Below are 57671 nucleotides of genomic sequence, written 5' to 3'. Positions count from 1 at the left end.
TTCATAAGCTGAAGTTGAAACTTTCGCTTGTCCTATTGAAAGGAAGCGTTCACGCAGTCGGTTGATTTTGATATCACCGTCTTTTAATTCTTCGGAGAAGCGTTTTGCAAATTCTTTCGAACCGCCGCCTCCGGGAATCAAACCAACACCAAACTCAACCAATCCCATGTAAAGCTCCGCATGTGCAACGACTTTATCCGAATGCATGGATAGTTCACAGCCACCACCCAAAGCCATATTATGCGGAGCTACAATTACAGGGATATTGGAGTATCGAACACGCATCATCGTGTCCTGGAATGCTTTTACGGCGAAGTTTAATTCATCGTAGTCTTGTTCGACCGCCATCATGAATATCATCCCGACATTTGCTCCTGCAGAGAAGTTTCCGCCGGTGTTCGAAATAATTAAACCTTTGTATTCTTTTTCGGCTAAATCAAGTGATTTGTTGATCCCCTCAATCACGCCGCCGCCGATTGTATTCATTTTCGTGTGGAATTCCAGGTTCAGAATCCCATCACCCAAATCTACTAAAGTTGTATCTGAATTTCCCCAAACCTTATTGGTCTCACGCAATGCATCCAGGATTACCAAATGCTCTGTTCCCGGAATGACCTTGTATGATTTTGAAGCAATGTCGTAAAAGTATTTTTTACCACCTTCGGATTTATAGAACGTATTGTTTCCTGCTGCAACGAGTTCTTTTACCCATTCGGCAACGGTGTATCCTTCGCTTTCCGCTAATTCAATTCCTTTCTTCACACCGATCATGTCCCAGTTTTCAAACGGTCCGTAAGTCCAGGCGTATCCTGAGCGGATTGCATCGTCAATACTGAAAAGCACATCTGAAATTTCGGGAACCCGTTGAGAAATGTATGCAAACAGCGAGGCGTAATGTTTTCTCAATAAATCTCCGGCTTTTGATTTGTCGAGCAATAACATGCCTAAACGGGTTTTGAGATCCGGAGCCTGTTTTGCCATTTCCAATACCGGGAATTTGGCTTTTTGCATCTGACGGTATTCCAACGTTTCCAAATCAAGTGCAAAGCGGTTGACATTACCGGCAGCATCCTTTTCCTTGTAATAAAATCCTTTTTTGGTCTTATCTCCCAGGAATTTATTTTCGATCAGGAAGTTTAATACCTTCGATTCTTTTAGGTCCTTTACCATTTGGTCGTTCGGAAGATTAGCCTGTAGTCCTTTTGTAACATTATATGCAGTATCTAAACCGACTAAATCGCCCAACTTGAATGTCCCGGTTTTCGGGCGTTCAAGAATAGCACCCGTTAGCGAGTCTGCTTCTTCAATCGTGAGACCAAGGTCCTGAGCCAATTCCATCACTTTTGCCATGGAATAAACCCCAATGCGGTTTCCGATGAATCCGGGCGTGTCTTTACACAATACGGTTTTTTTTCCGAGTATTTTGGAACCGAAAGACATGTAGAAATCGATGATCTCCGGAGCTGTTTCTTTCGTTGGAATAACCTCTAATAAAGGTAAGTATCTCGGCGGATTGAAAAAGTGTGTTCCGGCGAAGTGTTTTTTGAAATCGTCGGATCTTCCTTCTAACATTAAGTGAATCGGAATTCCGGAAGTGTTTGTTGAAACCAGAGTTCCGGGTTTACGGAATTTCTCCACATTTTCAAAGACCTGCTGTTTGATGTCCAAACGTTCGATAACTACTTCGATAATCCAATCCACATCGGCAATTTTTGCCATATCGTCTTCAAAGTTTCCGGTTTTAATTCGGGAAGCGAAAGACTTGCGGTAAATTGGGGAAGGATTGGAAGTCAATGCAAACTGCAGCGCTTCATTCACAATGCGATTCCTTACGGGCTTACTATCAATTGTGAGTCCTTTTGCTTTCTCAGCATCGTTGGGTTCTTTCGGAAGGATGTCAAGAAGCAGGACTTCACATCCGACATTGGCAAAGTGACATGCAATTCTGGATCCCATGACTCCGGATCCTAAAATTGCCACTTTTTTAATGTGTCTGTTCATAATTGATTTTTTATTGAATCCGTTTTTACGGATATATATTTCACTCTTCTGATGGATTCGAGTTTTCCTCGTCCAAAATGTCCTGGATTTGGTTCACAACTGATTCGAAAATATCGATGTGTTCTTTTGGAATACGCTCAATGACTTTATTGTTGAATTCGAAAACAACGTCGCGGGCAATGTAGCGCGCTTTTAGACCTTCTTCTGTAAGGAAAATGCGTACTATCCGTTTGTCGAGTTTATCTTCTTCCCGGCGAATGAACCCTTTTTCTTCCATGGTTTTCAAAGTCCGAGAAAGACTGGTTGGTTCCATTCCCATTCGCGGGCCTAATTGAGTGCTTGGAGTTCCTTCACGGTCAATATGAAGAAGAATGAAACCAACAGACATACTAATACCATAGCTGTTTGCTCGTTGGTTGTACATGCGCGACATTTTGTGCCATGTTAATCGAACATCTAAGTCGATGAGGTACTGGGGCTTATTTTGCATACTGTGAACTTGTCACGAATATACAAAATAATATTATGTGTGCATAATAAAGTGAATACTTTTTTTTGAAGGGTATTACCAGGGGTCCGGGTGGCGAAAAACGGTTCCGTTAAATTTAGCAATAATTTTTTGATTTTGGTTATAAACAATTGATTCATAGCGTCCAATTGTTTTTCCGCAGTTGATTTCCTTGCAGATTACAAGTAGTTCATCATTTACTGCTACCGGAGCGATGTGTGCAATAGAAGTTTCGATACTTACCGCTTTTTGTCCGCGGCTGTTTGCTGCGAAAGCTAGGGCTGAGTCTGAGATAGAGTAGGAGATTCCGCCGTGTGCAGTTTGGTGTCCGTTCACCATTTCGGGGCGAACCGTCATGGATAATTTACAATATCCGGGTTCAATTTCAAGAATTCGGATGCCTAACCATTGAGAAAAGGCATCCTTGCTCATCATTTCAGTGACAATATCCTGAGGTGTTCTCATGTGTTAGTCCAAAGATCTGGAAAGTAAAGAGATCATAGCTAAAATCACAATGAACAATTGCGTTGCAGTTTCGTCATCTAAAGTAACTCCTTCCGCATCTTCCATCCCAATTTCCATTGCCATGAATTTTACCAGGTCCGGCTGATCTGAAAAATCTTCCAAAATAGTTTCATCTTCACTTTCGAAGTATTCATCGAGCAATTGAAAATAAGGTTCTTCAAACTCATCGATTTGTTCATCAGTTACGCTTTTCGGATGCAGCCCTGCTTGGGAATAAGCTTCCAGGACAACCGTGAAATAATAGATCAACAGGCTTTCCAACCCTTCGTTTTGATATTCCTGTGCTGCCGACATGATGTATCCCAAAAGGACAGGTTGTGCAGTTGTTTGTGCTTCCGATAATCTGTCTAATGCGTTATCGTCCAGGCTATCTACTTTTTCGATAGCTGCTTCAATGTGTCCTATGGAGACTTGTGCCATGTATTTTTGTTTTCCGACAAATGTACTGTAATCTTTAGAGAAATGAGTCTGATAAGAGGATTCATTTACAGAAAATCGTACTCTTAAAAAACTGTAAAAATCAACAAGTTTGCGAATTAGATAAATGCTATCTTTGGCTCATGGCATATTTTACAAAAGATTATCTCGATTTCTTTATTGAACTGGCTGCAAACAACAATAAAGATTGGTTTGATTTAAACAGGAAGCGCTACGAAAATTCAGTAAAGAAACCTTTTGCAGATTTTGTTCAGGCTTTTATTGATCATTTGGCAAAGTCACATCCTTCATTTAAAGATTTAAAAGCGTCCGAATGTATTTTCCGGATCAACAGAGATATTCGATTCTCTAAAGACAAGACTCCCTACAAGACCATGTGTTCTGCAGTGGTAGCACCAAATGGCAAGAAGTCGAAAAGTATACATGGCATCTACTTTGAGTTTGGACCGGAAGAAGTGCGTGTCTATGGTGGTGTTTATGAGATTGAAAAAGAGGATCTGTTTTTGGTGCGTGAAGGAATTGCTCACAATCTGAAAGAATTCAATTCTCTGATTGCAGATAAAGAATTTGTCAAAGTATTTGGCGAAGTTAGAGGAGAACGCAATAAAATTGCTCCGAAAGAATTCAAGGAAGAAGCGGAGAAACAACCGTATATTCTCAATAAGCAATGGTACTTCTTTACAAAGTTCGATGCGGAATTGATTTTGCAGGCAAACCTGATAGAGACACTGGATCATTGCTTTCAAGTTGGTTTGCCGCTTGAAACGTTTTTTAATAAATTCATTCAAAGACCATAATTTATGAATAAGTATGTTGGGTTAACATTATTTGTTATCCTAGGATTTGGGGCGGTTGCCCAGAAGAAGCAATTGACACTTTCAGATGCAGTAATGCAGCAGAACAGGGCTTTTAGAGATGAACAGTGTAATTCAATCACCTGGATCCCGGGAACAGATTCTTACGTTTATGTAAGTAACAATTACCAAACCATGTACCAGGCTTCCGTGAAAAAAACGGACCCGGAGCAATTGTTTACTATCCAGGATGTAAATAAAATTCTGGGATCACAGTTATACAATTTTTATGGGTTTTCCTTTAAAAACGAGTATGAGCTGGTGTTAACAGACGGGAATAACTATTATTTGCTGAACCTGAAATCAAAGACAGGGTCCAAGCTGGTTACTGTTGCGGATGAGGGTGCCGGTGCGGAGTATGAAATGACCTCCGGAAGTGTTGCGTATACGGTTGAGAACAACTTATGGATCGTTAACCCAAAAGGCGAAAAGATCGCTGTCACTTCCAATACGGATAAAAACATTGTTTCCGGACAAGCCATTGCCCGAAGTGAATTCGGGATCTCAGACGGTATTTTCTGGTCCGGAAAAGGGAATTACCTGGCATTCTATCAAAAAGACGAAACGAATGTGAAGGAATATCCTTTGGTAGATGTTACAAAAATTCCTGCCGAATTGATGAGTATTAAGTACCCAATGGCCGGACAAGGTTCGGAAAAACCGAAGGTGGGAATTTATTCTGTTTCAGATAAAAATACTGTTTATATAACTCCAAAAGGAGCGGCAGACAATTATCTTACAAACCTAAGTTGGACACCGGACGAGAAATTTGTTTTGATCGCTGAAGTAAATCGTGAGCAAAATCATATGTGGCTGAATCAATATGACGCAAAAACAGGAGCATTTGTCAAGACTATTTTAGAAGAACAGCATGAAAAATGGGTGGAACCGGAACACCCTGCGTTTTTTCCAACGGCGAACTCGAATAATTTCGTGTGGATCTCTGAAAAGGACGGATTTAATAATTTGTACTATTATTCATTAGATGGTACTTTGATCAAGCAATTGACAGCCAACAAGTTTGTTGCGAAAGAGATTTTACAATCAATTAATAAAGGGAAAGAAATTGTATTTGCAGCAACCGGCACAAGTCCATTAAATACCCTTTTCTATGCCGTTGATTTAAATGGAAAGCAGCGTTGTCTGACATTGGAAGAAGGAACGCATGGAATTGTGATCAATGATATGGGAACTTATCTTATCGACCAATACTCTTCACACTCAGTTCCGGGAAAAGTCGAATTAAAAACAATTACAGGCAAAATCACCAAAACACTTTCTGTTTCAAAAAACAAGTTGGCCGATGTGCAGATCGGGACGGCAGATATTGGACAAATTAAGGCGGAGGATGGTTCTACCTTGTATACAAGATTAATCAAGCCTAGTAATTTCGATTCGAATAAAAAATATCCGGTGATGATTTATGTTTACGGTGGGCCGCATGCACAGATGATCACCAATTCCTGGTTAGACGGAGCAAACTTATGGATGTACTGGATGGCAGAACAAGGTTACCTGGTATTTACATTGGATAATCGCGGGTCCGGGGAGCGAGGTTTTGCTTTTGAAAACCAGATTCACCGTCAATTGGGGAATGTTGAAATCAAAGATCAAATGAAAGGGATTGATTATTTGAGATCGCTGCCGTATGTGGATACATCTCGTTTTGCAGTTCACGGATGGTCGTTCGGAGGTTTTATGACAACATCCTTAATGTTGAAGCAGTCCGGGACATTTAAGGTCGGAGTTGCGGGTGGTCCGGTTACTGACTGGAAATATTACGAAATAATGTATGGTGAGCGTTACATGGATCGTCCGGAGGAAAATGCCAAGGGATATGAAGAAGCGTCGTTATTTACACATGCAAACAAATTAAAAGGAGATTTGTTGTTAATCCATGGAACAGTGGATGACGTAGTAGTTCCCCAGCACAATGATGCATTGATCAAGAAGTTCATAGATCTTGGAATTCAGATTGACTTTTTCCACTATCCGATGCATAAACACAATGTGATCGGAAAAGACAGGGTTCATTTGATCCAAAAGGTACTGGATTACATTATTGAACATAATAAGTAATTCAATATTTTAAGAGAGAAGATTACTTCTCTCTTTTTTTGTGAAAACCAAAAAAAATGACTAAATTAGTCATGAAAAATATTGTCAATTATGAAGGGAGTGATTCAAAAGGCTAGAAAATCAAAAGGAATGCGTTCTCGTGAACTTGCAAATTTGCTTGGAGTGGATCAATCCTTGATTAGCAAATTTGAAAACGGGAAGCGGCTGCCAACTGAATCACAACTTGTTCAGATCTCAAATATTCTTTCTATCAACCTGGATGATTTAATGAAAGCCTGGTTAATGGAAAAGGTTTTGTCCGAGGTAAAACAATATGCATTTGCAGATGAGGTTTTGTCAATGGTTCAGGAAGAATTGGCAAGTTATTATCCCAAAAGAAAATTTGAAGATTTATCCATTGAAAAAACTTTAGGGGAAATAGATGAGTTAAAGCGTCAACTGGATCAAATCAGAGAGTTTGAAAACCATCGGATTACTGAAGCTTTGGAGTTGGAATACACCTTTGAGAGTAATCGGATTGAAGGAAACACCTTAACCCTTCGTGAAACAGATCTTGTAATTAACAAAGGATTAACTGTTTCCGGAAAGAGTATGAGAGAGCATCTGGAAGCAATTAATCACGGGGATGCAATTCACTACGTAAAGGAATTGATTTCCAAAGAATCTGTACTTACAAAAAAAGAAGTTTTAAGTATTCATAATTTAATTCTTCGGGGGATAATTCCCGAAGAAGCAGGGAGATATCGAAGGATTCAGGTAATGATTCAGGGAAGCGGTCACGTACCTCCCGCCCCCTACCTGGTTGAAAAGCAAATGGAAGATTATTTCATTTGGTATGAAAGAAACAGGTTGAGCCTGCATCCAATAGTCTTAGCTGCGGAAATGCATGAACGCTTAGTGACCATTCATCCCTTTATAGATGGGAACGGAAGGACATCCCGTTTAATCATGAATATGATCTTATTGCAAAACGGATTTGTAATTGCAAACATCAAAGGTGATAATACATCGCGTTACAGCTATTACGAAGCACTTGACGAAGTTCAAACTTCCGGAAATAAGGATGCTTTCATTCGTTTTGTAGCTGAGGTTGAAAAACAAAGCCTGGAAAGATATCTTTCTATTTTGAAGTAAAGGTATATTTTGTTAGGAATAGCACCGATTATTCTGTTCATATACGAATCATTTCCTTTTTGAATCTTATCTTTGTTACAAAATACATCCCCAAAATGGCAGATATTCTTTCGAAGACCATAAACTCTACTGTGAAGACAAGCAAAGATGTTTTGTTGAAAGCATTCCGATTAATGGCTACGGCAAAAACACTTGCAGAAAAATATGAAGCGAATAAAGAGGTTACGGCAAAATATGTTCATGCAACTTCCAGAGGGCATGAGGCAATCCAGCTGGCTGTTGGTTTGCAGTTAAAACCCCAGGACTGGGTTTCTCCATATTATCGTGACGATAGTATTTTGTTGGGTATTGGTATGACTCCTTATGAGCTGATGCTACAGGTTTTTGCCAAAAAAGACGATCCGTTTTCAGGTGGAAGGACTTACTATTCACACCCTTCTTTGAAGCGTGATGATATGCCTAAGATTCCGCATCAGTCTTCTGCAACCGGTATGCAGGCCATTCCAACTACGGGAATTGCGATGGGGATTCAATATAAAGAAAAAACCGGTCTTGCTGAAGACTTTAATGGTGAAAATCCGGTTGTTGTTTGTTCTTTGGGAGATGCTTCCTGTACAGAAGGAGAAGTTTCCGAAGCCTTTCAAATGGCTGCTTTAAAACAATTCCCGATCATTTATTTGGTTCAGGATAACGGATGGGATATTTCAGCAAATGCAGCTGAGACAAGAGCCCAGGATATTAGCTATTATGCTCAAGGATTTAAGGGGATTGAAGTCAGAACAATAGATGGAAGTGATTTTGATTTGTCGTACCAAACTGTTCAGGAGGTTTTTGAAATCGTAAGAAAGGAAAGAAGACCCTTTATTATTCATGCGAAAGTTCCGCTTTTAGGTCATCATACTTCAGGTGTTCGAAAGGAATGGTATCGTGATGATTTGGAAGAAGCTGCGACACGTGATCCTTATCCGAAACTAAAGGAAATCATTCGTGAACTTGAAGGAGAAGCGGATATCATCAATATTGAAGCAGATGTGCGCAAGTTGGTCGATGAAGATTATGAAAAAGCGTTGAACGCTGAAGATCCGCAACCGGCAAGTGTTACAGATTTTATTTTTGCGCCATCTCCGGTTACGGAAGAGAAGGGGGAGCGCGAGCCGGCAGGGAAGAAGAAAACTGTTATGGTTGACAGTGCTTTATTCGCTGTGCGTGAAATTATGTCTGAGCATCCGGAAGCATTGCTTTACGGACAAGACGTCGGAGGAAGGTTGGGTGGTGTTTTCAGGGAGGCTGCTACGCTTGCTCAAACTTTTGGTGATGACCGTGTTTTCAATACTCCGATCCAAGAAGCATTTATTATCGGTTCCACGGTTGGTATGTCGGCCGTGGGTTTAAAACCGTTCGTAGAAGTTCAGTTTGCAGATTATATCTGGCCGGGATTGAACCAGTTATTTACGGAAGTTTCCCGTTCCAATTATTTGTCCAATGGAAAATGGCCGGTTAGCTGTGTGATTCGCGTTCCGATCGGAGCTTACGGATCAGGTGGTCCTTACCATTCATCGAGTGTTGAGTCCGTTTTGGCAAATATTCGCGGAATTAAAGTAGTTTACCCATCTACCGGAGCCGATTTAAAAGGACTGTTAAAAGCAGCGTATTATGATCCGAATCCAGTAGTAATTCTTGAGCATAAAGGTTTGTACTGGTCTAAAATTGCCGGTACAGAAGGTGCTATGTCCATCGAACCGGATGAAAATTACATCATTCCGATCGGGAAAGCCCGAATCGTGCAGGAAGCTTCCGCTGCAGCAATAGAAAAAGGGGAATCTTGTGTGGTTATTACTTACGGACGCGGGGTTTATTGGACTTTGGAGGCATCTAAACAGTTTGAAGGAAAAGTAGAAATCCTGGATCTTCGTTCCATTAATCCGCTGGATATGGAAGCCATTACTGCTTCTGTTGAAAAGCACGGAAAAGTGTTGCTGGTAACGGAGGAATCTGTTGAAGCATCCTTTACACTTGGTCTGGCAGGAAGAATTCAAAGAGATTGTTTTCAGTATTTGGACGCTCCGATTGGTTTGGTCGGCGCGATTGATACGCCGGCTATTCCTTTAAATTCAACGCTGGAAGCAGAATTGCTGCCGAATGCTGATAAAGTACAAGCAGCCCTTGAAAAGATTTTCAACTATTAAAGGATGAATCAAAACTATCCGCCTAAAGTTAGGTCGATGCTGGAGCGATTAGCATTGATTAAAACCGATCTTTCAGGAGTGACTATGTCGGTTTCTCTTGACAGAAATTTTAAAGACTTACCTGAAACCAATGAGATCTTATCTTCAATTACATCGGAAGATAAGAATCGGTTGTTAATGGCTTTGGAACAAGCGTTTGCAAATAAGGATTTAACGCGGGTTATCGCTTTGTATTCTTATATAGTCTTGTTTCAGGAAACGGATCAAACCAACATCAAACAAGAAGTTATTCGTTATTTTCTTCTCTATATTAAAGAGCAAAAAAATGATGCTGAATTGAATGCGATGTTCTTGCACCCAGGCTTTCCCGGCTTAGTTTCGGGGTTAAATGATAGGGAATTAACCGATTTACAGTTCAAACTTTTCTCAAGATATTTAGATGATAAAACAGCTATAGGTACACGAATTGTTGGGGTTCAGAAAAACTTGCCTTTAAGTGAAGATCAAAAAAAAGAGGTGTTGAATTATCTTGATGAAATTAAAGCAGAAAAGGAGAAAGTTGAGAACAAAAGGAATCGTAACCGGTCAATTATCATAATCGTTCTTGTAGTTACATTGTTCATAATACGTATGGTGTTGCGCACGCGTTCATGAGTGATTTGTAAACAATCCTGATTTTATAAGTAATTAATTTTTTAAGGAAATCGATTTCATAAGGACTTACTTTTATAGAGAGAAAGTCTATGAAAATCGGAAGTATACATACCATTGGTGCGATTGCACAGTTTTTGGGCAGAAAAGTAGTTGGAGATGAATCCCTGATCGTAACCGGGATAAATGAAATACATCGGGTGGAACCGGGAGATTTGGTTTTTGTAGACCACCCGAAATATTACGATAAAGCTTTGAATTCAGCAGCTTCTTTTGTATTGATCGATCGTGAAGTGCCTGTTCCCGAAGGGAAAGCACTTATTGTTTCCCCGGAACCATTTGACGATTACAATAAACTAACGAAAAAGTTTTCTCCATACAGACCACAGATGTCTATGACGGGCGAGAACTGCCAGATTGCAGATTCAGCGCACCTTTCTCCGAATTGTTTTATCGGCCACGATGTGATCATCGGTGAGAATGTAACCATTCATCCGGGAGCCTATATAGGAGATGGCACCGTTATAGAAGAAAATGTAATTATTGGCCCGAATGCAGTGATCGGTCATTATGCTTTTTACTATAAGAAAAAAACAACCGGTTATGATCGAATGCACAGCTGTGGCTTTGTTTATATTGAAAAAAGTGCAGAAATAGGGGCCGGCTCAACAATTGATGCCGGTGTCAGTGCAATCACACGCATCGGTGAAGGAACCAAGATCGATAATTTGGTACAGATCGGCCACGATACCATTATTGGAAAGAACTGCCTTTTTGCTTCCCAGGTTGGAATTGCAGGCTGCTGCACGATTGGTGACAATGTTACCTTATGGGGACAGGTTGGCTGCGCTTCAGGAATTACAATCGGAGACGGAGTAGTTGTTCTGGCTCAATCCGGGATAGGGAAAGATTTGGAAGCTGGGAAAACCTATTTCGGCACTCCATGTGATGAAGCAAAAATAAAAATGCGCGAATTGTTTACTTTAAAAAATCTTGCAGAGTCGGGAAATAAGAAATGAAAGTCGAAACCCGCATAGCGAATTTAGAATCACGGGTCGAATTGGGCGAGTTCCGATTGAATTCTCTGCTGGAACTAACCCGTGCAATTGCCACAAATCAAAGTATTGAGCAGATTGTACGCATGTTTGAATTCGTAATGCGTGAACAATTAGGTTTCGACCATTTCCTGCTGTTTAATAAGGAAAACGATTGGAGTCCGCTTTTAAAAGTGGGACTAAAAAGCAAGCTTAAGGATATTGCTATCGAGAAAGAATTGTATCGTTTTCGGGAAATCACAGTGATTGAATCCAGTTATTCTGCAATCATTGATGAATTCGATATCATTGTTCCGGTTTTTCACAAAGACAAACCACTTGCTTATTTGTTGATTGCCGGTATTGAGCGTTACGGGGTCAGAAAGTCGGAAACACTTGCAGATATGCGATTTGTCCAGACATTGACCAATATGGTTGTGATGGCAATTGAGAACAAACGGATGGCGCGTGAGGAATTAAAACGGGAACGTTTGAAAAAGGAACTGGAAGTTGCCTCAGAAATGCAAAAACTGCTTTTTCCATCTGATTTACCCTCAAATAAGCAAATGGATATATCTGCAAAGTATATTCCACGTCATGAAGTTGGAGGAGATTATTATGATTTTATTCCACTCGGAGACAATAAGTATGTAATTTGTATTGCGGATGTCAGTGGAAAAGGAATCAGTGCGGCTATGTTAATGGCTAATTTCCAGGCTACGATCCGCACATTTTATTCGACAGTTTACCAAATCCGTCCTTTCTCCCTGGAATTCCTGATCGAGGAATTGAACAAAAAAGTCATGACCAGTGCGAAAGGAGAGAAGTTTATTACATTTTTCATTGCGGTTTACGATGCCGGAACCCGTGAATTGAATTACGTGAATGCGGGTCACAATCAGCCGATAATTACAAACGGAAAAGAAAAAAAACTGCTCGATATCGGGTGTGTGGGGTTAGGAATGTTTGATGAAATGCCATTTATCCAGGTCGGAAAAGAAGTCCTTAAACCAAATACAACATTAATTCTTTACACGGATGGAGTGGTGGAATTGGAAGATGAAAAGAATTGTCATTTCGAACTGGACCGCCTCATTAAAATCTACCACAATTTCTACCGCTTGAGTATGGAGGATATGAATAATATCGTTTTTTCCAAGTTAGATGAATGGCGCGGGAATCGCAAATTGGTGGACGATACGGCGATATTTTCCTGCAGGTTTTTCTGAGACTTTGGTCTTTACGAACTTAAATGTTGAAGGATATATAAACTGCATTTTGTCATTGCTTTGCTCAGTTTTCCCAAACCGTGTTTGCTCTTATCGAAAGCAGTACTTTTTCTTATCTCATCAAATACATCTTCCCGAAATTCTTCTTGAAATATTGGTCTGCACCTGATTCTCGCTGTTTGATATCTTCTCCGTTGATTTTAGCCATTACCTGGTAGAGGTAAACTCCATTTGCCAGCTGGTCACCGAATTCATCCTTGCCATCCCAGGCATATTCAGATATGTTTCGCCCGATCCGGATCAATCCCATTTCATCTTCCGTAATTTCTCTTACCACCCGTCCGGAAACAGTCATGATTCGTATGATGATGTCGTCAGGAACTTCGGTTCCCGTTAGCGTGAATACAAATCGTGTGCTTGTAGAGAATGGGTTCGGATAATTCATCATTTGAGTTATCGAAGATTCCCGGATCACTTCAAAATTTACTTTGTATTCATAATCTCCCGAAATGTTTCCGGATCTGTCCGTTCCCTGTACAAAAAGCTGATAAATCCCATCCTGCAGGAATTCTTTCGGATAGACAATCCTGAACTTCATGTTTTGTCCGTTTGCCGGATACCACTGCATAATGGTGTTTCCACTGCCATCAATAAACGGAATGCGTTTTTGAACACCATCCGGACCGGTAAGGTAAATTCCGAATAGCGTGGTATCGCTGATGTGATCCATAATCATATACGGATTGTCATCTTTTAATGTGATTAAAATTTCACTTGTCGGATCAATAATATCACCGTTTAAGATGTGCTGACCATTAAAAGTTACGTCAAGGATTGGATTCTTAGTGTCTTCTACAACGAAAATCGGAAGCTGCAGGATGTTATTGTAATGGTATTGTTCCAATTGATCCGTTTGGACCACTGAACCGTTTACATAGGGGTTAACTTCCATCCACAAGATGTTATAACCTGGTCGCGCGATTGAAGTGAACTGAATGGTATCTCTCAGGACCTGATGGGTTCGCAAAGAATCCTGACGGGGATATGGAATGATGTGTTTGATGTGCTGCTGATCTTCCAGCCAGTAATCAATTAGCAGGGAGTCCATATCAAATTCGCTGACATTCACGACATCTACTGCAAAAGCATAATCTTGTCCTTCATATAAAGTGTCACCGCCCACAGATGCAAAATACCCGGATGATCCGTCAATAGCAGCTTCAGGAACCGGCTGATAAAGAACGTGTATACGATCAATCTGGGCCGGAGTTAAATTCGTTTTGTCAGAATTATAGATACCAATCCTGATTTTAGGATAGGTTGCCGCATTTACAAGGTTATTGAGATTGATAATAGAGTCAAGGGGAGTAAACATGGTGTCAATTGTCCCTGCTAAGCTATTGTTGACATCAAATCGTTCGATAAAAATGCGGACACTGTCTGTGGAAGGAGATTCCAGCGAGTCCCTTCTCCAGTATAATGTTTCCCATTGAAATGCCGGACCGATTTGAGGAGTTTTTTCAATGCCAAGATAATCGGGTTTATAGACATTTGCATTCAGTTGGAGTCGCAATCCGGGTTCAGCGGCATTTGGGAAGTTTTGGGCATCCTGCGGCCACAGTTTGATCTGATTGTGTGCCATCGTTCCTTTTTTGAAAAACACTGCAAACGGAGCCTCCGGGTTTGTCGCATTGATCTGAGGGAAGCCCAGGTTCTGAAAAAGTGTATATGTAGCCGGGGAATTGGTACTCCAATCCGAGTAATAAGTTTTGATAGGAGTATATATCATCACATAATTGCTGTCGGGAATCCCGTTTTCAATCATGTTGATAAAGTTGGCCATAGATGCAGCACTGGTTTGGTCGAATATAAAGAACTTTTCGAATCGGTCTCTGAATCCTGGGGGTGCATTGTTATTTAAATTCCCGAAATTCATGGAAGGATCGTTGTTACTATGATCTGAATCTCCGTTTCCGCATCCCGGGCAATGCGTTTTCCAGGGTTCCAGTAAAATCGGATCAAGCACAGCTACAAAGATATGGGGTGAAGACCCATAAGTTGCATACTCCATCAGGTTATTATCCAGAGACCAACTGTTGTAAGCGGATGGAAAGTCAAACACATCGATTGTAACCTTGTGTAGCTCATTCGGTACAAAATCTCTGGTTCTTGCATTTCGGTTGTAAAGAATACTTGAAAAACTATTATTCTTAAACTGGAAGAAATGATCCTGTCCCCATCCTCGTTTACCGGGGATGTATTGGAAAGAGAATTCTGACCAGCTGGGAACGGTGCTGTCTACTGCAACTCGCCAGAAATAAACGGTACTGTCGGTGCATATTAACGGGAAAGGTGATCCGAAGGCAGATAGCCATTGGTTTGGCTGTACATATTTCACACCCCCCAATCCTGTTACGGAAAAACGTCTGAGCTGCGGGCTGTCATAAGTATCGGTCGTATCCAGTTCGAAACGATATGTTCTTATCCCGGCTATCGGATTGATGGTAGAGGCTTTTACAGTTACAGTATCATATGGAACGACTGCGTAATTATAAGGCCAGATTGGCAGCATTCCGTCAATGTTCAAAAAGAAGTTTGCACTTGCCTGGTTGTTGGAGATTTCCTCGAATTGCTCGTTGTGTGCGTTGGGGATATCTACTGAAACCGTAAAGGTATTCACCCCGCCGCTGATCGATGGTTGTAACGGGAATTTTCGTTTGATAAGCGTATCGTAATTCAGACGGGGTAAGAACAAGGTTTTCATGGAGTCAACTGCTGTTCCTGGAAAGTTTCTCCGGATCTCTACGTAAACCGGTCCCTGGATCGATTTTCCTATATTCCGGATGGTAAATGTCAATTCGATACTGTCAACGGAAAGGTTCACGTTATTTGGGCTAAGACTCAGGTCAGCAACCTGGATGTCGATTTCGGGAGCTGTGCTGTAATTTACTTTGAGCATCGGGTCTCCGTGAAGTGTCATTTGAGTACATGCCGATTCCTGATAGACAGATCCGTCGGATAGAGTAGGAGCATATTGGCTGTAAATGTGATGGACGGTACTTTTAATTTGTGAACCAAATGTTTTCCCGTAATTCTTATATGAAAACTGCTTGTAGAGTTCGGTCGAATAAACAGCAAGCGGAGAGTCATAGCCAACGGATATCGTTGATAAAAAAGCAATTGCACCTTCATTCGGAATGTTAACGAAATTCTCAGAAGTAGATGTCCCCGATTTGAAAATGTTTCCGTTATAACAGGAATTCCCGATTACGATAGGGTATTTCCCAAAATTGTTCCAGTTGCCCGGTTCGTCGATATTGATCTCAAAACCATTATTGGAAGCCGCGGCATGACCAAAGAAATTCATGATTGAAACACCATCCTCAATTTTTTGAGTGACGGATGTCACTACGTTCGGATCAAGCGGATTACTGGAAGTTTTAAAATAATTGGTCACATTTCCGGCAAAAACCGTATCCTCTACAATATTCTTCATGCCGTTCATATAGCTTTGGAAGAATGTTTGTTGCTGGATGTCAGATCCACCTACGAAATGTAGTATTTGTTTCTGCCATTTTTTAGTGGTAGAATAATTGAGGCCGACATTGTTTTGAGCGTCTTCGTATTGCTCGATCTTAGAAAGATAATTTTCTACTTCTGCATTAGTTGTCATGGAAAGCCTCCCGGTTGGAAGCAGTGGTTCCCAGGTTGTTGGGCTGAGCAGACAGGCTGTTGTGGCAATATCGCTTGCCGGATATCCCATTGGCGGAACCAGGCAGTTTGCAAATGCGCTTGGATCATAACGGGTTTCACCAACAGTTATTCCCTTTCCGATTAACAATAAACCTTCCGGTTTTTGCGTGCTGTTGTCATAGATGAAATCTACAAAACGACGAATTGCAACCGGATGTTTGATGATACCGCTCGAAAACTGCAGGTACAATTCTTCAATATTTGCAGAAAGTACATTGTGAGAGCCCCCGGTGGTTGATGAACGATAGCTGGCATAGGAATCTTTACTGCTGGCAAGCGATGGATGATAAACAAAAATAAGCGCAGAATCAATGTTCATCGTGCCGAAATCCGTGAAAGTCCCTGTTCCGTTTACAGGAGTTAACTGCCCAACGGGAATAGCATTATTCATGTCAACAGCGATTACTTCTGTTTCATTACTCCAGGTATTGTTTGGAATGATAAACTGGAATGCTCCTCCGGTATAAGCCGGGATTTCGTATCTCGGAACAGATCCAAAACTTAAAATCAAAGGGGCAGATGCAACCAGGTTAGTCAGGTCAATACGACTTTTTACATTCCCGTTTTGAACGAAGAACCGGTCGGATGTCTGGCCATATGAGTGCGGAAGTCTTGGATAGGACAGCATTACATAAGTAAATACCTGTCGGTCGATCGCAATATTTAAATCCGCAATAATTTCGTGGTTGATGCCTGTAATACCATTTGTGAGGTCTGTTGCCTGGAATTGCCTGATAACCTTTACCTGATTATGGTTCCTGTAGGTTGTATCAATCATGAGTAAATTGGCAGAACCGAAAGTAAGCCTGGTATGATGGTTCGGATCCTGGGTTTGTGCAGTTTGAGCTTCAGAAGTGGCGGAGATCCTGCATTCTACTTTGACGGGTAATGCCCCCGGGCCAGTGTATACATTTGGGGTTTCTACTCCAATACTCGATGAGACGTTTGTTGTAGTAGCAGAAATTTCCGGCAGACCGAAACCTTCTCCTTTGGAATAAATAGATCCGGATGCTTCGCCGTAAACAACCCCTTCACAATAGCCGCTTCCGTAACGGCTTCTGAATTCGTAGCGCACGAAGTCACTTGGCGGGTAGTTGGAATAGTTTTGGTCCGGCTGAAGAACGAACCGAAGTCCGCTGCCTGAATTCTTCCAGGAGAAAAAATAAGTGATCGTGTCGTTGATCAAACTATATCCCGGATTGGCCATTTGTCCCGGATTCGGGTACATGACAGAGTCAAGCCAGCCATCATTTTTGTAAGCGTAGAATAAGAAATAATCTCCGGGATCAAAGGAGTTATCACCATTGTCGACCATGTACAAAGGAATTTCTTTGTCTTTTCCGAAAACCTGGAAGCTGGATGGATTAATACCGGAAACCGGAACCCCGTTATTGCTTAGAGCAGCATAATCGATTTTATATAAACCGGTCTGAACAATTTTAAATCCGTAGAATTTTTGGGAATAATCGATCCATTCATTCCCATAGGGCTGACTCCACGCAAGAACAGGAAAAAAAATTAGTAGTATTAAGCAGAGTTTTTTCATAGGCTCTTCTTATTCATCTATTGTTTTCATAGCATTTTTAGGTTTATTCAATGCAAGTCTTAATGAAATGACATGTGAGTACAATGCTGTTGATGCATCACCGATATCCGTAAATGCGTAATCTAAATATACGGCTTTAATATGTAATCCAATACCAATATTTGGTTGAATGGTTAATTTCTTTGAGTCATCAAAATTCTTGATATACTGCATGTTGGAAATTCCGCCGCGCAAAGTAACAAGGTCTTTAAATCCAAAGGCAATTCCGACATGTGGATCGAAACTGACAACATTTGTTTTGATGATTGTATTTCTTTTCCCGTCCGTTGTCATGTCTAAATCCAACTCTCCGGAAACGTAAAGGCCTTTTTTACCTAATGGCTGTTTGTAATAGGTTCCCAGTATTAATCGCGGAAGGGTCAATTCAAGCCCGTTTTTCGGGATTTCGTTCCCTGTAAGTGTAAAAACTTCTTTCGTTTGATCATCCAATGTGAAAATCCAGGCATTGAAAGTTGAAGTAACGTCGCGAAGTACGGCTCCGAATTTCAGGCGTTCGTTTTTCTCGTAAGTGGCTCCGGCATCCAAACCGAATCCCCAGGATTTTGCGAAATCCCCCACTTTCCGGTAGATTACTTTGAAGTTTCCTCCCAGTGATAATCCCGGAACCTTGGTTTTGCGGGCATAGGAAAACAAAAATGCGTAATCTGCTGCTGTAAAGGTTGTGATCTTATCATAATCGATGCGTCCCTCATTGTCAATGAGTTGGGTGGTATTTGGAATGTCATCCACCGCAAAACGGATTATGGACAACCCGACCGCACTTTTTTCATCGATCTGGTGAGCCAATCCCAAATAATCGTATTTGGCAATTCCGGCAAAGTATTCCGAGTGCATCAAACCAATGTCGAGCCACTTATTGGTGCGCGCCAAACCGGCCGGATTCCAGTATCCGCTATTGACTCCGCTTGTTTGAGCCACAACCGCATTGGAAAGTCCCAGAGCATCCGCCCCGATACCGATTGCTAAAAATTCGTTGGAATATTTCGGTGCTAATGAACCTTGTCCGAATGACAGGAAAGAGCAAGCAGTAATGCAAACAATTAGGTAAAATTTCATAGTATACAAGTTCCTCACGATTGCTATTAACTGCATCTTTTATAAAAAATTGTGTATCCCGATGGTTTAATGATAAAATCGAAGTGTAAATTTACACCTTTTTGAAAGATTTAAACTAACAAAATATTCATTTACCGGATGAAAATGTTCAATATACCTAATTTGATCACTGCCAGCAACATGCTTTGCGGAGTCTTTGCAATCATCCTGGCTTTTGCCGGAAGAATTGATATCGCACCGTACTTTATTTTTTTGGCAGCTATTCTGGATTTCTTCGATGGATTTGCAGCCCGCCTTTTGAAACAGCAAGGAGAATTGGGAAAACAATTGGACTCTTTGGCGGATATGATTTCGTTTGGTTTGGCTCCTGGGATGATTATGTTCAACATATTACTTTTTACACATTCAGGCAGTGTCCATAGTTTTTCAGGGTTTTGGTTGAATGGATGGATACATGAAGTAAGCATGATGAATTGGGAAGCTTACATTCCGTTCGTAGCCTTGATCATCCCATTCTTCTCACTTTTCCGCTTGGCAAAATTCAACATCGATACCCGTCAATCGGAATCGTTTATCGGTCTGCCAACTCCGGCAAACACCATTTTTTTCATGGCGTTTCCTTTATTGCTTTCTCAATATGGCGGAACAACAGGTTGGGAACATGATCTGATTATGTGGCTCATTCAGCCGGTGGTTTTAATCCCGATCATTGTGGTGATGTCGGTGCTTTTGGTTTCCGAGCTTCCATTATTTGCTCTTAAATTCAAGCATTTTAAATGGAAAGGGAACGGTACGCGCTATGTTTTCTTAATAAGTTGTGGAATACTTATTTCAACTTTATTGATTTGGTCCATTCCAATTATTGTACTTTTGTACCTGATATTATCATTTATTCAATACATTCTTCGAAAAAATCGAGCGCATGAAATTCAAAGCTGAAATCGATGTGATGCCATTAGAGGCATTGTTAGACCCACAAGGGAAAGCAGTTACTAACAGTATGCCTACAATTGGTTTGCCTGAAATTACAGGTGTACGAGTTGGAAGACACGTACGTCTTTTTGTGGATGCACCTTCAAAAGAAGCAGCAACTGAAAAAGTGGAGTTGGCTTGTAAGAAATTACTTTCAAACCAAATCATGGAAAGTTACTCATACACTGTAGAGGAGGCGTAAGCCATGAACTTTTTAGGCAAGAATCACATTGGTTACCAGGCTAGCGCTTTTGGTAACCATGTTTTTTTTGGAATAGACCCAAGAAACAACCAGCCATTTGAAACACCTTTCCGCCAGGCCTCTCCCGAGGAGGTAGATGAGGCACTTACCAAATCACAGGAAGCATTTGAAACTTATCGATTAATTCCAATCGAAAAGCGGGTTCAGTTCCTGAAAGCAGTCTCGGAAAAATTAAAAGCAAATAAGGAAACGCTCATCCATTGGTTTTGCGCAGAAAGTGGTTTGCCTCAAGACAGGGCAGAGGTAGAATTTGCACGTTCCTGTTTCCAGTTTGAATTCTACGCGAAAGCCGTTGAAACAGGATATGCACTGGAAATAAAACTGGACGCAGCTGATCCGGATAGAAAACCGAATCCGAAACCTTCCCTTACAAAATTGAATATTCCGGTTGGACCGGTAGTAGTTTTTGGAGCGAGTAATTTCCCGTTTGCGTATTCTACTTTGGGAGGTGATGTGGCTTCGGCGCTTGCAGCTGGTTGTTCTGTTATTGTAAAAGCACATGCGATGCATCCGCATACGAGCTCAATTTCAGCCCATTTTATCCTCGAAACAGCAAAAGAACACGATATGCCGGATGGAATCCTGTGTCACTTGCTGGCGGAAGATTTTACGGTTGGCCAACAATTAGTGCAAGATCCACGCGTAAAAGCAGTCGGATTTACCGGAAGTATAGCAGGTGGAATGGCTCTTCAGAAATTGATAAACGAACGAAAAGAACCGATTTCGCTTTATGCAGAAATGGGAAGTTCCAATCCTGTTACGGTTACTAAAAACGCTTTGGAGAAACGCGCTTCTGAAATTGGGAAACAGATCAGTGCTTCCGTTTTATTGAATGCAGGGCAGTTTTGTACTTCTCCGGGCTTGCTTTTTGTGGAAGAAAGCGCAAACTTGAATGCTTTTAAAGAAGAACTTATACAGGCTTTCTCACAAAGTGAATTACAGTGCATGCTGCATCCCGGTATTTCAAAACGCTATTTTGAACGAATAGAGGAACATGCCGCATTGGTGGATGTGATTTATGCCGGAAAACGCCATGGAAACTTCATTCAGCCGACTTTAGCAGAAACCACTGCTGCCAATTTTATTTCAAATCCCCGAATCCAGGAAGAGATTTTCGGTTCTTACCTGACCATAGTGAAGTGCTCCGATGAAGTTGAACTAAGCATGTGCCTGCAGTTATTGGAAGGTCAATTGACCAATAGCCTCTATGCGGAGGCCGGCGAAATCAATCGTTTTCTGCCTGTTCTAACGGCAAAATCCGGACGGATAGTCTATAATGGTGTGCCAACCGGAGTGGAGGTGAGCTTTGCCCAACAGCATGGCGGACCGTTTCCGAGCAGCCTGAATTCTTATTTTACTTCCGTAGGCTGGGATGCAATCAAACGTTTCCAGCGGCCGGTTACTTTTCAAAACTTCCCGCAAGAATTAATTTCTAAAAAGGTGGAACTCAATGAAAATGTTCATTTTTTACATTTTCTTAACGGAAAATACGAATAACCGTATTGGTGAGTCGAATTAAAAACACTTTATTTGTCCTGATGAATTCCCTATCGTTCATTAGTTCTATTGTTATATTTGTATTTAAATTTTAGATTATGTCAGAAGAATCAGGCTCAAAGAAAAACATGACACCGGCACTAACAGCGATTATTGTTTTGTTGGTTGTGTTATTAGGAACGATGACTTATTTGTGGAGTTCAAAAAACGGCGCTTTGAAAGAAGCAACGAAGAAAAATGAAGAGCTTCAAGCGGACATCGAAGAAATGAACAAAATGATGGCTCCGTTCTTAGGGAGTGAAACCACCAACGACTTGATGTCGGATTTCACTAATATGATGGATACATATGATGCATTAATGAAGAAAGATGCATCTAAATCTGATAGCTTGAATGCTCAGAAAGACAAGATTCAGGGATTGATGACTGAGTTGGAAACAGCGAAAAAGAATGGTCGTGTAACAGCATCATTGATTGCGAAGTTGAAGCGTGAAAACGAAACATTGCGCCAGATTATGATCAGTTACGTAAAACAGATCGACCAGTTGAATACCATGAACCTGAAGCTGACTTCAGAATTGGATGAAACTTCCTCGCAATTGGCAGAAACACAGACAGAACGTGACACTTATAAAGGGCAGGCTGAGCAAAGTGCCGAGCAGGTTCGTAAAGGATCTAAACTCAATGCGTATGGTTTTTCATCAACAGGTTTGCGCATGAAGCTGAATGATACAACCGAACCTACAACGAAAGCTCGTAACTGTGTTCAGGCGAAATCAACATTCACGATCGGTGAGAACAATATTGCTTCAGCAGGAGATCGTTCGGTTTACATGCAGATTATTGATCCGGATGGTAAAACATTACAAGGTCGTTCAGGAGGTACTGCAAGTGCTGTCGATGGTGGAAATTTCGTTTATTCGGCTAAGCGCGATATTCAGTACGGAAATAAGGCAATTGACGTGACCATTTTCTACGACTTCAACGGTGAAGAGCCTGTAAAAGGAAATTACAAAGTTAAAATCTACTGCGACGGTCAGGTTATCGGTTCCGATAGCTTTACGTTAAAGTAAATAAATAAAGAGATGTTGGCTCCGGGATTATTTTTTAGTTCCGGAGCTAACTGTTAAAAAGGAATAAACGTTGAAACGTTTTAGGTAAATTAGTCGGACGAAAGTCCAATTTTAAAGTTAGGTAAATGACAAATATTTTTATCGCAAATCTCGATTGGGAGATTACATCGGAGGATTTGCAAGCAACGTTTTCAGCGTTTGGTGCGGTTCACTTGGCTCACGTAGTGTTTGATGCTAAGACAAAACAGTCTAAAGGCTTTGGATATGTCGAAATGGAAAGTGCGGAAGAAGCGATCAATGCAATTCAGGCGCTGAATGGTTTCGAAGTAAACGGGCGTAAGCTGGATGTGAAAATTGCTTCCCCGAAAGCAAATCGTCCGAAACCGGAAGATAAACCGAAGAAACCAGCTTATGGTAATAAGCAGGGAGGTTTTCAAAAGAAGTTTAATAACAACGGTCCAAGACAAGGAGGTCAGGGCGGTGGCGGAGGTTACCGATCCAATGATCGCAATTCGAATGACCGCGGTTCAAGCTACAACCGTGAGGGAGGAAGTGGAAGCTCAAACTACAATCGTGGTGAAGGAGGTAGTTCCAACTATAATCGCAATGACCGTAATGAAGGAGGAAACTCTAATTCCGGATCAGGATCAGGTGAGCGTACAATGCGTCCACGCAGAAAATTTGATAACTAACTAGTTAAATTATTACATGTCAGAAGCTGTCAACCAGGGACACGTGGATATGCGTGTTGATGAGTTCGGTATTGCTACTATCGAATTCGGACATCCGTTAAGTAATTCATTACCGGGAAAAATTCTTCGCAAATTAGCAGATACCATTACAGATGCAGGAAATGATCCTGCAATAAAAGTGATCGTTCTAAGATCTACAGGTGATAAAGCATTTTGTGCCGGAGCAAGTTTCGATGAGTTGATTTCCATCCGGGATCTGGAAACAGGAAAAGTATTCTTTTCAGGGTTTGCACAGGTAATCAATGCGTGCAGAAAGTGCCCGAAATTAATTATCGGTCGTGTGCAGGGGAAAGCTGTTGGAGGAGGAGTAGGAATTGCATCTGCAGTAGACTATTGCTACGCAACACGTTTTGGAGAAATCAAGCTTTCCGAGTTGGCTGTTGGGATCGGACCATTTGTGGTTGGGCCTGCAGTCGAACGTAAAATGGGACTTTCAGCCATGTCACAGCTTGCCATCAATGCTACGGAATGGCGGACTGCTGAATGGGCGATGCAAAATGGCTTGTACGCAGACGTGTTTGACGGCGAAGACGAAATGGACGAAGAAATTACGCGTCTTGCAACTGTTTTGTCGAAGTCAAGCCCCGAAGCGATGGCGGAATTGAAAAAGATCTTCTGGAAAGGAACCGAAGATTGGGATCAGTTGCTCTCAGATCGTGCAGGGATCAGCGGAACCCTGGTTCTTTCGGATTTCACAGTAAATGCGATCAATTCGTTTAAAAAGAAGTAATATTCTAAACATAGAATTGAATAAAATAAGTAGGGCCGCGGATTAATCGTGGCCCTACTTATTTATTTGGAAAGCAAAGCCAATAACGCAAAACTTGCCAGCCAGTGCTCACCCATGTAATCTCCATCAACTATATTGGGAAGGGAGGTCTGAATGTGCTGATCCGCTATGGTGTTTAAATGCTTCAATTCGGGTAGTGTTTTGGTAATCCCATACAAACACCACGCTCTGCTGAAGTTTAAACCGTCCAAATGGACCAAATGACCATCCGAACGATCGGATACCAAGCCGGGTTCAAGTTTAAATTTCTTACTGAACAGCTGCGGAGCAAACTTTTTCAGCCAAACTTTGAATTCTTCTTTGGTGAGAATGCGGCGCATAATGTCGATTTCTTCGAATCCGCCGGAAAGGAAGTCGTAACCGCTGGGTTCTAAATGCAGGGGATAGTTTTTGTCGTTGAAGTAAAAATCCCGTGCACGTTTCTCAATGATGGTTTTCAATGAATCGTTGGAATGAGCAAGTGCATAATCGTAAGCAAAAGTGAGCCCGAAAGCCGTGTTGATGTGATCTCCCGAACGAATAGCATAATTCAGTTTGGGAAGAAAGTCGATGTACTTGCTGCAAAACAGATCGGATAAGGGTTTTAGGTTTGCACTTAACTCCCTGCCAAGAGGATGGCTCCAGCTTTCCAGTTCCAACTGTAGTTTCAGAAGCCAGTTCCAGCCGTAAGTACGTTCAAACGATCCGTTGTTTTTTACTCCGAAAGATTCGATCTCTTTTTGGATATTGGCTTTGCTCAGGTTTGTCTGAAGGACCATTAAAACCGAATCCGATATTAATTCCGGGTACTTGTTTAGGATTTTCACCATCAGCCAATGTCCGTGAACAGAGGAATGCCAATCGAAACAGCCGTAAAATGCGGGGTGGAGTTCTGCCGGAGACTTTAGGTCGCCTCTTTCGTTCAGAACTTGTCCCATTTTATTGGGATATTCTTTTTGAGCACATTTTAGTGGCAGACTTAACAATCTTTTTGCTTCCACCGGTGAAATTTCCTGTGCGGAACTCCCTATTGCAGCGAAAAGAAAGGTCAAAAGCAAGAACTTCATCATTTTCGAGTTTCTTCAAAAGTAGGATTATTTTTCTTCCGCTGAATGATGCGTAACTTTGTGTACTTGTAATGGAGGATAAAATCATGGAGAACCAGTCGGAAGAACGGAAAATCATTCACATTGATATGGATGCGTTCTATGCTTCTGTGGAACAAATGGATAATCCCGATTTAAAAGGAAAACCGATCGCTGTTGGCGGGAGTAAGCTCCGCGGTGTGGTAGCGGCTGCAAGTTACGAAGCCCGGAAGTTTGGAGTGAAATCTGCCATGCCCAGCTCCACAGCGGCGCGGTTATGTCCGGACCTGATTTTTGTGCGTCCGCGTTTTGATCGCTACCAGGAAATATCAGCACAGATCAAAGCCATTTTTTACGAGTATACGGATCTCGTGGAACCGCTTTCCCTCGATGAGGCTTTTTTGGATGTTACCACCAATAAGAAAGGTTTTCCGTCAGCGACTTTGTTGGCAAAGGAAATTCGCGAGCGGATTTTCGAAGAGGTCGGTTTAACCGCCAGTGCCGGAATTTCGATCAATAAGTTTACGGCTAAAATTGCCTCGGACGTTAATAAACCGAATGGGCAGTTAACCGTAGGTCCTGATGAAGTGGAAGCTTTCCTGGAGAAATTACCGATCGAACGATTTTTTGGGATCGGGAAAGTAACAGCTTCCAAAATGAAGGAGTTGGGAGTTCGCAACGGAAAAGACCTGAAGAAGAAGAGCATGACTTTTTTGACACAGCATTTCGGGAAACAGGGGCTCCATTTTTACAATATTGTTCGAGGAATTCATCGCAGCCAGGTGAAACCTGACCGGATAAGGAAATCCTTCGCTGTGGAACATACTTATTTTTCGGAAATCTATTCAAAACGCAAAATCCTGGAGAAATTGGAGGAAATTGCAGTAGATCTGGAGCGAAGAATGGAAAAACGCTCCATAGCCGGAAAATGTGTCTCCATAAAGGTCAAATATTCGGATTTCACGACACAGACCCGTGCTAAAACCATCGCGGAATTTATGTGGAACAAAGCCGATTTCTTTCCGCTTGTGGAGGGGTTACTGGATCATTTGGAGGTTGAAAAACCGGTACGTTTGCTGGGCATATCACTTTCCAAGTTAAATACCGAAGAAGATGAACCTGATCGGGACAAACAACTGACCCTTCAATTTTGATCGCAAAACGCTTATAATCGAATCCTTAATCCGATTCCTGTACCGAAAGCGGGGTTGCGTCGTGAATCTACATTCCATTGTAACTGCTGGGAAAACGATTGATTAAAAGTCCCGAATCCAAATAATTGTGTTCTTCCGAAAGAGTAATGGATTTCCGGACGCAGCCAAAGTGAACAACCGAAAGCATTGAACCCGGGAGCACTCAAATCCGGATGAATAAACCTGCTCGTAATTTTTCCGTAAGCAAATTCACCACCGCCTGAAAGCCGCAGACTCATCTTTGTTGTTAAAGGGAAAGTGTAAGCAAAACCAACAGGAACAACAATGGAATTTACCAGGAACGACTGTTTCTCGGACCGATGACTGGTGTCTGGTTCCGCGGGATTGATGGGTTGAGGAACACCGGAAGTGGTGCCTTCCAATGGAACGTTGATCGTACTCAGATGGCCGTACTGGGTTATTTTAGACGTTCTGAACCCAAGGCCTGACAGGATTTCCAGGTTTGTATTCAGTTTGTATGTAATTTCTGCTTTTGCATAGAAAGTAGAGGCGTGAACACGGGCAATTTCTCTTTCGTTGCCGATAAAGGTGGCATCACTGAAATCATTCTTTTTTCTTTTTTCTGCTTCCCAATAAGTCAATACCGACAAAGACCATTTTCCAGCTCCTTTGTTCGATCCAAAATGCTTAAGAGCTTCCGAAACTGCTATTGAAGCTGAGTCGGGAAGCGGAACGACGGAGGTGTCCGGTTTTTCTGTAATCACAAGCGTCTCCCGGTTATTAGCATGAATTGAGTCGATTGGATTTACAACAGTGTTTTCTATACGTAATTCTTGTTTGGTTACTTCGAATCCGGCTTCTGAGCTTTGTTTGCCGGAGGAAGGAAGTTTTTCATTCGGGCTGAATACAGGTTCACTTTTTTGATGGGAATCAGAATTTACAAGCCCGGATGAGTTCGATGTTTGAAAGTTGTTTTTTGTTATTCGCCCTTTCGTTTCAATATTTGTTTGAGGGCGAGGATCATTCGATGCAAGATGACCGGAAGAATCTCCGAAGAGCACAGTTGTGACTGCACTCCTGCGGATTTCGTTCTGACTTTGGTATTTATTTTCTTGCGGATTCTTGCCCTCATTCTGATAAAGCAGTCCGATTGCGGCAAAACCTGTTAATCCGAAAAAAACCGGGAAAAGTATAAATAGGAATCTTCTGCGCTTCTTTTTGGAAGCAATTGCATGATCGATGTTTTCCTTCACATATGGATCAGGAGTGAATGCCAGACCATCCAATCCATTCTGAAACAACAGATCTATTTCATTAGGCTCTTTCATCGTTTCTTTTTTTTTCCAGGTTATTTTTAAGCCAATCACGCGCTCGTGTTAATTGAGATTTTGAAGTTCCTTCCGATATTTCCAGGTATTCTGCAATTTCTTTGTGTGTGAGGTTATCCATCACAAATAAGTTGAATATTGTCCGGTAACCCGAAGGCATTGCGTTAAGAAGCCTTAACAATTCTGCTTGTGTGTTCTCCGAGTGATTTTCGGTTTCGTAAATTTCACCGGAAGTTTCAAAAAAGTTTTCGTCATCCTTTAGAATCAGTTTCCGCTGGCGTTTCAGCATATTAATTGCCGTGCGGATAGTTATTGTTTTGATCCACGGACCGAGCGGTAAATCGGAGTTTGCCTTTCCGCAGTTTTCGTAAACTTTGATAAATGCTTCCTGGAGGATTTCCTGCGCGTCGTCCCTGCAATTTGTATAACGCATGCACACACCAAGCATAGAAGGGGCATATTTTTCATATACCCGGTCAAAAGCTTTTTTATCGCCCTTGATGAATGCTTCTATGTGTTCCTCCATTCCGTTTCCCGAAGATTGTTGATTTTTCTAGCGTTGAAGTGTTACGTAAAATCCACAGGCTCCTTCACCGGTTGACTTTTGATTTTCATCAAGCAGCATTTGGTTTCCTGAGAATGTAAATTGCCCCAATTCAGCTCCGTCAATTACCAAATAGTTGCCGTTTGGTCCTGAAATTTGCTGAAAAGGATATGTTCCCGAAGGTAAGTAATAATAAGTAGAACTGCCAACCGTATTGTTAACGGTCAATGTGGAATTCGAAGCATTGAATGACCAGGTAATTTCGTTAACGGCATGTGTTTCATTGGCTCCGGTTATGCCTCCGGTAATGCGGATCAGATGCCACTTCCCGTCAATGGTATCAGGTGGAACGCATTTGCTGCTTTTGGTTGTTTGTCTTGTTTCTTTTTGGCATCCTGCAAATAAACCAAGTGTCAAAAGCAAAACAAGTGAGCTGTAAATAACTGATTTCATGATTTCAAAATTAGTTGAAGTGAATGATTAGTGTTTAATGATACGTTGGGTAAGGGAATTTCCATTCGGATCCGTTAAAGTGACCAGGTAAACACCTTTTTCAAGATGGGATAAATCTACCAGCGGACTTTCGACGAGTGTTTCTTTGAAATAAACTTGTTGCCCCGTCATGGAATACAATTCCATTTTTGCGACGGGGAAACTTGTTTTGAACTTAAGCTCGTTGTCAAACGGATTGGGATAAGCCTGGAAATTGGCAGGGGTGAGCTCGTTTATTCCTAAATAGGGATCTATCTGGAACGTCAGAAAATGTGAATCCTCAATTACATCCTGTTCGTTCGTTGTTATTGTTGTTGTTAATTGAAAAGTTCCTGCTCCGGGATTATCAATGGGAATCGTATCCACACTGTGACAGATGTAAGTGAGCATACCCATTGAATAATCGATGGAAAGAAAAATGGAATTTCCCTGTAATTCGGCATGAGTACTGTTTATACCGCAGCCTCCGTATGGAAAAGTGGTGTAGCAGACAACCTTCAGTGCATCATTCGTTGTCGGATTGGCAGGAATTAGTTTTAAACTGTCGATTGCCGCCAGTTGCGCATCAACCTGATTTGCCAGTAGGAGGAAACCTGCCATCAGAAATCTTGTAATTTGTTTATTTCTCATTTTTTTTACTGTTTAAATGTTGTTTGTTGATTGCAATGCGCCAGCGCTGACCTTGCTCTACCGAAACGCTTATGCTGTAGCTTGTGCCGCCGCTAAAACTTTGGCGACATGCGGTCAGCGAAGGCACAGTGGTTTCATGAAGGCAAAGAGCTATGGCGTAAGCGTTCTGAAAGGAATACAAAACAAAAAAATGAAAGGTTGCATCTGCATGGAATATTTTTTCAGAAATTTGTATCCGCATCCAAAACATGCTGTCGGACAGTTTTGCCTATTCTGTCCTTTAAAGATAGATCTGTGTGTAAAATGTTGGTTTATGCCTGCTTCAAATGCATTTACTACAGATTTATTTACAATTCCCTTGTTAATAAAAAATAGAGTTTCTATCTTTGCACCCCTCAAAGTGGATTTTGGGGATATTGTCTTATTTAAAAATAAAGGTTAGTGAATACTTTAAGTTACAAAACTGTTTCTGCTAACAAGGAAACCGCTGATAAGAAGTGGTTGTTGGTAGATGCTGAAGGCCATACAGTTGGTCGTTTGGCAAGTGAGGTAGCGAAGTTAGTACGTGGAAAACACAAGCCAAACTTCACGCCACACGCTGACTGTGGAGATAACGTAATCGTTATCAATGCAGCAAAAGTGTCGTTCTCCGGAACTAAATTGGAGAACAAAGAGTACGTTCGATACACTGGATATCCAGGAGGACAACGTTCATTGACTGCGCAAGAGTTATTGCAACGCAGCCCTGAACGTGTAATCGAAAAAGCGATTAAAGGGATGTTGCCAAAGAATACTTTGGGTCGTCAGCTTTACAGAAATGTAAAAGTTTACGCTGGTGCAGAGCACAAGCATGACGCTCAAAACCCTGAGGCTATTAACTTAAAAGCTAATAAATAAAGGATATGGAAGTAGTAAACGCATTAGGAAGAAGAAAAACTTCAGTTGCTCGTGTATACTTGATGAAAGGTACGGGTAAGATGACAATTAATAAACGTGATTACAAGGAGTTCTTTCCGGTAGCTATTTTGCAGGGTAAAGTTGAGCAGCCGTTCAACCTGACTGATACTTTAGGTCAATACGACATTAAAGTAAACGTAGCGGGAGGAGGAATCAACGGACAGGCAGAAGCTATCCGTTTGGGTATTTCACGCGCTTTGGTAGAAGTATCAGGAGATTTCAAAACATTGTTGAAAGCAGAAGGTTTGATGACACGTGACCCTAGAATGGTTGAGCGTAAGAAACCGGGACAGCCGAAAGCACGTAAGAAATTCCAGTTCTCTAAACGTTAATTTGAATTTTATTTTCTTCTGTCGATGGATAGAAGAAGGTTGTTTAGTATCCAAGCACAAAGTATCTTATCGGCAGAGCCGACACCCTTTGTTAGCTGATTACTAAGGAACGTAAACAATTAAAACAAAACATTATGTCTAAAGTAAATTTTGATAGTTTATTAGAAGCAGGTGTTCACTTCGGACACTTAAAAAGAAAATGGAACCCGGCAATGGCGCCGTATATCTTTGACGAGAAAAAAGGTATCCACATTATTGACCTTAATAAGACAATTGCACATCTTGATCAAGCTTGTGCGGCAATGAAACAAATTGCTAAGTCGGGTAAAAAAGTACTTTTCGTAGCTACTAAAAAACAAGCAAAAGAAATTATCACAGATCGTATTTCTGCGATCAACATGCCTTTCGTAACTGAGCGTTGGTCTGGTGGTATGTTAACAAATTTCCAAACAACACGTAAGTCTATCCGTAAAATGGTGTCTATCGACAAAATGAAAACGGATGGTACCTGGGAAACATTGAACAAGCGTGAGCGTTTGTTCAAGACTCGTCAACGTGACAAACTGGAAAAAACTTTCGGTTCCATTGCTGATATGACTCGTCAACCGGCAGCGATTTTCATCGTTGATATCTTGAAAGAGCATATTGCATTGGCTGAAGCAAAACGTTTGGGTATCCCTACATTTGCAATGGTTGATACGAATTCTGACCCTCGTTTGGTTGATTTCCCTATCCCTGCGAATGATGATGCTACAAAATCTATTGCAATCATCTTAGATGCAATTTGCGGATCTATCAAAGAAGGTTTGGAAGATCGTAAAGCAACTTCAACAAAAGATAAAGATGAGGCTCCTGCAGAGGAAGCAGCAACTAAAGTTGAAGAGACAAAAGAATAATAGTAAAATAGCCCTGGCGTAACAGTCGGGGCATACATTTGCAATAAACATTTAAAAAGATTTATAGTCATGGCAATTACTGCGTCAGATGTAAACAAATTACGCCAGCAAACAGGTGCTGGTATGATGGACTGTAAAAATGCATTGGTTGAAGCAAACGGCGATTTCGAAGCTGCTGTAGATATCCTGCGTAAAAAAGGTCAAAAAGTTGCTGCGAAAAGAGGTGAGAACGAAGCTTCAGAAGGGTTGGTTTTCGCTCAAACAAGCGCAGATAACAAAGTAGGTGTATTGTTAACGTTGAACTGTGAAACAGACTTCGTTGCTAAGAATGACACTTACCGTAACTTCGTTCAATCTTTGGTTGATATCGCAATGAACAACCTTCCTGCAACTGCAGAAGAATTGAAAGGATTGAAGTACGACGATAAATTAACTGTTGAGGAGAAAATTACTGAGCAAGTTGGTGTTATCGGTGAGAAATTGGATTTGTCAGGATATGCTGTTGTTAAAGGTGACACTGTTGTTGCTTACAACCACCCTGGAAACCAGTTGGCTACTTTGGTTGCTTTGAACAAAGGTGGTGAAACAGTTGCTGAAGCTGGTCGCCAGGTTGCAATGCAGGTTGCTGCAATGAACCCGATCGCTTTGAACAAAGACGGAGTTGATGCACGTACAATCGAGCGTGAGATCGAAGTTGGTAAAGAGTTGGCAATCCAGGAAGGAAAACCGGCTGATATGGCTGAGAAAATCGCTCAGGGTCGTTTGACTAAATTCTTCAAAGAAAACACTTTGTTGAGCCAGGAGTTTATCCGTGACAACAAAGTGACTGTTGAACAATTCCTTGATTCTACAGAAAACGGATTGACTGTTACTGAATTCAAACGTTTCTCTTTGAGCTAAGATCATAAGAAATCAAATAGATAGAAATCCCGTTATTCGAAAGAGTAGCGGGATTTTTTATGTCATTCAATTTTAGTGATTCTTAATGGACCTTCTTTCCATTGATTTTAATCTCCGCATTGGGATGATCAGCAATCAATTTCGAAACGAAATCCTGATCTACCGGCCAGATGCTTAGGTTCAACTCCTTTAGGTTCGGCCACGGACCAAAACCTTCCGGAATTTTAGCTCCATTCTCTATTTGAATGGATAATTTTTCCAGTTTGGAGAACCTGTTCAGGTTTTCAGGGATAACCGACAAAACAGGGGAAATCTTCAGATATTTTAAATGAATGAGGTTGAAAAAAGATGGGGGGAGTTTCAAATCCAGACCGCAGTATAAGAATTCCATTGATTCGATGGTGTTTTGTTCTGGAATAGAGTCCGGGATTTCAAGATTCAGATCTTGAAGTGAAATTTCTTTCAATCCTTGAAGGTGAAATAATTTCATCGGAAGTACAAAGGGGAGCGTGCCTTTTTGGGTATGCCAATCGCTTCCGGCAGATTGGGTAATTCGTATCTTTTTTAGATGAGGAAGATCCGTGAACAGAAAGTTTGGTAATGGTTTGTTAGGGATTCCATTCAACCAAAGTGATTCCAGATTTTTACAATACCTTAAAGTATCCGGAATTCCGTTTTCTAGTCCGAATACATAAGACAACCGAATGCCTCTAAGTTCCAGAAGTGATTTTGGAGCGGGCGTAATGGTCGTGTAGTCAACTTTGAAGGAAGTTTTAAAATCTTCAAAAGAATTGTAGTAAGGAAGTAGGGTGAGTTGAAAGGGATAGCGGTCAGTCAATCCCTCAAATAAAATATATCCATTAATAAGCAGTGAGTCAACGGGGGAAAATTGCATGTCAATAACCCCTTCCAGGTAAATACTGTCTTTCATCAAAACAGTTAATCCACCATCATATCCGTTGTAATCGTCACTTTTCGAATACTTACCTCCTTTTGTTGATTTCCAAATAAGCCCGTTTTGTCCTTTTGAATAGTAAGGTTGTTTATTAACTTCTCTTACAAATAGACGCCCTGCGATCTTTGGCTCCCAAGCTTGATAGATTGGATTTGTTTTGTATTTCTGAATCACCGGAGTAGAGAGCGTTCCAATGAATTTAAGACTTGTAAACCGGGTTGAATAAAAAATTCCGGTTCCACTGAATGGAAACTCTTTGCAAAGTGCGGTATCACTTTCCTGGGAATTTACCAGTGAAGAGATAAGTAATCCGACTAAAAATAAAAGATGCCTCATACGTTGATTGTAGGTTTTGACCGGATAGAATTATTTCTTTAATTCAAATTCATGTCCACATTCCTTACACTTGTAAACATCTTTCCGGTAGATAGGGAAAATAAACAAAAGGAAAGAAGCAATAGCGGAGAGAACAGCTCCCACACTTTTCATCGATTTATGACCCGATTCAATGTGTGAGGATTGGCATTTCGGGCAGGAAATCACCTGTTCATCTTCTGTCGTGTAAGGAGTTTGTTCCAACTCTAACAACACGTTCTTTGCATGGACCAAATCTTCTTCATTGATCTTCAGTTTGATGCCTCCAACCAGCTGAGAATACAAAGGGTTAACTGATATAATGTTCTCATCGAACAAAAAACAGGTGATCCCCTCGCTTTCCAGCTTAATCTTAAGGATATGGGCATCGATCGAATTGTCGAATGTTTTAAAAGTGATAAGTCCCATTCAAATTGGATTTCCATTCTAAATTAGCGAATTATTCATCCACAAATGGTTTTTCCTTTTCGAATCTTCAAAGATTCCCACTATATTTGCGCAACTTCTTTCAATAATTATGAAATACCGTCGCATTCTGCTCAAATTAAGTGGTGAATCCCTCATGGGAGATAAACAATTCGGAATTGATAACCAGCGCCTTAGTGAGTATGCTAAGCAGATCAAGGAAATCCACGATTTGGGGGTAGAAGTGGCAATTGTAATTGGTGGAGGAAATATTTTCCGGGGAGTTCAGGCCGAAGAAGGAGGAATGGACCGCACCCATGGAGATTATATGGGAATGCTGGCTACAATGATCAATTCCATGGCACTCCAGGCGGCATTGGAATCTGCAGGTCTTCAAACAAGACTTCAGTCTGCAATCGAAATGAAGGAAATTTCCGAGCCTTACGTAAGAAGAAGAGCTGTGAGACACCTGGAAAAAGGGCGTGTGGTTATTTTTGGTGCCGGAACGGGTAACCCTTATTTCACAACTGACTCGGCTGCATCTTTGAGAGCAATCGAGATCAATGCAGATGTGATTTTGAAGGGAACACGTGTAGACGGAATTTACACGGCAGATCCGGAGAAAGATCCTACAGCAACCAAATTTGATACGATTACTTTTGAAGACGCTTATAGCCGTGGATTGAAAGTAATGGATATGACCGCTTTCACGCTTTGTATGGAAAATGACCTGCCGATTATTGTTTTCGATATGGATACTCCGGGCAATCTGAGACGATTGATGGAAGGTGAACAGGTAGGAACAATTGTAAAAAACTAATAGCTAAAGATTCAATTCAGATAGATTATGACCGAAGAGTTAGAATTAATTTACGATGATCTGAAATCATCCAATGGAAAATCATTAGATCATTTAGAGAACGAATTAACAAAAGTAAGAGCAGGAAAAGCTACACCTTCTATGCTTTCGGGAGTAATGGTGGATTATTACGGTTCTCCTACTCCGATCCAGCAAGTTGGAAATATCAATACGATGGACGCGCGTACCCTGACTGTTCAGGCATTTGAGCGTTCCATGCTGAACGAAATCGCAAAGGGAATCCTGAATGCGAACCTGGGATTAAATCCACAGAATAACGGAGAGCAATTGATTATTCAAATTCCGCTTTTGACAGAAGAGCGCAGACGTGATTTGGTAAAAAAGGCAAAAGCTGAAGGCGAGCATGCAAAAGTGGGGATCAGAAATAACCGCAAAGATGCCATTGACATGATCAAAAGCCTGAAAGCAGATGGACTTTCGGAAGATATGACCAAGGATGCAGAAAATGAAATTCAGACTATAACTAACTCTTTCATCAAGAAAGTGGATGATTTGGTAGATCTGAAAGAAAAAGATATAATGACGATCTAAGATGCGTACCATTTTATTCATCGCTTCACTTTTTGTTCTTTTTTCCTGCGCAAAACAACGTATGATTGACCGCCTGGAAGGAAGATGGAATTACTCCAAAATGTTGAAGAACAATGGTGAATATGTATACCATTCGGAAGTTTATGAATTTACAGGGGGAGACAAGGATAACGATGCCGGTTTCCCCTTTGTTTTTTACGGTCAGGACACCGTTTATGGAACTTACAGGATTACCAAAAAGAACGTGATCAAGGTAAAAGATAGTCTTGGTGGTGAAGAAATCGACTGGCTGATCGAAGATATGGATAAGAATTCCCTGGTTTTTCGTGTTGCTGAGGGCGTGGTGTTTTTGGATAAGCAGCAATAAAATCTCGCGATCAAAGCACATTTAACGTAATTCCGCAATATTACGTCACGGTTTGGGTAAGCACGGAAAGCTAAATTTGAAAAAGGTCTGTTTTCTGAACCTCCAGTAATCCTAACCCACCGCTATAATACAAATACCCTTTAATATTCGTCATCCCAATCTGACCCAACACGGTCATATAACCTTGTACTTGTTTCTCGTGTTTTGCACTTTTTTCCCCGGTTTTGAAATCAATCACAATTGTTTGCTGATCTGAAACGATCAACTTATCGGGTCTCAACCGTGTTTTGGAATCAAAGATCAACGTGCGTTCGTTTAAATGTTTTCCCCCTTGAAATAATTCGATGAGGAGCGTGTTTGAAAAGGCTTCTTCCAGCAAATGAGTCAGTTTTTCTTCGAAATCCTGTTCAATTTCCCCCTTTAAAAGACCAGTTTTTAAGGCAGAGAAGGCTGTTTCCTTCGAATGGGATTTTTCCATGATGAAATGGAACTGTTTTCCAATCCGCTGTTCGGTTGTCAAACTGTCTTCTTCCTGCTCTTTGGTCGATTGAATGCTGATTTCCGGGAACCATAAAAAGTTGCGGATGGATAAAGGACTGTAATCCGTGGTGTTTTTTCGCGAATGATGTTTGATTTCCGGAAATTCACCGAATTTCAAGTGGAGTATTCCATCTTGCTGAGATTCCGGGAACAAGTTCGTAAGTATCGTATTGAACTTATCGTAAAAACCATTTCTCGAACCTTTCAGATTGAGGGCATATAAGCGATCTTGCGGTCGGGTGAAGGCCACATACAATAAATTGATCGCATCCATTTTTTGAGCGGCATCTTCTTTTTCTGCTTCAACCTGGATGACAGGGATTGCCGACTCAAACTTGCTCATCTTCGTCTCAATGATGTGGTCATTGATTTCCATCAAAAACGAATCGTTGTTATTGCCTTCGCTGAAAAAATTAAAGGAAGGGATAATAACCACCGGGAACTCGAGCCCTTTCGATTTGTGAGCGGTCATGATCTGGATGGCCTGTTCATTTTCAGAAAGCTGTACGCTGAATTTGCCCCGGTTTTTTTCGTAATAGTTGATGAATTCCATTAAATCGGGACCGTTCGACATATCGAATTGATAAGCAAGGTCTAATAACTGCTGTAAATAAGTGTTTTCGATCGAATCCAAACCGATCAGCATTAGAAAATCTACCAGCAATGAATAGATGTTTTGAAAGCTGGCATCCAAAAAGTCCGCATTCAGTCTGCTTTTTTCAAAGAAGAGCTGCTCGGAAAAATAGACTTTCGAATCGGAATCTTTCCAAAAACAAGCGCCATAAGTCTCGAAGGCATCTTCTTTGTCTAAAATCTCAAAATAGAAATAAGCAAACTGCATAGCGCGCTGAAAATCAAAACGGTTGACTTTCCATTTGCAGTAGCAGATCGCCAATTGCACGAATTGATCGCTATTCACCAATAAAGAATCGGAAGATACAATTTGATACCCTCTCGATTTCAGGAAGTTCGCATATTGGTTACAGTCCCGTTTTTTTCTTCCGAGAACACAAATCTCGTGAGGTTTGTAACCATCTGCGATGCATTGCTGAACCCACTTCAATAATTGACTGTTAGTGAATTTAGCAGTATCCAGGTCTTTTTGCGGATTCATTAAAAGTTCCACATAGCCGCCTTTCTTGCCTTTCGGATTTTGCTTCAGGTGCTTGTAAAATTCCTGTCCGCTTTCGGGCATGAATTGCAGCAGCTCTTCAAAAAAGCGGTTGTTGAAATGAACAATTTCCGTTGCCGACCGCCAGTTGTCTTCCAATCCTTCGACCGTTCCCATTTTTTGAAAGAATTGAGAGCGCAGTTTGATAGACGGTTCTTCTTCCGGGTTATAGATTTCAGGTAAAGCGATAAACTGTTCGGCTACTCCGTTCTTAAAGCGGTAGATGGACTGCTTGGGGTCACCTACGATAAAATTGAAGTAATTTCCGCCTAATGAATTATGTATCAGCGGAACAATATTCAGCCATTGCAGGCGTGAAGTATCCTGGAATTCATCCAGAAAGAAATGATTGAAACGCGATCCCAAACGCTCGTAGATAAACGGAGCATCTTCATTTTGGACCAGCTCGGCAACCAGTTTATTGAATTCACTGACACGGATAATTGATTCCTTGTTCCGGATATCGTCCATGCTGAGTGCCAGTTCTTTCAGGATGGAAAGTAAGTGGAACTGCTGGATTTTGAAGTCCAGTTCGATCCAGGACGGAGCTTTTTCCGAAATGAAACGAAGGAATTCCAGGTACGCAGGTGAAAATTGCGTTTCCTTTCCTTCTTCCATAGTTTTTAGGATGTTCTTCAAATTGGCATCTGTACGTTTACTTTCTTTCAGAAAAGAAATCGGCTCCGGACTTAAATTCAGGTTAAAAACGATCGGGTTGAAAGTCGTGGTTTTGCCTGCAAATGCATTGGCATCTATTCCCGTTTCTAAAAACAAGCGGTTTAAAGAATTTAACCGGATTACCAATTCGTCTTTTTCAGCCTTAAACTGCAGCTTCCAAAGGTCCAACTGCTCTTTGTTGAAATCCGTTTTGGAAAGTGTACGGATAATCTGGAAATAACCTTCGTTGGTCAGTACTTTGGCTTTCGACAAAAGTATTTTCTTCAGGTTCCAGTCGTTTTCCTCTTCCAGGTTCGATTTGGCGAAATTCAACGCAAGCTGGTAGAGTTTTGTTTGATTCTTTGCATCAATATTACTCAAAAGCTCATCGATTGCTTTTTCCAAAATGAGCGTGTCGTCCAGCGAAATTTCGAATGTTTCCGGAAGGTCGAGATCACGTGCAAAAGAGCGGATCAATCGTAAATTGAATTTATCAATGGTCATCACATTGAAATCTTCGTATTGATGCAGGATCTTTCGAAGTACCACACGTGCCCTTGTTCGGATTGCTTCGGGAGTTGTCCCGACGAAGCCGGCAATTTCTTCCAGGTAGTTGTTTGTGTCTTCTTTTCCGTTGGCAAGTTTGTTCAAATCACTCATAATCCGCGATTTCATCTCAATACTTGCCTTGTTGGTAAAGGTCATTGCCATGATCTGGCTGATCTCTGCCCTGTCGTCATTTTCAGAAAGTAGCAAACGGAGGTAATTGCGCACTAAATTGTACGTTTTACCACTTCCTGCTGAGGCGTTTACGATCAAAAAAGGCTTGTTTACATCCGAATTCATACCGGTCAATCAATAATCTTTCGAAATTACCGAAAATCCCTTGGACACTTCCTGATTTTTTTAGGAATTCTCTATTCATTGGCTTAAATTTGGGAAAACAACTGAATGAAACATTTTTCGATTCTTGCGTTGCTAGCATGTATTGCCTTGTTCTCGTGTAAAAAGAAGAAGGATGATTTGGTTGATACGCCGACTCCAGCGGTTCAACAAAGTAAGTTGTCGATGAAACCGGTTTTTGGGAGTGCCAATTTGATGTTGGATTCTGTTTACACCATGAGTAATGGTTTTCAAATCAAATTTACCGAGTTAAAAGCTTATTTCTCAGGAATCCAATCAGGCGGGAGCGTCATGAAAGATGTTGCGTTATTCAATTTTCGGGAAACAGGAAACCTGATATTCCAGTCAAACCAGGTAGTTGCCAATCCTTCTTCCATTCAATTTGGAATCGGTGTTCCGAGCTCAATCAATCACAACGATCCGAGCACTTTTCCAAATACGAATCCGTTGAATATTGCCATTGCAAACGACATGCATTGGGATTGGAATCCGGGATACATTTTTTTCAAAGTAGAAGCTAAAGTGGATACGATTATCGACGGAATAACGAGCTGTGATCACAACCTGGTTTATCATGTGGGTACAGATTCGTATTTCACCAATAAAACAATTAGTAATCTTACCTGGGCGGCTCTTAGCTCAACCGTGAATGAAGCGTGGTTGAAAATCGATCTGAAGAATTTCTTCGAAAATAGCGCAGCTCCAATCGATGTGAAAACAGAATTTACAACACACAGTATGATGCCTCAGCAAAGCGCGATTACCGAAAAAGCACGTCAAAACTTCTCAGCTTCTATCAGTGAATTATGAGTCGGTTTTTTATAGGAATATTGTCTTTACTGGTTTTCTTCCTGGCATGTACGAAAGCAAAGGTCGGTTACGATCCTACGCCGTATAGTCTAAAAATTCCGAGCCATTTTCCGCAAATGAATATTCCGGCGGATAATCCGATGACGGAAGAAGGTGTTTTGTTAGGAAGAATGCTGTTCTATGAAAAACAATTATCCCTGGATAATACGATTTCCTGCGGATCTTGTCATGCACCGGATGCAGCTTTTGCGGATGTGAATCAATTCTCACAGGGAGTAAACGGTGCAATTGGTGTTAGAAATTCCATGGCATTGGTTAATCTTGGCTGGCAGACCAGTTACTTTTGGGATGGAAGGGCAAACACCCTGGAAGAACAAATTTTGGAACCGGTTCCGAATCCGGTTGAAATGCACTTGCAGTGGAAGGATGCTGTTGCGCGTTTAAAAGCAAACGGGCTTTACCGTAACCAATTTTACAAAGCATTCGGAGTAGTGGATTTTGATTCCAGTCACGTAGCGAAAGCACTTGCCCAATTTTTGCGCACCATGATTTCCGGAGAATCGAAGTATGATGTCATGTACAAGTTTGCAAACAATATCCCGCTTACTTCTTCCGAATCGGCAATCAAAAATTCAGTTACATCCGAGGAATGGGCCGGTTTTGATTTGTTTAAAAGCCTGAACGGGGCAGATTGTTTCCATTGTCATAACGGGACATTAATGCAGGTCCAGAAATTTTCCAATAACGGATTGGATGCTGTTTTCTCGGATTTGGGCAGAGGAGCGATTACGAATAATCCGAATGATAACGGAAAATTCAAAGTTCCGACTCTAAGAAATATTGCACTTTCAGCACCGTATATGCATGATGGAAGATTTGCGACACTGGACGATGTTATCGAACATTATTCAACTGGAATTCAGCATTCCACAACAATAGATCCGCTGATGGAATTTGCAAGCCAGGGCGGGGTTCAACTGGATTCTGAACAGCGTAATCAGTTGAAAGCCTTTTTATTAACGTTAACAGATCATAATTTTGTAACTAATCCTGACTTTAAACCGTTAAACCCTTAGCGAAGTAAGTCTAATTGTTAGTACATTTGTACAAGTGATATGGAAGAAATGGTAGACGAAAGAAGATTAACCACCGAGGAGAAAGCCTTGAAAATTAATCTAACAAGTGACATTTATGGTTGTTTCGCTGAAATTGGAGCGGGACAGGAAGTTGCAGCCAACTTTTTTAAAGCGGGAGGTAGTTCCGGTACCATTGCGTATACGCAGTCGGCATATGATATGAAAGTATCGGATGCGATGTATGGTGCTGCATCCAGGTATGTTTGCGAAGAGCGTTTAACAACGATGCTTACAACCGAGTACAATACCTTGTGTGAGCGTCTTCCTAAAAAGCAGGAAGTTGCTCGTTTTTTCGCTTTTTGTAATACCGTTGAATCTTTAAACTATCACAAAACCAACCAGGGACAAGGTTGGGTCGGGCTGCGTTTCCAATTGAAACAGGGAGGCGAGTTCAATGATATTATCCTGCACGTGAAAATGCATGATAATTCACACAAAGCACAACAGGAAGCGCTTGGTATTTTGGGGGTGAACCTGATCCATGCAGCTTATTTTTCGACCGATGATTTGGATGAATTCTTAACGAATTTGGTACACCGTATTCCAAGAGACCGTGTGGAAGTTGATATGCTGCGTGTTTCCGGACCGGATTTAGGTTTGGTCGATAACCGTATCATTGCATTGAACCTGGTGAAAAGAGGAATGACCGATGCCACCATGTTTGACTTGTGTGGTACAGTTCTTCAACCTGCAGCAGCCTTATACAAAAAGAATATTTTGTTGATGCGTGGTCGTTTCCGTCCGGTTACAAAAGTGCATTTGGATATGATTGCTCACGGAACCGAACAGTTCCTGAAAGAAGACGGTGTTCGCGAAGATAATTTATCGGTGATTTTCGAGTTGACTTTAAAGGATTTGACAGCAGACGGAAAAATCTCTGACAAGGATTTTATTGATCGCGCCGAATTATTGGAATCCCTTGGATATACCGTGATGATTTCGAATTATTTGAAACATTACAAAATGCTGGATTACCTGGCAACGATTGCACGTGGACAAAAAATGGGTGTTATCGCCGGAATTTATAACCTGCATACCATTTTTGATGAGCGTTATTATGACAATTTGCCGGGTGGTTTACTGGAAGCTTTCGGAATCGGGTTCGGACACAATGTAAAAATGTATGTGTATCCGGCTCTTAATGTTGACACAGGAGAATTGTATACTTTGGAACAATTGACGATTCCGAAGCATTTACATGGTTTGGTACAGTTCCTTCAGGATAATAATAAACTGGAATCTATTTCAAATTTTGATCCGGAAGCATTGAAAATCCTTTCTGATGACGTATTGTCAAAAATTCGTGCAGGAATTACAAGCTGGGAGCAGGATGTTCCTGAAAATGTTGTTAAAGCAATTAAGTACTACGAATTATTTGGCTACGACAAAAAAAAAGACGTCGTTAACGCGTAAAGATCGATAGAATCTTGATTGTTATTGAATTAGCAGCTTTTTTAAATAAAGGCCTCTCAAAAAGATTTGTTGAAAACCTATCTTATGTGAAATTATTCCTTAAATTGGTCATGAAAGCTGCTATTCCTTATACTTATGATTCGATCAGTGGAAAGTCTACTTTTAGTTAAACAAAAACATTGGCTTTTAGTCTTTCTGTTCGTTCATTGTTCGTTATCGGTTTTCTCCCAACAAAAAAAATACGATCGCAAAGTATTCAACCAGGAAATACAAAGACTGCGTGAAGAAATGATCGTAGATATCTCAAAGGCCAATGAAACACTTCGGTTTCTGGATAACAAATACGGAGGTTTGCATAATGCTGAGGTTGACTATAGTCTTACGATTAAGAAAATCAAATTTTTTAGTGCTTATGGCGATTATGCACGGGTAAAATTCGAGCTCAATAAAGCCAAGCGGTTCCAGTTTTTCTTTAAAGTCAAAAAACAGGATAAATTATACCTGGAACTCTACAACGCTGTGTATGAGAGTTTGGGACAGGATTATGATCTGTTGATCCGGAAAGCCACGAAAATTCTGAATGAATCAGATAAATCGGATAAATACCTGTTGCTTCAATGCCGCCTGGTACTTGCCAATTGTTATAGTGAAAAAGGCAATTATGAAAAGGCATTAATTCATATTCAGGAAGCTAAACTACTGACGCAAAAAATGAGTGCGGCCTATAGTTTCCAGTTTGCAAATTCTGCCGGTCAGGTTTATTTCTTTAACAGCAATACGGATAAAGCTCTTAAGGAATTTCTGTTTGCTAAAAAACTGGCACGAATCAATCATTGGAAGTATGCCGAACAATATGCAAATGCGAGTTTGGGTGAGATTTATCTGTATACGAATAGGCTGGATCTCGCAAAACCTTATTTTGACACAGTCCTTAAGAATGAAAAATCAACAGAATTACGAGATTTGTTCCAGGTTTACGGATGCCTGGAATATTACTACGAATTGAAAAATAATAAAGACTCGTCCTATTATTATTCGGTGAGGAGAAATGAGGTTGATGACTTGCTGGAAAACCTGCGCAGTGAAAACCTGGTTTTTGAATTGGAAAAAGATTTTCAAACCGAATCGAACCAATATTTGCTAGAGGAGGAGCGCAATAAAAATCAGCAGCTGCGGTTGATCCTGATTCTGATCCTGATGAGTATTGTGGTGATCATCAGTATTTCTTATTTGTTTATTCGCCAAAAAAGCGACTCGAACCGGGTGCTTCAACTTCAAAAAGAGGAAATTGATGACAAGAATAAGGAGATTTCGAATGCTTTGGCAATGAAGGAAAGTCTTTTAAAAGAGATCCATCACCGGGTAAAAAACAATTTGCAGGTTGTTTCCAGTATTTTGAACCTGCAGTCGCGCAATGTTCACGACGAAGAGGCCTTGCGTATTCTGGAAGAAGGCAAGGAGCGTATCCGGGCTATCGCATTGATTCACAATCAGCTTCATTTGAATAATGATTCCGCGTATGTGGAAATGGGTGCTTACCTGAATAAATTGATCTCGCAAATGGCTGAATCGTTCTCCAGTTATAACAAGCATATCGAAGTAAGAGTGAATGTAGAAGAAATCAATCTGGCAATTGACTACGCAGTGCCGGTTGGATTGATCATGTGCGAGCTGCTTTCAAATTCTTACAAACACGCTTTTGTCAAACAGGAAGAAGGATTGATAGAGATCGAATTAAAGAATAAGAAGGGGAAAGACCTGCATTATGAACTTCTTGTAAAAGACAATGGAATCGGATACAAGGGGAAAATGGAATTTTTAGAACAATCATCAACAGGTGTAGAGATAATCAGTGCTTTTATTCAGCAGTTAGATGCAAAATACACGTATTTGAATTCCGGTAAAGGTTTCGGTTTGTTTATCGAATTTGCAATTGATGAACGCCATTCTAAGTTGAATTGAGTTTTTTTTGATACTTTAGATTGAAAGTTTTGTTGTTATGCCGCATATTAAGAATGCCTTGTTGAGATTCCGGATTATTGATCGTGCACTGAGAAATAATTATAAACCTTATCCGACCAAAGCACAATTACGTGAGGCTTGTGAAGAAGCACTGTTCGGAAGTGTGGATGGAGCAAATATTTGTGATTCGACCATTGAAAAGGACATGTTTGCCATGAAAATGGAGCATGACGCGCCGATTAAGTATTCGAAAAGATATAATGGCTATTATTACAGCGATCCTGAATTTTCTCTGGATGAAATTCCGCTCAATGAGTCAGATATTGAGGCAATCCGTTTTGCGGCAAATACTTTAAGTCAGTTTAAGGATGTCGGAATGTTTAAGCAGTTTGGTTTTGCAATTGATAAGATCGTTGACCGTGTAAACATTTCCAATGATATCAATGATAAATCCATCGACCGTTTTGTGGAATTTGAAACACCGGTTTCTTCCAGGGGAAGTGAGTTTTTAAATCCCATCTTAAATGCGATCAAAGAAGGAAAAGTCATCTATTTTGATTACGAAAGTTTCCAGACCCAAAAACGAAAAGCACGTAAAGTACTGCCGCTTTTATTGAAAGAATACCGAAATCGCTGGTATTTATTGTGTTACGACCTTATTAAAGAAGGAATAATTACCTATGGATTAGACCGTATCTACGATCTTCAAAATTCGGAAGAAGCGTTTCGCTCGCCGGTAACTTTTAATCCTGACCAGTTCTTTGAACACGCTATTGGTATTACTGCAAGCAACGGCAAACCGGAAACGGTTGTTTTCAAAGCAGATAATATTGCTGCAAAATACATTGAATCACAGCCCTTTCACGCTTCACAAAAAATTGTCAAGGAAGGGAAAAACAGGACAACTTTCGAAATGAAAGTGTATATATCGGAAGAATTGATCCGGAGTATTTTAAGTTACGGCGGTGAAATCATCGTGACCGAACCTGAATTACTACGTACCCACATCATTGACCGTATCCGGGCAATGGTAGAAAATTATCAATAGTTATTTTTTGATCAGGATTTGAGAATTTGTTTTGGATTTTAGGATGAGAACACCTTCGATCTCATTTTTGAAAACAACTTCTGTGAATCCGTCCAGAGCGTTAATGGTCAAATTTCCGGAGATATCCTCGCCAATGGAATTGAAAACCTGAAGACCTTCCAGTTCTGATTTATCACCGAATACCCGGAAACGATCATTCACCGGATTTGGAAACACCCGAATATCGTTTTTACCGATCTCCATTTTATTGTTGAAAGAAATCATTTTCAGAAATGTTTTTGTGCCGTTAAGGTCATATTGATTCAACCTGTAATAACTTATTCCATCAATGGGATTCTCATCCATTTCCTGATAAATCAGTGACTCACTGCTTTCTCCGGCAGCATTTATTGTAAAAAGCCGGTTCCAGTCGATCCCGTTTACAGAGCGCTCAACTTCGAAATAGTCGCTGTTGTACTCAGATTCGGTTTGCCATTCTAAAAGAACGGATTCATTTATTTTTACTGCAGTGAAGTCAAGTAAAGTAACCGGAAGCGGGTCTCCCGGGGTGTAATGGATCGTTCCGTTAAAACTGCGATTAGCTGTAACGGTGCCGAAAGGATAGCTTATTCCAACACCACCAAAAACCGTCACATCCGAATTGGATGTAATTGCCGTATAACCTGAATTGGTTGTTGTCAGTAAACCGGTTGACAGAACTGGGTTCGAAGCGGTAATGTAAAAAGCAAAAGTTTGCCCGGCAAGGATTGTTTTGTTGACCGGAATACTTAAAGGAGTGGCCAGGTTCAGTCCCAAACTCAGAAGCGAACCTTCAGACCCGATTAAAGTCCAGTCGGCAGGATTGGTTTCCGATCCAACGTAAGATCCGAGTTTGAAATAGATTTCGTATCCTCCGACTGACAGAGCGGGCAGGTTCACATCAAAGCACGAAATAGTAATGATATTCGCAACAGTAACATCAAACATAACTCCTTTACTGGAACTGTTACTTGCATAGGGTGCTACAGCGTCCGATCCTCCTGTTGTACATTGTGCAAACAATTGAGGACAGGTGAACAGGCAGCATGTAATCGAGAGAAGTGTGGATTTCAACATGTGCAGTGAATAATGGTTTCGGGGCAATTTAAGGAATTCTGAATTGCCAATTTAAATTTTAACACTCTTCAAATTGTTTTTAACAATTGTTCATTCCTGGTATTCTGTGAATTAGCTTCTCAGAAAGGTTTTCGTACCACTTTTGAGGCAGCCTTTTTCCATACTTAGTCTTCAATCCGGCACAGTGTATTTTTTCTATCTTTGTTTCAAAAAATCAAGAATGACACTGATTCAAGAATTCAAGAACGGAGTTTGTACGCTAACACTAAACAGACCGCAGGTTTTTAACAGCTTCAATAAAGAAATGGCAATGGCCTTGCAAAAAGCACTGGACGATTGTGAAAAAGACGATTCAGTTCGCGCAATAGTAATCAAAGGAGAGGGGAAAGCTTTCTGTGCGGGCCAGGACCTAGCGGAAGCAACTGATCCAAACGGGCCTGAAATGCAATCTATAGTGAAGGACCATTACAATCCGATTATTGAGCGAATCAGAACTATTGAGAAGCCGATTATTGCTGGGGTAAACGGAGTTGCAGCCGGTGCAGGAGCGAATATTGCCCTGGCTTGTGATTTAACAGTAGCAAAAGAATCAGCTTCTTTTATTCAGGCATTTTCAAAAATCGGTCTGATCCCTGATTCCGGAGGAACGTTTTTCCTGCCTCGTCTGGTAGGGTTGCAAAAGGCAATGGCTTTAATGATGACCGGTGAGAAAGTTTCGGCGAATGATGCTGTTTCTATGAATATGATCTATAAAGCGGTTTCGGATGAATCCTTTGAAGAAGAATTAACGAAATTGGCTGAAAATTTGGCTTCGATGCCAACATATGGTTTAGGTTTAACCAAGCGTGCAATGAATGCAAGTTTCACAAATAACCTGACTGAACAATTGGCTGTGGAAGAACAATTGCAGACACTTGCAGGAAAATCGGAAGATTTCGCTGAAGGAGTGAATGCATTTATGGAGAAGAGAAGCCCTGTTTTTAAGGGGAAGTAGGAGGAATATTATGAATTATGAATTATCAATAATGGAGATTCTCTTGATGATTCATAATTATTCAATTGATAGTTTAGAATGAAAAGCAAAATAGGTGTACTAGGTGCCGGAACGATGGGGGCGGGGATTGCCCAGGTTGCAGCCCAATCAGGACATGAAGTGGTATTGGTCGATGTGAATCAGGTTCAATTGGATAAGGCAAAGTTGTCTTTGATCAAGGTGTTGGACCGCATGATCGAGAAAGGAAATTTAGACGAATCAGGAAAGAATAATTTGCTGAATCGTTTGCATTTTTCTACTCAATTGGCAGATTTCAGAGGATCGGGACTGGTTATTGAAGCCATTGTGGAAAAACTGGAGGTAAAACATGCCGTTTTTAAAGAGATTGAAGAAGTGGTCGGAATGGATTGTATTATTGCTTCCAATACTTCATCTTTATCGATCGCATCCATTGGTTCGGTGTTGAAATTCCCTTCGCGTGTGATCGGAATCCATTTCTTCAATCCTGCGCCATTGATGCCATTGGTTGAGATTATTCCCGCTGTCCAAACCAGTGATGAAACGTTGGGTAACGCTAAATCGATCATTGATTCCTGGGGTAAATTGACGGTTGTTTGTAAAGACACTCCCGGATTTATTGTAAATCGTGTTGCACGTCCTTTTTACGGAGAAGCTTTGCGTATTTACGAGGAAGGCATTGCGGATTTTGCAACCATTGATTGGGCAATGACTGAATTGGCAGGTTTCAGAATGGGGCCTTTTACGCTGATGGATTACATCGGGAACGATATTAATTACACAGTAACCGAAACTGTTTTTGCTGCATTTTATTTCGATCCGCGTTTCAAGCCTTCATTTACTCAAAAAAGACATATGGAAGCTGGATTCCTTGGTCGGAAAACAGGAAGGGGGTATTACGATTACTCAGAAGGAGTGGAACTTCCTGTACCAACAAAAGATGAAAAATTGGGTCAGCAGATCGTTGACCGGATTTTAGCCATGTTGATTAACGAAGCTTATGACGCTCTATTCCTGAATGTAGCCAGTAGAGAAGATATCGATACCGCCATGACCAAAGGAGTGAATTATCCGAAGGGATTATTGGCCTGGTCGGAAGAGATTGGTTTGAAAACTGTCTTGAAACGGTTGGAAGATCTGTTCCTGGAATATGGGGAAGATAGATACAGACCGAATCCTTTATTGAAGAGATTAGCAAAATAAAAATAAGTAGGGGCGTAAAATTTTACGCCCCTACTTATTTTAGATCAATTCTGCTTCCAAAGTAATTTCGAAATTAAATGCCCCGCTTACCGGACAAGTTTGTTCTGCGTTTTTAGCGATCTTTTGGAATTCCTCATTAGAGATTCCGGGAACTTTAGCCGTTAGTTTCAATGCCGAAAGCGTGATTTTTCCATTATCCAATGAAATACTGGAACTTGTTTTCAATTCCTCGGGATTGTAACCGGCTTCCGTAAGATCTAAACTCAGTTTCATTGTAAAACAACCGGCGTGTGCTGCTGCTAATAATTCCTCCGGGTTTGTACCCACACCTTCCGCAAAACGTGAATTGAACGAATACTGTGTTTTATCTAATGTGGTACTTTGAGTGGTCAAATGTCCTTTTCCTTCTTTGATTGTTCCGTTCCAAACGGCTTCTGCTCTTCTTTTCATGGTATTTCGTTTTTGTAATTAATTATTGATGGAACAAAATTAGAACGGAAGCAATTCTTGAAAAAGAGACTTTTGGCAGATTTTAGTGTACTTTTTTCCCTTCATTGAATAATTTTCTAAAAACGACCGGACTGTTCCCCACCTTTCCTGTAAATAACCGGTTGAAATAAGCCGGATCTTCATATCCTAACTCGTATGCAATTTCCTTTACCGACCAATCCGTGAAACACAGAAGTCGTTTCGCTTCCAGTAAGATACGGTTTTTTATGATTTCATTCGGCTGCAATAGGTTTAAGCGGTTGAATTTATTGGAAAGCGTTTTGGCTGTTAATCCTAAAATTTCAGCATAATCAGACACAGAATGCCATTTTTTGAAATGGATTTCAACCAGCCGGTTGAAATTCCGGTAAAATTCCACTTCTGCAGGTACTTCGGAAACCTTATCGGGAAGCTGTTGTTCTTTCCAAAGTCGTGTTGCCCGAATGATAATCTGTTTTAAAAGTATCCGGACCATTTCCTCCATGGAAGAATCCTTCAGGAGCAATTCTTTTGCGATTTCGGAGAATAAGTTCTGAATAATTAAGTACTCTTCGGGAGAGAGTTCTGTAGCCTGGGATTGTCCTGCATTTTGAAAAAGCAAGCCGTCACAGGCAACTTCCGCATCGTGGATTTGGATGCAGTAGAAATCACGGTTGTAATTCAGTGCCGTAATGTTTTCGCCCTTTAGGATCTGAATCCGCTGATAGCCGCAAAAGAATAGGGTAGGTTTACTGGTTATGAAATCGTTGAAATCAATACGCAAATGCCCACCCGTGGGAATAAACAGAATACTGATATCCTTCTTGAAAGGATGTTCATTAAAAAAGTCGCGCTGTTCCTTCGAATGAATATGCATCCATTCAAAAGATTTGTAATTTGATTCGAATTTCAGGATGTTTTCGGTTCCATTGATCATTATTTCCACGATTTCAATACTTTTTCCGCTTGTTTGGAGTAAAATCCTTTTTGATTCCTGATCTTGATAAACAACTCTTTTGCGCTGTTTTTGTCTCCATTTGCCAGGCGGCTTTCGGCTAAATACCACTCTGCTTCGTCATTAAAATTGGAAAACTCCAATTGGAGGCATGCTGAAAAGTTTACACAAGCATCATTGTATTGTCCTAAATTGTAGTAACACCATCCGGCATAGAATCGTGCATTGACATCATCCGGATAATTCTTTAGGATTTCATTGAACCTGGAAAGAGCCTGCTTCCATTTTCCGCGATTGGTATAATTCAGTGATTTGTCCAGGTAATCCATATATGGAACATTCACAGTTTTTACTTGCGGTTCCTCCGGAACGATATCGTCTTTGTCTTTCCGGTCGGCAGGAATTCCCGTTAGAATGATTTGTTCGATCTGAACGCTTGGCTTCATTCTGTATTGAGAGTAGTCTATCGCTTTCAAATCCTGCAGGTAAATCTCTTTTGCAATTTTTTGCTTTGAAACAGTAACAGGTTTTTGTTCGATCACCGGAGGAAGTGGTTCCAAAACCAATTGGGGGAAAGGAATATCGATCAATTCTTCCTTTTTGTTTTCAGGCGTGAGGTTCTTGATCTCGTTTTGGGACGTTTTGATTTCTTTAACAGTGATCTGGTCCTTTTGCGGAATTGCTTCCAATGTGTCAATTTCTTCCGGAATATGGATGTCAGTATTTTCTACTTTTACTAAAACCGGTTTTTTCTCAGGATCGGTTTCGGACGGACTTTGAAGCAATATAAATGCCAGGATTCCGAGGCCCAAAATAGATATACCTAATATATAAGGAGCGAAATTCACTTTCGGGAACTTCATTTTCTGGTCCAGCTGTTTCATTCTCGAAAAAGGAATACCTGATTGCTGCCATCCTTCAAGAGCATCACGGTCAAAGTCATCTAAGTGCTCTTTCGCATCTTCTTTCGAGAAGGTTTGAAGGAGTTTCTCAAATTCATTCCGGGATATGTGATCTTTATTCTTCATGATTTTCTATCCAGATTTTTAAATTTCTTTTTCCATTTTGAATCGAACTCTTCACCGTGTTTAGAGGAATATTCAATTCGTCACTAATTTCCTGATAGCTTTTATCCTTTAAATAGAATAATTCAATGCAGATTCGCTGTTCATCTTTTAGATACTGAATTGCCTGTTCGAGTTTTGTTAACTTCAATTCCCGTTCATTTAGCTCTTCTGTTTCATGAGTTTCTGCCTGAAGCAGATTTTCATGAATAGGAGTTTGATGTGTTTTTTGTTTACGAAGATAGATCAGGCATTCGTTTTTAGTAACCTGGTAGAGCCAGGATTTGAAATGCTGTATAGTATGCTTCTCAATTTTCTGGTTCAATTCCCCGAAAATTTTCATCGTTGTGTCTTCGGCATCTTCATAACGTTTTAAGTACTTGATGCAGGTTCCCAATACCAAATGAGCATATCGTTCATATAATAAAGGTATGGTAAATACATTTTCTTCCTGTTTATAAAGCTGTATTAGCTCCAGATCCGACAGATTACTGTACCTTTTATGTCTGCGTTGAAACAACATCATGACATAGAGATGCATGAAATAGAATAATTCCATAAACTAGTTATACTATATATAAAAGTAAGCACTTAAATTTATACCTGTTATGAGTAAACTGAAAAGAATTGGAGTTTTGACATCCGGGGGTGATTCGCCAGGGATGAATGCATGTATTCGTGCAGTTGTTAAAGCCGGGATCGGGAAAGGTATCAAGGTATTCGGAATTGAAGACGGGTATAAAGGAATGATTGAAGATCGTATTCGTCAGTTGACTTATAGGGATGTCAATAATATTATTCATTTGGGAGGTACAATTCTCGGAACAGCCCGAAGTGAAGCGTTTAAAACTTTTGAAGGAAGAACGCAAGCAGTTGCCAACTTAAAGAAACACCAAATAGATGGATTGATTTTAATTGGTGGCGACGGGACCTATGCTGGAGGAATGGCCCTGACAAGGGAATTCGATATTCCTGTTATTGGATTGCCCGGAACAATAGATAACGATATACACGGCACAGACTTTACGATCGGATATGATACCTGTTTGAATACAGTTGTTGAGGCCGTAGATAAAATACGTGATACTGCATCAAGTCATCACCGGGTGTTTTTCGTGGAGGTAATGGGAAGAGCTTCGGGGTATATAGCTTTGAATAGTGCTATAGCCAGCGGGGCAGAATCTGTACTTATTCCGGAAACTCTTACCGAAATTAGTTTGCTTGCCCAAGAGATAAAGGACCAAAACAAGGGAATCCGGAGTTCTATTATTATAGTAGCGGAAGGTGATGAAGAAGGAGGGGCAAAAGAAATCATGGAAAAAGTGAAACCTTTTTTGGAAGGATATGAATTGAGATATTCTGTTTTGGGACATATTCAACGTGGCGGAAGCCCCTCAGCATTTGACAGAATCCTTGCAACAAGGATGGGGGTGAAGGCTGTTGACTTACTGATTGAAGGCAAAAAATCGATTATGATAGGTCAAATCGGTAGAGATTTGGTGTTTCAAGATATTTTAGAGGGAACGACCGGTAACGTTTCTACTGATGATTCAGGGATAGAATTGCTCAAATCCCTGCTTACGAAAGAATAAAATCAAAAAAGATTAAAAAAAAGTTTTACGTATAAATAATATGTTATCAATGCTTTAAGAAGTTTGGCTGATTTTTTTCAAAAAATAAAAGTTGAAAACCCTTGCAGAAGTAAAATAAGTGGGTACCTTTGCCACCGCTTAGAACGATAAGCACACCGGAAACGGAGGGATTTGAAAAGAGAAAAAATATTTTTTTTAGAAAGGCTTGCCAGAATAAAAAAGATGCTTACTTTTGCACCCCGCTTAGAACGCTAAGGGGTTTAAGACTGAGAGTTGAAAGTTTGAAAAGAGGCATCGAAAAAAAAGTTTTAAAAAAGCTTGCCAGAATAAAAAAGATGCTTACCTTTGCACCCCGCTTAACAACGGAAAGCCAGCAAGAGAGCGGTTGACAATTGAAATAAGAGTTTGAAAAAAGTTTAAAAAATATTTTCACAAACACTTGTTAAAAAGAAAAACTTGCTTACCTTTGCAACCCCGAAACAAGAAAGAGTAACACTCTTAATAAGATTGGGAAACGAAATAAAAAGAGAGATGAACAACGGTTCACTCGGTAAATTGAAAAGAGACTTTAAGTTATATAGTACAAAAAAGTCTGACAGTTAAAAAAGAGAGAGATACTCTGCTTAACGACAAGAAAGTTCTTTGACAGATTAGGAAATAAGGAAACAGCGTAAACAAAAGAATTAAACGAGCACATCAACAAATTCAAAGTTTTTTACAACGGAGAGTTTGATCCTGGCTCAGGATGAACGCTAGCGGCAGGCCTAACACATGCAAGTCGAGCGGGATTAGTTAGTAGCTTGCTATTAACTATGAGAGCGGCGCACGGGTGCGTAACGCGTATGCAACCTACCTTATACTGGGGTATAGCCCGGAGAAATTCGGATTAATCCCCCATAGCATTATCGATTCGCATGTTTTGATAATTAAAGGTTACGGTATAAGATGGGCATGCGTCCTATTAGCTAGATGGTGAGGTAACGGCTCACCATGGCGACGATAGGTAGGGGGCCTGAGAGGGTGGTCCCCCACACTGGTACTGAGACACGGACCAGACTCCTACGGGAGGCAGCAGTGAGGAATATTGGTCAATGGGCGAAAGCCTGAACCAGCCATGCCGCGTGCAGGAAGACGGTCCTATGGATTGTAAACTGCTTTTATTTGGGAATAAACTCTGATACGTGTATCAGCCTGAAGGTACCAAATGAATAAGCACCGGCTAACTCCGTGCCAGCAGCCGCGGTAATACGGAGGGTGCAAGCGTTATCCGGAATCATTGGGTTTAAAGGGTCCGCAGGCGGTCATATAAGTCAGTGGTGAAAGCCTACAGCTCAACTGTAGAACTGCCATTGATACTGTACGACTTGAATTCGATCGAAGTGGGCGGAATATGACATGTAGCGGTGAAATGCTTAGATATGTCATAGAACACCGATAGCGAAGGCAGCTCACTAGGTCTGGATTGACGCTCAGGGACGAAAGCGTGGGGAGCAAACAGGATTAGATACCCTGGTAGTCCACGCCGTAAACTATCAATACTCGTTCTCAGCTCTTCAGGAGTTGGGGACCAAGCGAAAGTGATAAGTATTGCACCTGGGGAGTACGATCGCAAGGTTGAAACTCAAAGGAATTGACGGGGGCCCGCACAAGCGGTGGAGCATGTGGTTTAATTCGATGATACGCGAGGAACCTTACCAGGGCTTAAATGCAGAACGCATAATTTGGAAACAGATTAGTCTTCGGACGGTCTGCAAGGTGCTGCATGGCTGTCGTCAGCTCGTGCCGTGAGGTGTTGGGTTAAGTCCCGCAACGAGCGCAACCCCTATCTTTAGTTGCCAGCGGATCATGCCGGGGACTCTAAAGAAACTGCCAGCGCAAGCTGAGAGGAAGGCGGGGACGACGTCAAGTCATCACGGCCCTTACGTCCTGGGCCACACACGTGCTACAATGGTCGGTACAGAGGGCAGCTACCTAGCGATAGGATGCGAATCTCGAAAGCCGATCTCAGTTCGGATTGGAGTCTGCAACTCGACTCTATGAAGCTGGAATCGCTAGTAATCGCGCATCAGCCATGGCGCGGTGAATACGTTCCCGGGCCTTGTACACACCGCCCGTCAAACAATGGAAGCTGGGGGTGCCTGAAGTCGGTAACCGTAAGGAGCTGCCTAGGGTAAAACTAGTAACTGGTGTTAAGTCGTAACAAGGTAGCCGTACCGGAAGGTGCGGCTGGAACATCTCCTTTCTAGAGGCTCGCTTAAGAGTTTATGTTGTTTCCATTTCTTAATCTATTAAAATTAACAGTCCTCCTCACAGGATTTCAGAAGTAGGCTTTGCTCTGCTGAAGCTCCGCGAAAGCGAGAGGGATTAAACAGTCCCGTAGCTCAGTTGGTTAGAGCACTACACTGATAATGTAGGGGTCAGCGGTTCAAATCCGCTCGGGACTACCACTTTATGGTGAATTAAATGAAGATTTAATCATCAACTATAAAGTTCTTTGACATATTGGAATTGATTGAAGTAATAAGAATCATTAGTAGAGATATTAATAAGTTACTAAGGGCACACGGGGGATGCCTAGGCTCTCAGAGGCGAAGAAAGACGTGATAAGCTGCGATAAGCTTTGGGGAGGGGCAAATACCTTTTGATCCAGAGATTTCTGAATGGGGAAACCTAGCTGGTTGAAGACCAGTTATCCGTAAGGAGGCGAACGCGCTGAACTGAAACATCTAAGTAGGCGCAGGAAGAGAAAACAATAGTGATTTCCGGAGTAGTGGCGAGCGAAATGGAAATAGCCCAAACCAGTAATGTTTCGGCATTGCTGGGGTTGTAGGGCTGCGATATGGACTATTATATTATAGAGGAAGTGTTTGGAAAGTCACTCCATAGAAGGTGAAAGGCCTGTACTCGAAATAGTATAATTACCTAGCAGTACCCTGAGTAGGGCGGGACATGTGGAATCCTGTCTGAATCTGCCAGAACCATCTGGTAAGGCTAAATACTCCTGAGAGACCGATAGCGAACGAGTACTGTGAAGGAAAGGTGAAAAGAACCCTGAACAAGGGAGTGAAATAGACCCTGAAACCGTGTGCCTACAAGCGGTCGGAGCGGATTTAATCTGTGACGGCGTGCCTTTTGCATAATGATCCTACGAGTTACTCCTCATTGGCAAGGTTAAGGTTTTAAGAACCGGAGCCGAAGCGAAAGCGAGTCTGAATAGGGCGCTTTAGTCAGTGGGGGTAGACGCGAAACCTTGTGATCTACCCATGGGCAGGTTGAAGTTCCAGTAACATGGAATGGAGGACCGAACCGATAAACGTTGAAAAGTTTCCGGATGACCTGTGGGTAGGGGTGAAAGGCCAATCAAACTGGGAAATAGCTCGTACTCCCCGAAATGCATTTAGGTGCAGCGTTCAGGTTGAGTCTTATAGAGGTAGAGCTACTGATTGGACTAGGGGGCTTCACCGCCTACCAAATCCTGACAAACTCCGAATGCTATAAGATATACTGAGCAGTGAGGGCACGGGTGCTAAGGTCCGTGTCCGAGAGGGAAAGAACCCAGACCATCAGCTAAGGTCCCCAAATGTACACTAAGTTGATCAAACGTTGTCCGGTTGCATTGACAGCTAGGATGTTGGCTTGGAAGCAGCCATTCATTTAAAGAGTGCGTAACAGCTCACTAGTCGAGCGATCGGGCGTGGATAATAAGCGGGCATTAAGTGTACTACCGAAGCTATGGATTTGTAGTAATACAACTGGTAGGGGAGCATTCTAGTCAGCGTAGAAGGTGCATGGTGATGTGTGCTGGAGCGGCTAGAAAAGCAAATGTAGGAATAAGTAACGATAATGCAGGCGAGAAACCTGCACACCGAAAGACTAAGGTTTCCTGGGCGACGCTAATCGTCCCAGGGTTAGTCGGGACCTAACGCGAACCCGAAGGGGGTAGTGGATGGCAAACGGGTTAATATTCCCGTACTTGCTTTAACTGCGATGGGGTGACGGAGTATTGAAAGGACCGCGTACTGACGGAATAGTACGTTGAAGGTTGTAGCTATATCTTGGATAGTTAAATGCGTTCAGGATGGCAAAGACCGATAGTACCGAGCGGCTTCGGCCAATTGGATAGTGTCCCTAAAAGCTTCCAAGAAAAACCTCTAAGCTTCAGGTTAAAGCAACTCGTACCGTAAACCGACACAGGTAGTCGAGGAGAGAATCCTAAGGTGCTCGAGTGATTCATGGCTAAGGAACTAGGCAAAATGGTCTCGTAACTTCGGGAGAAGAGACGCCAGCGCAAGCTGGCCGCAGTGAATAGGCCCAGGCGACTGTTTATCAAAAACACATGGCTTTGCAAAATCGAAAGATGAAGTATAAGGCCTGACACCTGCCCGGTGCTGGAAGGTTAAGAGGAGATGTTAGTTTCGGCGAAGCATTGAAT

The 57671-nt window shown here is 41.3% G+C and carries 49 protein-coding genes, 1 tRNA gene and 2 rRNA genes (1 of these 52 running past the window's edge); 32 read left to right on the top strand and 20 right to left on the bottom strand.

Features of this window, described 5'->3' with window-relative positions; translation table 11 throughout:
- The 4 genes from QZT69_RS12730 to QZT69_RS12715 all read right to left on the bottom strand — a co-directional run.
- Positions 1–2001: the 5' portion of a 3-hydroxyacyl-CoA dehydrogenase/enoyl-CoA hydratase family protein gene (locus tag QZT69_RS12730; protein ID WP_294674718.1), read on the bottom strand. The gene continues 405 nt to the left of window position 1, outside the view; the window shows 2001 of its 2406 coding nt (coding positions 1–2001); its start codon is at positions 1999–2001; its stop codon lies beyond the left edge, outside the window.
- Positions 2002–2041: 40 nt separating this feature from the next.
- Complete coding sequence (locus QZT69_RS12725) at positions 2042–2491, bottom strand: MarR family transcriptional regulator (protein WP_294674717.1); 450 nt, start codon at positions 2489–2491, stop codon at positions 2042–2044.
- A gap of 75 nt (positions 2492–2566) precedes the next feature.
- Positions 2567–2974 carry a PaaI family thioesterase gene (locus QZT69_RS12720; RefSeq protein WP_294674714.1) on the bottom strand — a complete coding sequence of 136 codons (408 nt, stop codon included), beginning with the start codon at positions 2972–2974 and terminating at the stop codon, positions 2567–2569.
- A gap of 3 nt (positions 2975–2977) precedes the next feature.
- The gene (locus QZT69_RS12715; RefSeq protein ID WP_294674712.1) at positions 2978–3454 is read right to left on the bottom strand and encodes a hypothetical protein; all 477 of its coding nucleotides are present in this window, start codon (positions 3452–3454) and stop codon (positions 2978–2980) included.
- Positions 3455–3594: 140 nt separating this feature from the next.
- Here QZT69_RS12715 and QZT69_RS12710 point away from each other — a divergent pair, with 140 nt between their 5' ends.
- The 7 genes from QZT69_RS12710 (at position 3595) to QZT69_RS12680 (ending at position 12639) form a co-directional block, all read left to right on the top strand.
- Positions 3595–4269 carry a DUF2461 domain-containing protein gene (locus QZT69_RS12710; protein WP_294674710.1) on the top strand — a complete coding sequence of 225 codons (675 nt, stop codon included), beginning with the start codon at positions 3595–3597 and terminating at the stop codon, positions 4267–4269.
- A gap of 3 nt (positions 4270–4272) precedes the next feature.
- Positions 4273–6405 (top strand): S9 family peptidase, encoded by a 2133-nt coding sequence (locus tag QZT69_RS12705; protein WP_294674708.1) that lies wholly within the window; start codon positions 4273–4275, stop codon positions 6403–6405.
- Between the two features lie 90 nt (positions 6406–6495).
- On the top strand, positions 6496–7539 hold the full coding sequence (locus QZT69_RS12700; protein WP_294674705.1) for a Fic family protein: 1044 nt from the start codon (positions 6496–6498) through the stop codon (positions 7537–7539).
- A gap of 95 nt (positions 7540–7634) precedes the next feature.
- On the top strand, positions 7635–9725 hold the full coding sequence (locus tag QZT69_RS12695; protein ID WP_294674703.1) for a thiamine pyrophosphate-dependent enzyme: 2091 nt from the start codon (positions 7635–7637) through the stop codon (positions 9723–9725).
- Between the two features lie 3 nt (positions 9726–9728).
- Positions 9729–10379: a hypothetical protein gene (locus tag QZT69_RS12690; RefSeq protein ID WP_294674702.1), complete on the top strand. Its 651-nt coding sequence runs from the start codon at positions 9729–9731 to the stop codon at positions 10377–10379.
- 89 nt (positions 10380–10468) lie between these two features.
- Positions 10469–11395: an LpxD N-terminal domain-containing protein gene (locus QZT69_RS12685; protein ID WP_294674700.1), complete on the top strand. Its 927-nt coding sequence runs from the start codon at positions 10469–10471 to the stop codon at positions 11393–11395.
- Complete coding sequence (locus QZT69_RS12680) at positions 11392–12639, top strand: GAF domain-containing SpoIIE family protein phosphatase (protein ID WP_294674698.1); 1248 nt, start codon at positions 11392–11394, stop codon at positions 12637–12639. Before QZT69_RS12685 ends, QZT69_RS12680 begins: the two co-directional genes overlap by 4 nt.
- Positions 12640–12751: 112 nt before the next feature.
- On the opposite strand, the gene QZT69_RS12675 is transcribed toward QZT69_RS12680, so the two are convergent.
- Both QZT69_RS12675 and QZT69_RS12670 read right to left on the bottom strand, forming a co-directional pair.
- On the bottom strand, positions 12752–17938 hold the full coding sequence (locus QZT69_RS12675; protein WP_294674697.1) for a C25 family cysteine peptidase: 5187 nt from the start codon (positions 17936–17938) through the stop codon (positions 12752–12754).
- A 9-nt stretch (positions 17939–17947) separates the two neighbouring features.
- The gene (locus tag QZT69_RS12670) at positions 17948–19054 is read right to left on the bottom strand and encodes a hypothetical protein (RefSeq protein ID WP_294674696.1); all 1107 of its coding nucleotides are present in this window, start codon (positions 19052–19054) and stop codon (positions 17948–17950) included.
- 138 nt (positions 19055–19192) lie between these two features.
- On the opposite strand from QZT69_RS12670, the gene QZT69_RS12665 reads away from it, so the two are divergent.
- From QZT69_RS12665 to QZT69_RS12640, 6 genes are all read left to right on the top strand, one after another.
- Positions 19193–19993 (top strand): CDP-alcohol phosphatidyltransferase family protein, encoded by an 801-nt coding sequence (locus QZT69_RS12665; RefSeq protein WP_294674694.1) that lies wholly within the window; start codon positions 19193–19195, stop codon positions 19991–19993.
- A complete protein-coding gene (gene purS, locus QZT69_RS12660) occupies positions 19977–20228 on the top strand; it encodes a phosphoribosylformylglycinamidine synthase subunit PurS (RefSeq protein WP_294674692.1) in 252 nt (83 codons plus the stop codon). Before QZT69_RS12665 ends, purS begins: the two co-directional genes overlap by 17 nt.
- A gap of 3 nt (positions 20229–20231) precedes the next feature.
- Complete coding sequence (locus QZT69_RS12655; protein WP_294674690.1) at positions 20232–21785, top strand: aldehyde dehydrogenase (NADP(+)); 1554 nt, start codon at positions 20232–20234, stop codon at positions 21783–21785.
- 98 nt (positions 21786–21883) lie between these two features.
- Positions 21884–22858: a hypothetical protein gene (locus tag QZT69_RS12650; RefSeq protein WP_294674688.1), complete on the top strand. Its 975-nt coding sequence runs from the start codon at positions 21884–21886 to the stop codon at positions 22856–22858.
- 125 nt (positions 22859–22983) lie between these two features.
- Positions 22984–23550, top strand: a complete 567-nt coding sequence (locus tag QZT69_RS12645; RefSeq protein ID WP_294674685.1) for a hypothetical protein — start codon at positions 22984–22986, stop codon at positions 23548–23550.
- Positions 23551–23566: 16 nt separating this feature from the next.
- A complete protein-coding gene (locus QZT69_RS12640; RefSeq protein ID WP_294674682.1) occupies positions 23567–24340 on the top strand; it encodes an enoyl-CoA hydratase/isomerase family protein in 774 nt (257 codons plus the stop codon).
- 62 nt (positions 24341–24402) lie between these two features.
- On the opposite strand, the gene QZT69_RS12635 is transcribed toward QZT69_RS12640, so the two are convergent.
- Positions 24403–25446 carry a DUF2891 domain-containing protein gene (locus QZT69_RS12635; protein ID WP_294674680.1) on the bottom strand — a complete coding sequence of 348 codons (1044 nt, stop codon included), beginning with the start codon at positions 25444–25446 and terminating at the stop codon, positions 24403–24405.
- 71 nt (positions 25447–25517) lie between these two features.
- On the opposite strand from QZT69_RS12635, the gene dinB reads away from it, so the two are divergent.
- Entirely contained in the window at positions 25518–26618 is a 1101-nt protein-coding gene (dinB, locus tag QZT69_RS12630) for a DNA polymerase IV (protein ID WP_294674677.1), read from the top strand.
- Between the two features lie 11 nt (positions 26619–26629).
- Here the strand turns inward: dinB and QZT69_RS12625 are convergent, their stop codons facing one another.
- From QZT69_RS12625 to QZT69_RS12605, 5 genes are read right to left on the bottom strand one after another with little or no spacing between them, the layout of a single operon-like run.
- Positions 26630–27946, bottom strand: coding sequence for a hypothetical protein (locus QZT69_RS12625; RefSeq protein WP_294674674.1), 1317 nt, complete (start codon positions 27944–27946; stop codon positions 26630–26632).
- Positions 27933–28472 (bottom strand): sigma-70 family RNA polymerase sigma factor, encoded by a 540-nt coding sequence (locus tag QZT69_RS12620; RefSeq protein ID WP_294674671.1) that lies wholly within the window; start codon positions 28470–28472, stop codon positions 27933–27935. Before QZT69_RS12620 ends, QZT69_RS12625 begins: the two co-directional genes overlap by 14 nt.
- 27 nt (positions 28473–28499) lie before the next feature.
- Positions 28500–28943 carry a hypothetical protein gene (locus QZT69_RS12615; RefSeq protein WP_294674669.1) on the bottom strand — a complete coding sequence of 148 codons (444 nt, stop codon included), beginning with the start codon at positions 28941–28943 and terminating at the stop codon, positions 28500–28502.
- 27 nt (positions 28944–28970) lie between these two features.
- Positions 28971–29582 carry a T9SS type A sorting domain-containing protein gene (locus tag QZT69_RS12610; protein ID WP_294674668.1) on the bottom strand — a complete coding sequence of 204 codons (612 nt, stop codon included), beginning with the start codon at positions 29580–29582 and terminating at the stop codon, positions 28971–28973.
- 19 nt (positions 29583–29601) lie between these two features.
- Positions 29602–29862: a hypothetical protein gene (locus QZT69_RS12605; RefSeq protein WP_294674667.1), complete on the bottom strand. Its 261-nt coding sequence runs from the start codon at positions 29860–29862 to the stop codon at positions 29602–29604.
- A gap of 191 nt (positions 29863–30053) precedes the next feature.
- Here QZT69_RS12605 and rplM point away from each other — a divergent pair, with 191 nt between their 5' ends.
- The 4 genes from rplM to tsf all read left to right on the top strand — a co-directional run bounded on the left by rplM (position 30054) and on the right by tsf (position 32697).
- Positions 30054–30509 (top strand): 50S ribosomal protein L13, encoded by a 456-nt coding sequence (gene rplM, locus QZT69_RS12600; RefSeq protein ID WP_294674665.1) that lies wholly within the window; start codon positions 30054–30056, stop codon positions 30507–30509.
- Positions 30510–30514: 5 nt separating this feature from the next.
- On the top strand, positions 30515–30901 hold the full coding sequence (gene rpsI / locus QZT69_RS12595; RefSeq protein WP_144334572.1) for a 30S ribosomal protein S9: 387 nt from the start codon (positions 30515–30517) through the stop codon (positions 30899–30901).
- A gap of 134 nt (positions 30902–31035) precedes the next feature.
- The gene (rpsB, locus tag QZT69_RS12590) at positions 31036–31797 is read left to right on the top strand and encodes a 30S ribosomal protein S2 (protein ID WP_294674661.1); all 762 of its coding nucleotides are present in this window, start codon (positions 31036–31038) and stop codon (positions 31795–31797) included.
- 69 nt (positions 31798–31866) lie between these two features.
- Positions 31867–32697: a translation elongation factor Ts gene (tsf, locus tag QZT69_RS12585; RefSeq protein WP_294674659.1), complete on the top strand. Its 831-nt coding sequence runs from the start codon at positions 31867–31869 to the stop codon at positions 32695–32697.
- A gap of 82 nt (positions 32698–32779) precedes the next feature.
- Here tsf and QZT69_RS12580 read toward each other — a convergent pair whose 3' ends face one another.
- Both QZT69_RS12580 and QZT69_RS12575 read right to left on the bottom strand, forming a co-directional pair.
- On the bottom strand, positions 32780–33988 hold the full coding sequence (locus QZT69_RS12580; RefSeq protein ID WP_294674657.1) for a hypothetical protein: 1209 nt from the start codon (positions 33986–33988) through the stop codon (positions 32780–32782).
- Positions 33989–34018: 30 nt separating this feature from the next.
- Complete coding sequence (locus QZT69_RS12575; protein ID WP_294674655.1) at positions 34019–34435, bottom strand: DUF2007 domain-containing protein; 417 nt, start codon at positions 34433–34435, stop codon at positions 34019–34021.
- Positions 34436–34544: 109 nt separating this feature from the next.
- On the opposite strand from QZT69_RS12575, the gene pyrH reads away from it, so the two are divergent.
- The 3 genes from pyrH to QZT69_RS12560 are packed head-to-tail and all read left to right on the top strand — an operon-like array spanning position 34545 to position 36210.
- Entirely contained in the window at positions 34545–35252 is a 708-nt protein-coding gene (gene pyrH, locus QZT69_RS12570) for a UMP kinase (RefSeq protein WP_294674654.1), read from the top strand.
- A gap of 27 nt (positions 35253–35279) precedes the next feature.
- Positions 35280–35843, top strand: coding sequence for a ribosome recycling factor (gene frr / locus QZT69_RS12565; protein ID WP_294674652.1), 564 nt, complete (start codon positions 35280–35282; stop codon positions 35841–35843).
- A gap of 1 nt (position 35844) precedes the next feature.
- A complete protein-coding gene (locus QZT69_RS12560) occupies positions 35845–36210 on the top strand; it encodes a hypothetical protein (RefSeq protein ID WP_294674650.1) in 366 nt (121 codons plus the stop codon).
- A gap of 70 nt (positions 36211–36280) precedes the next feature.
- On the opposite strand, the gene QZT69_RS12555 is transcribed toward QZT69_RS12560, so the two are convergent.
- Positions 36281–39424: an exodeoxyribonuclease V subunit beta gene (locus tag QZT69_RS12555; RefSeq protein WP_294674648.1), complete on the bottom strand. Its 3144-nt coding sequence runs from the start codon at positions 39422–39424 to the stop codon at positions 36281–36283.
- Positions 39425–39529: 105 nt separating this feature from the next.
- On the opposite strand from QZT69_RS12555, the gene QZT69_RS12550 reads away from it, so the two are divergent.
- The 5 genes from QZT69_RS12550 (at position 39530) to QZT69_RS12530 (ending at position 45850) form a co-directional block, all read left to right on the top strand.
- A complete protein-coding gene (locus QZT69_RS12550; protein WP_294674646.1) occupies positions 39530–40291 on the top strand; it encodes an MbnP family protein in 762 nt (253 codons plus the stop codon).
- Positions 40288–41367 (top strand): cytochrome c peroxidase, encoded by a 1080-nt coding sequence (locus tag QZT69_RS12545; RefSeq protein WP_294674644.1) that lies wholly within the window; start codon positions 40288–40290, stop codon positions 41365–41367. The genes QZT69_RS12550 and QZT69_RS12545 overlap by 4 nt, the downstream gene beginning before the upstream one ends.
- Positions 41368–41415: 48 nt before the next feature.
- On the top strand, positions 41416–42840 hold the full coding sequence (locus QZT69_RS12540) for a TonB-dependent receptor (RefSeq protein WP_294674642.1): 1425 nt from the start codon (positions 41416–41418) through the stop codon (positions 42838–42840).
- 288 nt (positions 42841–43128) lie between these two features.
- A complete protein-coding gene (locus QZT69_RS12535) occupies positions 43129–44802 on the top strand; it encodes a sensor histidine kinase (RefSeq protein WP_294674640.1) in 1674 nt (557 codons plus the stop codon).
- 37 nt (positions 44803–44839) lie between these two features.
- On the top strand, positions 44840–45850 hold the full coding sequence (locus QZT69_RS12530; RefSeq protein WP_294674638.1) for a WYL domain-containing protein: 1011 nt from the start codon (positions 44840–44842) through the stop codon (positions 45848–45850).
- Here QZT69_RS12530 and QZT69_RS12525 read toward each other — a convergent pair whose 3' ends face one another.
- Positions 45851–46945, bottom strand: a complete 1095-nt coding sequence (locus QZT69_RS12525; RefSeq protein ID WP_294674636.1) for a hypothetical protein — start codon at positions 46943–46945, stop codon at positions 45851–45853. It lies immediately after the preceding gene.
- Positions 46946–47165: 220 nt separating this feature from the next.
- Between QZT69_RS12525 and QZT69_RS12520 the strand changes: the two genes are divergently transcribed.
- Together QZT69_RS12520 and QZT69_RS12515 are read left to right on the top strand one after the other, a co-directional pair.
- Positions 47166–47939 (top strand): enoyl-CoA hydratase-related protein, encoded by a 774-nt coding sequence (locus QZT69_RS12520; RefSeq protein ID WP_294674634.1) that lies wholly within the window; start codon positions 47166–47168, stop codon positions 47937–47939.
- Between the two features lie 78 nt (positions 47940–48017).
- On the top strand, positions 48018–49160 hold the full coding sequence (locus QZT69_RS12515) for a 3-hydroxyacyl-CoA dehydrogenase NAD-binding domain-containing protein (protein ID WP_294674632.1): 1143 nt from the start codon (positions 48018–48020) through the stop codon (positions 49158–49160).
- 39 nt (positions 49161–49199) lie between these two features.
- Here QZT69_RS12515 and QZT69_RS12510 read toward each other — a convergent pair whose 3' ends face one another.
- From QZT69_RS12510 to QZT69_RS12495, 4 genes are all read right to left on the bottom strand, one after another.
- Entirely contained in the window at positions 49200–49610 is a 411-nt protein-coding gene (locus QZT69_RS12510) for an OsmC family protein (protein WP_294674630.1), read from the bottom strand.
- 82 nt (positions 49611–49692) lie between these two features.
- Positions 49693–50565 carry an AraC family transcriptional regulator gene (locus tag QZT69_RS12505; RefSeq protein ID WP_294674875.1) on the bottom strand — a complete coding sequence of 291 codons (873 nt, stop codon included), beginning with the start codon at positions 50563–50565 and terminating at the stop codon, positions 49693–49695.
- A complete protein-coding gene (locus tag QZT69_RS12500) occupies positions 50565–51611 on the bottom strand; it encodes a tetratricopeptide repeat protein (protein ID WP_294674628.1) in 1047 nt (348 codons plus the stop codon). Before QZT69_RS12500 ends, QZT69_RS12505 begins: the two co-directional genes overlap by 1 nt.
- Entirely contained in the window at positions 51601–52206 is a 606-nt protein-coding gene (locus QZT69_RS12495; RefSeq protein ID WP_294674626.1) for a sigma-70 family RNA polymerase sigma factor, read from the bottom strand. The genes QZT69_RS12500 and QZT69_RS12495 overlap by 11 nt, the downstream gene beginning before the upstream one ends.
- 49 nt (positions 52207–52255) lie before the next feature.
- On the opposite strand from QZT69_RS12495, the gene pfkA reads away from it, so the two are divergent.
- The 4 genes from pfkA to QZT69_RS12475 form a co-directional block, all read left to right on the top strand.
- Positions 52256–53239, top strand: coding sequence for a 6-phosphofructokinase (gene pfkA / locus QZT69_RS12490; protein ID WP_294674623.1), 984 nt, complete (start codon positions 52256–52258; stop codon positions 53237–53239).
- 717 nt (positions 53240–53956) lie between these two features.
- Positions 53957–55481 (top strand): 16S ribosomal RNA (locus tag QZT69_RS12485).
- A 128-nt stretch (positions 55482–55609) separates the two neighbouring features.
- Positions 55610–55686, top strand: a tRNA-Ile gene (locus QZT69_RS12480).
- Between the two features lie 96 nt (positions 55687–55782).
- Positions 55783–57671: ribosomal RNA gene (locus tag QZT69_RS12475) — 23S ribosomal RNA — on the top strand; the annotation flags it as partial.

Origin of the sequence: uncultured Fluviicola sp., from assembly GCF_902168135.1 — a bacterium.
Classification (GTDB): Bacteria; Bacteroidota; Bacteroidia; order Flavobacteriales_D; family Crocinitomicaceae; genus Fluviicola.
Note: the sequence above shows the minus strand (reverse complement) of the source record. Positions and strands in the feature narration are given on the sequence as shown.

Coding starts and splice junctions, on each gene's coding strand:
- QZT69_RS12725 (WP_294674717.1), bottom strand. CDS start 2,491: ATGCAAAATAAGCCCCAGTACCTCATCGACTTAGATGTTCGATTAACA.
- QZT69_RS12720 (WP_294674714.1), bottom strand. CDS start 2,974: ATGAGAACACCTCAGGATATTGTCACTGAAATGATGAGCAAGGATGCC.
- QZT69_RS12715 (WP_294674712.1), bottom strand. CDS start 3,454: ATGGCACAAGTCTCCATAGGACACATTGAAGCAGCTATCGAAAAAGTA.
- QZT69_RS12710 (WP_294674710.1), top strand. CDS start 3,595: ATGGCATATTTTACAAAAGATTATCTCGATTTCTTTATTGAACTGGCT.
- QZT69_RS12705 (WP_294674708.1), top strand. CDS start 4,273: ATGAATAAGTATGTTGGGTTAACATTATTTGTTATCCTAGGATTTGGG.
- QZT69_RS12700 (WP_294674705.1), top strand. CDS start 6,496: ATGAAGGGAGTGATTCAAAAGGCTAGAAAATCAAAAGGAATGCGTTCT.
- QZT69_RS12695 (WP_294674703.1), top strand. CDS start 7,635: ATGGCAGATATTCTTTCGAAGACCATAAACTCTACTGTGAAGACAAGC.
- QZT69_RS12690 (WP_294674702.1), top strand. CDS start 9,729: ATGAATCAAAACTATCCGCCTAAAGTTAGGTCGATGCTGGAGCGATTA.
- QZT69_RS12685 (WP_294674700.1), top strand. CDS start 10,469: ATGAAAATCGGAAGTATACATACCATTGGTGCGATTGCACAGTTTTTG.
- QZT69_RS12680 (WP_294674698.1), top strand. CDS start 11,392: ATGAAAGTCGAAACCCGCATAGCGAATTTAGAATCACGGGTCGAATTG.
- QZT69_RS12675 (WP_294674697.1), bottom strand. CDS start 17,938: ATGAAAAAACTCTGCTTAATACTACTAATTTTTTTTCCTGTTCTTGCG.
- QZT69_RS12670 (WP_294674696.1), bottom strand. CDS start 19,054: ATGAAATTTTACCTAATTGTTTGCATTACTGCTTGCTCTTTCCTGTCA.
- QZT69_RS12665 (WP_294674694.1), top strand. CDS start 19,193: ATGAAAATGTTCAATATACCTAATTTGATCACTGCCAGCAACATGCTT.
- purS (WP_294674692.1), top strand. CDS start 19,977: ATGAAATTCAAAGCTGAAATCGATGTGATGCCATTAGAGGCATTGTTA.
- QZT69_RS12655 (WP_294674690.1), top strand. CDS start 20,232: ATGAACTTTTTAGGCAAGAATCACATTGGTTACCAGGCTAGCGCTTTT.
- QZT69_RS12650 (WP_294674688.1), top strand. CDS start 21,884: ATGTCAGAAGAATCAGGCTCAAAGAAAAACATGACACCGGCACTAACA.
- QZT69_RS12645 (WP_294674685.1), top strand. CDS start 22,984: ATGACAAATATTTTTATCGCAAATCTCGATTGGGAGATTACATCGGAG.
- QZT69_RS12640 (WP_294674682.1), top strand. CDS start 23,567: ATGTCAGAAGCTGTCAACCAGGGACACGTGGATATGCGTGTTGATGAG.
- QZT69_RS12635 (WP_294674680.1), bottom strand. CDS start 25,446: ATGAAGTTCTTGCTTTTGACCTTTCTTTTCGCTGCAATAGGGAGTTCC.
- dinB (WP_294674677.1), top strand. CDS start 25,518: ATGGAGGATAAAATCATGGAGAACCAGTCGGAAGAACGGAAAATCATT.
- QZT69_RS12625 (WP_294674674.1), bottom strand. CDS start 27,946: ATGAAAGAGCCTAATGAAATAGATCTGTTGTTTCAGAATGGATTGGAT.
- QZT69_RS12620 (WP_294674671.1), bottom strand. CDS start 28,472: ATGGAGGAACACATAGAAGCATTCATCAAGGGCGATAAAAAAGCTTTT.
- QZT69_RS12615 (WP_294674669.1), bottom strand. CDS start 28,943: ATGAAATCAGTTATTTACAGCTCACTTGTTTTGCTTTTGACACTTGGT.
- QZT69_RS12610 (WP_294674668.1), bottom strand. CDS start 29,582: ATGGCAGGTTTCCTCCTACTGGCAAATCAGGTTGATGCGCAACTGGCG.
- QZT69_RS12605 (WP_294674667.1), bottom strand. CDS start 29,862: ATGTTTTGGATGCGGATACAAATTTCTGAAAAAATATTCCATGCAGAT.
- rpsI (WP_144334572.1), top strand. CDS start 30,515: ATGGAAGTAGTAAACGCATTAGGAAGAAGAAAAACTTCAGTTGCTCGT.
- rpsB (WP_294674661.1), top strand. CDS start 31,036: ATGTCTAAAGTAAATTTTGATAGTTTATTAGAAGCAGGTGTTCACTTC.
- tsf (WP_294674659.1), top strand. CDS start 31,867: ATGGCAATTACTGCGTCAGATGTAAACAAATTACGCCAGCAAACAGGT.
- QZT69_RS12580 (WP_294674657.1), bottom strand. CDS start 33,988: ATGAGGCATCTTTTATTTTTAGTCGGATTACTTATCTCTTCACTGGTA.
- QZT69_RS12575 (WP_294674655.1), bottom strand. CDS start 34,435: ATGGGACTTATCACTTTTAAAACATTCGACAATTCGATCGATGCCCAT.
- pyrH (WP_294674654.1), top strand. CDS start 34,545: ATGAAATACCGTCGCATTCTGCTCAAATTAAGTGGTGAATCCCTCATG.
- frr (WP_294674652.1), top strand. CDS start 35,280: ATGACCGAAGAGTTAGAATTAATTTACGATGATCTGAAATCATCCAAT.
- QZT69_RS12560 (WP_294674650.1), top strand. CDS start 35,845: ATGCGTACCATTTTATTCATCGCTTCACTTTTTGTTCTTTTTTCCTGC.
- QZT69_RS12555 (WP_294674648.1), bottom strand. CDS start 39,424: ATGAATTCGGATGTAAACAAGCCTTTTTTGATCGTAAACGCCTCAGCA.
- QZT69_RS12550 (WP_294674646.1), top strand. CDS start 39,530: ATGAAACATTTTTCGATTCTTGCGTTGCTAGCATGTATTGCCTTGTTC.
- QZT69_RS12545 (WP_294674644.1), top strand. CDS start 40,288: ATGAGTCGGTTTTTTATAGGAATATTGTCTTTACTGGTTTTCTTCCTG.
- QZT69_RS12540 (WP_294674642.1), top strand. CDS start 41,416: ATGGTAGACGAAAGAAGATTAACCACCGAGGAGAAAGCCTTGAAAATT.
- QZT69_RS12535 (WP_294674640.1), top strand. CDS start 43,129: ATGATCGTAGATATCTCAAAGGCCAATGAAACACTTCGGTTTCTGGAT.
- QZT69_RS12530 (WP_294674638.1), top strand. CDS start 44,840: ATGCCGCATATTAAGAATGCCTTGTTGAGATTCCGGATTATTGATCGT.
- QZT69_RS12525 (WP_294674636.1), bottom strand. CDS start 46,945: ATGTTGAAATCCACACTTCTCTCGATTACATGCTGCCTGTTCACCTGT.
- QZT69_RS12520 (WP_294674634.1), top strand. CDS start 47,166: ATGACACTGATTCAAGAATTCAAGAACGGAGTTTGTACGCTAACACTA.
- QZT69_RS12515 (WP_294674632.1), top strand. CDS start 48,018: ATGAAAAGCAAAATAGGTGTACTAGGTGCCGGAACGATGGGGGCGGGG.
- QZT69_RS12510 (WP_294674630.1), bottom strand. CDS start 49,610: ATGAAAAGAAGAGCAGAAGCCGTTTGGAACGGAACAATCAAAGAAGGA.
- QZT69_RS12505 (WP_294674875.1), bottom strand. CDS start 50,565: ATGATCAATGGAACCGAAAACATCCTGAAATTCGAATCAAATTACAAA.
- QZT69_RS12500 (WP_294674628.1), bottom strand. CDS start 51,611: ATGAAGAATAAAGATCACATATCCCGGAATGAATTTGAGAAACTCCTT.
- QZT69_RS12495 (WP_294674626.1), bottom strand. CDS start 52,206: ATGGAATTATTCTATTTCATGCATCTCTATGTCATGATGTTGTTTCAA.
- pfkA (WP_294674623.1), top strand. CDS start 52,256: ATGAGTAAACTGAAAAGAATTGGAGTTTTGACATCCGGGGGTGATTCG.